Below are 57179 nucleotides of genomic sequence, written 5' to 3'. Positions count from 1 at the left end.
TCGTCGTAGACCACCAGCCCCCAGTCGCGGGCGTCGAACAGCTCCAGGTGCGAATAGACGCCCTTCCGGCGGGAGGTCATGATCTGGTAGGTGGCGATCGTGACCGGGCGGATCTCCTTGCGGGCCCCGCTGTACTCGCCGATCTCGTCCTCGGTGAGGGAGGTGCGCCGCAGCAGCTCCTGCCTCCACTGGTGGGCCGAGACCGTGTTGGTCACCAGGATCAGGGTGGTGGCCTCGGCGTGCGCCATGGCCGCGGCGCCGACGATGGTCTTGCCCGCCCCGCAGGGCAGCACCACGACGCCTGAGCCGCCGTGCCAAAACGCGTCGGCGGCCTCCTTCTGGTAGGACCGCAGCGTCCAGCCGTCCTCGACCAGCGCGATGGGGTGCGCCTCCCCGTCCACGTAGCCGGCCAGGTCCTCGGCGGGCCAGCCCAGCTTGAGCAGCGCCTGCTTGAGGGTGCCGCGTTCGCTGGGGTGGACGACGACGGTGTCGTCGTCGACGCGCGCCCCGAGCATCGGCTTGACCTTCTTGGCGCGCAGCACCTCCTCCAGCACCGACCGGTCGGTGGAGGTCAGCACCAGACCGTGGACCGGGTCCTTCTCCAGCCGCAACCGCCCGTACCGGGCCATGGTGTCGGCGACATCGACCAGCAGCGCGTGCGGCACCGGGTAGCGGGAGTACTTCAGCAGCGCGTCCACGACCTGCTCGGCGTCGTGGCCGGCCGCCCGGGCGTTCCACAGGGCCAGCGGGCTGATCCGGTAGGTGTGGATGTGCTCGGGCGCCCGCTCCAGCTCGGCGAACGGGGCGATGTCCCTGCGGCAGTCGTCGGCCAGCTCGTGGTCGACCTCCAGCAGCAGGGTCTTGTCGGACTGGACGATGAGCGGGCCGTCGGTCACGGGCAACCTCACTGGTCGGTTTCGGCGGACGGACCGCCGGAGGACATCCAGTGTGCAACAGCGCGGAGGGCCCGGGTCTTCCCGTCGGCTCAGAAGCCGCCGGAGTCGTAGCCCGAGCCGTCCTCGCTGAACGCGCCGGCCATCATGAGGACGGCGATCAGCAGGATCTGCAGGACGAGGGACACGCCCAGGATCACCCAGCTCCACTTGACCAGGCTCCGCGACTCGTGGGGGTCGGTCTGCGCCCTGCCCAGGGCGATGGCCGAGGTCACGATGCCGCCGATACACAGCAGGTTGCAGCAGATCAACGTGGCGACGCTGTTGCACACCAGCGCCACGATGGCGGAGCTGTTGTCGACACGGCCCTGCGGCACCCCCGGCGGCCCGTAGCCGTAGCCGTACATCTGGCCGGTGGGCTGCTGGTGCTGCGCGTACTGGCCGTAGGGGTCCCAGCCCTGCTGCCCCGCGGGGTCGTGGCCGCCGCTCTGGTAACTGTAGGGATCGGACCAGCCTCCCGAGGACTGGTCGCCGTAGCCACTCATGCGGATCCTCCTGTACGGCGGCGTCGCCCAGTAGGCGGTCAGGCGGGATGTGTCCGGTGCGTTCTCCTGTTCTGACCTGTCAGAGTATCGGCTGGTTCCGACGATTTCGGATGGGTTCGAATGGGGCGTCCGGTCAATGGGGCCGCGGCGGCTCGGCCAGCATCCGCCGCAGCCGTTTGCGGTCGGTCTTGAAGACGCTGGTCACCGGGACCGCGTCGATCACGTGGACCTCCCGCGGGTACTTGATCCGGCCGATCCGGGCGCGCGTCCACGCGATGAGCTCGTCGGGGGTGACCCGGGCGTCCGGGGCCAGCGAGACGAACGCGACGACCTCCTCGCCGCTCCTGGGGTCGGGGCGGCCGACCACGCCCGCCATGGTGACCTCGGGGTGCTCCATCAGGGCGTCCTCCACGTCGCGCGGGAACACGTTGAAGCCGCCCCGGATGATCAGGTCCTTCTTGCGGTCCACGATGAACAGGTGGCCGTCCTCGTCGAGGTGGCCGATGTCGCCGGTGCGCAGCTCGCCGTCCACCACCGCGCTCGCGGTGGCCTCCTCCGCCCGCCAGTAGCCCTTCATCAGGCACCTGCTGCGGATGCAGATCTCGCCGTCCCGACCGGCCGGCAACTCGCCGCCCTGCTCGTCGCGGATGGTGATCCGGTAGCCGGGCAGCGGCCGGCCCACGCTGCCGACCTTCCTGGCCCCGGGCCGGTTGACCACGCTGACCGCGCTGGTCTCGGTCATGCCGTAGCCCTCCAGGATCTGGGCGCCCGGCACCCGCCGCTCGAACTCCTCCAGCGACTCGCGGGGCAGCGGGGCCGCGCCGGAGGTGACGTACCGCAGGTCGGGCAGCGGCGTGGCGCCGAAGGAGGGCTCGGCCAGCAGCAGGTTGATCATGGCGGGGACCAGCGGGGCCAGCTGGATCCGGTGCTCGGCGGCCAGCCGGATCCACTCCTTGGCGTCGAACCAGCGCATGAGCACGCTGGTGCGGGCCTCCTGCGACTGCATCCCGACCAGCGTCACGATCAGCCCGAACGCGTGCGACAGCGGCAGGGGCACCAGCGCCCGGGTCAGCCCGGGCACCGAGCCGGCCTCGCGGGAGGCCAAGGACGCCTCGTACAGCCCGGCGTGGGTGAGCATGACGCCCTTGGCGCGGCCGGTGGTGCCACCGGTGTACATCAGCGCCGCCAGGTCCTGCTCGTCCCGGTCGATCAGGGGGAGCTCGTCGGCCTGCTCCAGGTCGTCGTAGGGGAGAACACCGTCGGCGGTGCCGCCGACCGCGACGATCCGCACGCCGAGGCCGTCTGCCGCCGTCCGGACGGTGGGTATCACCTCGGAGGTGGTGACGACGATCCCGGCGCCGCTGTCGAGGAGGATGTGCCGAAGCTCCTCCGGCGAGACCAGGAAGACCACCGGGGTGATCGCGGCACCGGCCCGCCACAGCGCCTGGTAGGTGATGGCGACCTCGGGGCAGTTGGCCATCATCACCACCACCCGGTCGCCCGGCTGGACGCCGAGCCCGGCCAGGCCGCCGGCCACCCGCCGGGCCCGGCCGGCCAGCTCCTGGCTGCGGTGCCAGCGCCCCTCGAAGAACAGCGAGTCGTAGTCGTCGAACCGCTCCCACGCCTGCTCCGCCAGCCTGCCGAGCGTACGCCTCATCCGGCCGCCCCTTTCGTCCGAAACCGCCGCCCCGGCCAGCCGACCGCTTCCGGCCGCGAAGGTCAATGGTCGCCGCGCTCAGCATCGCCGGCCCGCCCTTGGGCGGCAGCCCTTCGCGCAGCTCAGAGGCCATGCGCAGCCGCTCCCACTCGGTGGCCTCGGTGCCGGGCGACCACCACGGCCGGGCGGGTCGGCGCCACCGGCGGTGCCTCCTCGGAGGCACCGCCGGGGCGTTCAGAAAGGCCAGTTGGTGCTCTGGCCGCGCTCGATGAGGGGGATCATCGAGAAGGCGGCGTCGGACAGGCCGGCGAAGGTGTGCCGGGTTCCGCTGCCGGACGGGCCGTGGCCCGGCCGGTAGCCGACCAGGTTCCAGGTGTAGACCGGGACGTGGTCCGGGACCGCCGCGGTGGGCTCCTCGCCCCTGCGGCCTCCCCACGCCTGCTCGTCCGTCACGATGATCACGCGGTCGTGGCGGCGGTAGCGGGCGCGCACCGCCGCGGCGGTGTCGGTGCCGCCGCGGTTGCCGAACCGGTCGACCACCTTCAGCACCGACTCGCCGCGCCGGAACCGGATCGCCTGGTGGTCGGTGCCGAACTCCACCAGGTCGGCCTGCTCGGCCCGCAGCGCCAGCGCCGCCCCGAACATCGCGGCGGCGTCGGCCTGGGTGAGGTCGCTGTGCTTGGACATGCTCCAGAACATCGACCCCGACCGGTCCACCAGCACCAGCGTGCGCCCCGGCAGCCGGGGCACGTTCGCCAGCGAGGCGTCCAGCGCCTGCTGCAACGGCCACGACCAGCGCAGCGACGGTGCCGCCCGGTAGGCGGCCAGGAACCGCATCGGCAGCACCCGCGACCGGCGGACCTGCTCGGCGTCGGCCAGCCGCGCGGCGACCAGGGCGGCGACCTCGTCGCCGACCCCCGCCCGGTCGAAGTTGCGCAGGTTACGGACCAGGGCGAAGAACCCCATGGACGGGATGATCGCCTCCCAGAAGCGCGCGGTCAGCGGGCCCTGCAGCCAGCCGGCCAGCGACTCCCAGGTCATCCCGGCCGCCGCCAGCGCCTGCGGGGCGTCCGGACGGCCCAGCAGCGCCCGCCGCTCGGCCACCGGCAGCGCCAGCAGTCGTGCGCGGGCCCGCAGCATCGCCAGCGACGCGGGGATGTCCTCGCCGCGGCCGTGCCGGCGGTCGATCGCATGCCGGAACAGGTCGCCCTGGCGGGGCGTGGCCGGCGCCGGATGGGTCAGCTCCAGGACGTCACCGAAGCGGAAGTCCCCGGTGTCGTACTTGATCAGCGACCGCTCGTGGTAGAGCCGGCGGACCGCGTCGGCGACCCCGCGCTTGACCGGCTGCGGCAGCGCCCGGCCGTACCGGCCGTGCCAGTAGGCGATCAGCTCGCCGGGCTCGTCGGCGCGGCGCAGCGCGGCGTCGATGAGCTGCCGGTTGCCGCCGCTGCGGGACGCGCACAGCCGGGACATCACGCCCTCGGCCGCCGCGACCACGCTCGCCGAACGCATCCCGGCCTCGTCGCGCAGCCAGCCGATCATGCGGGTGAGCCAGTCGACGTCCGTCAGCGCCACCTCGCCGACCAGGGTGCGGAAGCGGGCGTCTCGCTCGCCCGCGCCCTCGTAGAAGGTGTGCTCGCCGACCATGTTCGCGACCGCGAGCAGGAAGAGCTCGCTCTTGGTGTCCCGGAGGTGACCCGGCGCGCCCTCGTAGGTGCGGCCGGCCGCGCGGGAGGCGGTCTTGATCGGGCTGGTGGCGCTCTTGGCGCGGGCACGGTTGAACTTCGCCATGTGTCGCTGCCCTCCAGGGGCGATGGGCTCCCGAGAACAGGGCGCCCGGAGGTGTGGGAGTCGAACCCAGTGAGTGCCGGAAGTAACTCCGGGCCTCGCATCGGGAGGGGAAAGTGAAAGCGCCCGAGATCAAAACGGCTGTGGTACGTAAGTGCTCTAGGCCGCTGAGCTACCGCCCGGTGAGCCGGGCGGACAGGATTCGAACCTGTGTCTCTCCATTAAGAGTGGAAGTAACCACTGCCTGCGCATCGGGCGCGCATGATGTCCAGAAAGGACCTCCCGAGTTCCGGGCCGGTCACGGTCCTGTCGCTCGCGGCTCTATCCGGCTGAGCTACCGGCCCGGAGGCCGGGCGGGATTCGAACCCGCGCTCACGAGTCCTGAAGTATCCGTGACCTGCGCACCGGGAGGCAAGGGTGCTCAGGAGGCGCCGAGATCGGGGCGGCGAAGGCAGGGTGTCTCTTGACAAGGAGAAGTAACCCTCGCCTGCGCACCGGCGCCGTTGGGCCGTACGGCCCGTTCAGCGTTCGCGCGGTCTCGGCTCCGCTGGGCGGAGGACATTTCGGCAACCGCGTATGCCGCGGGAACGCCGTCGCTTGGTGCCCGGCATCGTGCCCTCCTTTCCGCAGTCGTTTCCGTCCGGAACGACTCATACTGTGCCGCGTTCACGGAGCCGGTGCAACGAGTTTTCATTCGCCGGATTCGAGTTCGGCGACGCCGGTGATGCGGTGCAGGGCGAAACGGTGCATGGCGGCCCGGGTGGCGTCGTAGCCGGTGAGGAAGCCGCCGTCGACGCGGACCGGCTCCACGATGCGACTGGAGGCCTGGCCCTGCTGGTCGAGGTAGCCGATCCAGACGCGAGCGCCCCGTTCCACCGCGCGGCGCAACTCCTCCACCGTGGCCATCGACGGTGAGCGCGGCGGCTCGCCCGGCGGCGGGCCGGGGCGGGTGCGGGCCAGTTCGGCGCCCTGGCGGGCCGCCTCCTCGCCCGCGCGCAGCGCCCGCACCGCGGCGGCGATGATCGCCGGGTCGGGGTCGTCGGCGGGCAGCGTCCGGACGGGGTCGGCGGCCGGGTGCGCCGAGGGCTCGGCGCGGTGCGCGTCCGGGCGGGTGATGACGACGCCGCCCTCGGGGGACTCGGCGACCGGCGACAGCCCGAGCCCGCGCAGCGCCTCCAGCAACTCGGCGGCGCTCAGCCGGGACGCCAGCACGGTCGGGGCCAGCCGCTGCAGCGGCAGCGTCGCCGTCCGCCGGTCGGCCAGCACCTCGTCCAGCACCGACGGGTCGTCGGCGCGCACGTAACAGGTCATCGTGCCGACCCGCAGCCGCCCGTGCCGCCTGGCCACGTCCTCGATCAGGTAGGTGAGCGGCTGGGGCAGCGGGGTGGTCGAGTGCCGGGTGAGCAGGTCGGTCAGCTCGGCGGCGGAACGGCCGGCGTCCAGCGCCCGGCGCACCGACGCGGCGGTGAAGCGGTAGACGGTGGCGCCGCCGGTGGACTCGACGTCGGCGGCCAGCGCCAGTTCGTGGGCCAGGTCGGGCACCAGCGGGCCGGGCGCGACGGCGGTCAGGTCGGCCTGGATGAGAACCTGGTCGACCGGCCGGGGCAACTGCCCGGCCAGCTCGGCGGCGACCGCGCCGGGATCGCCGTCCGCCAGCAGGGCGCGGGCGTAGGAGGCGAGCACCCCGAAGCCGGTCAGGCCCAGCAGCTCGGCCTCCCGCAGCGTCCAGCCCACCAGGCGGTCGCGCAGCGCGCCGCGGCGGCGGGGCCGCTCCCAGTCCAGCCGGGCGCGGATCAGGTCGGCGTCGGCCGCGCCGCCGGCCTCGTCCAGCGCCCGCAGCGCCGCCCGGCGGATCTGCGGGGCGCTGCCGCGCACCGGCTCGTCCCCGAGCGCGTTGATCACCCGGTCGCGGTCGTCGCGCTCGCCGGCCAGGCCCGCCACCCGGTCGGTGCGCAGCCAGGCGACGGCCAGCTCGGTCCAGCGGTCGGCGGTCTCGCGTAGCCGCCACAGGTCGAAGGCACGGGTGGGCAGCCATTCGCCGTCCACCTGCCGGTCGCCGGAACGTGCCAGCAGCCCCGCCGCGTAGGCGACCTCGGCCAGCAGCGCGGCCTGCCACTCCGCGACGTCCAGGGCGGTGGCGGCGGCGCGCAGGTCCCGTACCGCCAGGCCGCCGCTGCGCAGCACGGCCGGCGGCTCGACCCCCCACCGTTCCAGCAGGTCCTCGACCAGCCGGACGGCGGTGAACGCCTGGCCCGCCGCGGTGCGCACGACCAGGTCCGGGCGGCGCGGCGCCGGGACCTCCAGGGCCGGTGGGCGGGCCGGCACGTCCCGGAACAGCAGGCCGCCGCGCAGGTGCAGGGCGACCTCGCGGGGCAGCGTGACCGTGCGGTCGTCGGTGGCGGCCAGCAGGCCGCGGGCCAGCAGCCGTTCGATCGGGGTCTCGGCGGTGGCGGTGCGGACGGCGCGGCGGGCCTCGGTGACCCGTCCCACCGGCGGTCCCCACGCCAATTGCTCCAGCGCGGCGCGCGCCTGGGGACCGGCGTCCTCGATCAGGTCGGCGGGGGCCGACAGCCGGGCGGTCAGGCGTTCGACCAGCCGGGCCGTGTCGGGGAAGCCGCGCGGCCGGTCGCCGCCGGTGTCGGAGACCAGCTCGACGAGCCGCTCGACGGGGTAGGCGGCGAACAGCTCGGCGGCGGGCGGGCCGAGCCCGGCGGGGTGGGGCAGGCTCTGGCGCAGGCCGGGGGCGGTGCGCAGCGGGTCGCCCGGGGCGCCGTCGTCCCAGACCAGGCCGTGCGCGCGGAGCCGGTCCAGGGCCCGGGTGACGTCGTCGGCCTCGGCGTCGGTGCTCTTGGTCAGCTCCGCGACCACGTCCGCGCGGGCCGCCGGCTGGGGGAGCACCAGCAGCGTCTCCAGCACCGCCAGGGCGAAGCGGTCGAGCCGGTCCAGGGCCCGTGAGACTGCCGCGGACGTGGCGGCCCGTGCGCCCAGCGCGGTCAGGTCCGCTGGGACGGGGGTGATCAGCTCGGGACGCGCGGACAGCAGTGTGCGCAGTTCTCCGTCGTCGCGGGCGCGCAGCCAGTCGGCGTAGCTGTCCATCCCTCCAACGGTAGTGCCGCGTGCGCGTGGGCCGTCCAGCAGGGAGGACGGGTCAGCGCGGGCCGTCTGGTAGGGAGGACGGGACGGGTCAGGCGGGGCTGTGCTCGGCGGCGACCAGGCCGAGGGCCAGGCGGACCCAGCCGTCCACGAAGCGCGTCTCGTCGACGCGGGTGGGCGACTCGTACAGCGACTCGTTGGACAGCCAGTAGTTGACCACGGCGCCGCCGAGCACCGAGGCGATCGCGGGCCAGTCCTCGTCCGCGTCGTCGTACTCCGGCTGGGAGCCCAGCCAGGTGGCGATGCTGTCGTACAGCGGGTTGACGATGCCCTCGCGCATCTCGGCGACCAGGTGGGGGAACTGGTCGAGATCGCGGAACAGTACCCGGATCAGGTCCTGCTCCTCGCGCATCTTGGCCAGGCCCGCCTTGCAGGCCATCTTGAGGCGGACCTCCAGCGGGCGGCCGGCGAAGTCGCCGGCGATCTCCATGACGCTGGCGATCTGCTCCCGGGTGCGGGTGATGTGCTCGCGCACCGCGGCGGCCAGCACCTCCTCCTTGGAACGGAAGTGCCGGTACAGGCCCCCCGCGCCCGGTGACAGCCCGGCCGCGGCCTCGATCTCGGCGACGGATGTCGCGGCGTAGCCCCGGTCGGCGAAGAGCCGGAGCGACTCGGTCACGATCCGCTCGCGCGTGGATGTCGTCATGTGTGTGTCCTCCGCCAGAACAGTAGGGCATACCCGCCGTGTCCGCTCCGAGCACCTGCTCCGGCGCGTCCGAAAAGGTGATCGCCCGCGCCCCCTTCACCCGGGCCACTAGGCTTCCTGGGCACGCTGCGGCGTGGCGGCCGGACAACGTCTATGGAAGGGGTCGAGGTGGCCTTCCTGCCCGCGGACTTCGTCGTGCCCACCCTGGTCGCCGGGCAACGGTTCCGGATCCGCCCGATCACGGTGCACGACGTGGTCAAGGACTACGACGCGGTGATGAGCAGCCGGGAGCGGCTGTGGGAGCGGTTCGGCGAGCGGTGGGGCTGGCCGGCCGCCGAGTACACCGTCGAGCAGGCGCTGGTCGACCTCGGCTGGTTGCAGAAGGAGGGGCAGCTGCGGCGCTCGTTCGCGTTCGCGGTGCTGACCGCCGACGAGGAACGGATGCTGGGCCGGGTGCACATCCTGCCGCCGCCCGGGCCGGAGCCGGGGGCGGACGCCGGGGTGGTGTTCTGGGTGCGGGCGGACGAGGAGGGCACCGGCCTGGAGCGGGAGCTGGCCGGGTTCGTCCGCGAGTGGACCACGGTGACCTGGCCGTTCAAGAGCGTTCGGTACCCCGGCGAGGACATCGGCTGGGAGGAGTGGGGCGACTGCTGACCCCGGGCCCGATCCGGGTGGGCCGATGCGGTTGGGGTAGGGCCGAGCGGGTATAGGCGTAGTACGAAACAGCGGTTTCGGACGGACGGAACATCCAGTCCCGTCGGTCGGCGTTTCGCCGCAATACCCGCGCCCTCCTATTCGGATCCCGTCGCATCGCCACTATCAGGGGGGCGCGGGCCGCGGACGCCGCCCGTATAGCCTGAGGAACGTGCCGGATCTTGACACGTTCTCCCCCGCCCGCCTCGCCGTCGGATTCGACCTCGACCTGACCCTGGCCGACACGCGCCGGGGCATCGGCGCCACCTTCGCGGCGCTGACGGCCGAGACCGGGGTGCACATCGACGTCCCCACCGTGATCGGCCGGCTCGGCCCGCCGCTGGAGCAGGAGTTGGGGTACTGGTTCCCCGCCGAGCGGATCACCGCCGTGGCCGCCCGCTACCGGGCCATGTACGGCGACATCGCGGTGCCCGCCACCACGGCGATGCCCGGCGCGCCAGAGGCGGTCGAGGCGGTACGGGCCCGGGGCGGCCGGGTGGTCGTGGTGACCGCCAAGAGCGAACGCCTCGCGGAGGCGACCGTCGAGCGCCTCGGGCTGCCGGTGGACGAGGTCGTCGGCGGGCTGTACGGCACCGGGAAGGCGGTGGCGCTGCGCGAGCACGGCGTCGGCGTCTACGTCGGCGATCACACTGCGGACGTGGACGCCGCCCGGGCCGCCGGGGCGTACAGCGTGGCGGTCGCAACGGGGCCGTTCGACGCCGCCGCACTACGGGCCTACGGGGCTGACGTGGTGCTCGACGATCTGGCCGCGTTCCCCGGCTGGCTCGGCCGCCATCGCCCGGCGGCGTAAGGCCGCGCGCGTGTTCACCCGTTTGCGGGGAGGCACTACGCTTGAGCCAATTCGTAGCGCGAGCTGGATGAGGTCACCTGTGCCCACTGGCAAGGTCAAGTGGTACGACGCCGACAAGGGATTCGGCTTCCTCACCCGTGACGACGGCGGTGAGGTCTTCGTGCATTCCTCCGCGCTGCCCAGCGGCGTCACGTCGCTGAAGTCCGGCCAGCGGGTGGAGTTCGGTGTGGTCGAGGGCCGCCGGGGACAGCAGGCGCTGTCGGTCCGGACGCTGGAGACCCCGCCCTCGGTGGAGAAGTCGGTGGCCAAGGCCCGGCGCAAGAAGCCGGACGAGATGGTGCTGATCGTCGAGGACCTCATCAAGCTGCTGGACGGCATCTCCAACACCTACCGGCGGGGCAAGCACCCGGCCCCCACCGAGGCCAAGAAGATCGCGACCGTGCTGCGCGCCGTCGCCGACGACCTGCACTCCTGACGCTCCGCCCCGCCCCGCGCGGCCAGATCGGCCAGACCGGCTTGCGGGGCGGCTAGACCGGCTCGCGGCGCGGCTCGGGCGGGTTCTTGCGCAGGCTCGTGCGGCGCCGCGCGGACCGGCGGGCGCGCCCGGCCAGCAGCGCCGCCAACGCCAGTCCCAGGACGGCGGCGACCCCGGCCAGCGCGACCCGGCCGTCGGCGACGATCGACAGGCCCAGCCCCGCCAGCCCGCCGAGCACCCACACCAACTGGTGCAGGGTCTCCGAGACGGCGAAGGTGGACGAGCGGACCTCCTCGCCGATCTCCCGCTGCACCACCGCGTCCATCGCCAGCTTGCCCAGCGACTGGCCGAAACCGCCGACGAAGGCCACCGCCAGCGCCGCCCACAGCCCGAAAAAGACGGCCGCGGCGGCGGCGGAGGCGGCGGCCACCGTCAGCGTGGCGAACACCATGAGATGCGGCGCGCGGGCCTTCGTCCAAGCGCCCAGGCCGGTACCGGCCAGCCCGCCCGCGCCCGCGCACGCCGCCAGCAGCCCCAGCGCCACGGTGTGCGACACCGGCTCGAAGCGCCGCTCGCGCAGCAGGAACGCCAGGTAGAGGATCAGGAAGCCGGAGAACGCCCGCAGCGCCGCGTTGGCCTGCATCGCCTCGGCGACCACCGGACCGACCCGCGGCAGCGTGCGCCAGCGCCGGCCCGCGGGGGGCGCACCGGGCCCGGTGGCGGTGGCCGGGGCGGGTTCGGGCACGTCCACGTGGGCGGGCAGCCGCATCGCCAGCACGGCGCCGAGGACGAACACCACCGTGGCGATGCGCAGCACCCAGTCCGGGCCGGCCGCCACCGCCAGCCCCGCCCCGGCCACGGCGGCGGTCGAGGCCGCGATGAGCCCCGCGAACGACGCGCGGGCGTTGGCGGTCACCAGCGTGATCTGGTCGGGCAGCAGGCGGGGAGTGACCGCGCTGCGCAGCACCCCGAACGCCTTGGACAGCACCAGCACCCCGAACGCCGCCGGCAGCAGCGTGACCTGGTCGCCGTGCGTGACCGCCCCGGCCATGCCCCAGCACAGCAGGCCGCGGGCCAGCATCGTCCCGGCGATGGCGTACCGGCGGGCGTGCCGCATCCGGTCCAGCGCCGGCCCGATCAGCGGGGCGACCAGCGCGAACGGCGCCATGGTGACCAGCAGGTAGAGAGCGACCTGGCCGCGGGCCTCGTTGACGTCCAGCCCGAAGAACAGCGTCCCGGCCAGCGCCACCGCCACCAGCGCGTCCCCGGCGCCGTTGACCCCGGCGGTCTCGATCAGGCCGCCCAGCCCGCTGCGGCCGGCGCCGTTGGCATGAGTGACCCGCCGGACCGCGCCGCCCGCCCGGCGGGCGCCAGTGCCGGCTGCCCGCGCGGATCTCCCCAGGCGCGACCGGAACCCCATGGCCTCTAGTCTCCCCTGATCACCGCGATGCCTATCGCCTCGCTCGCCCCGGCCGTCGGCACAGGCCCCGCGATCCCCTGGAACGACGGGCGGAAAGGCCCGTCCATACCGGTGGATGGGGGAGAATCGAAGGGTGAGCCCTCTGCGTCAGCCCAGATCCGCCGTGACCGGTGCGGCGCGTACGCGCCGGACACGTCCCCCCGCCGTCGACCCCGCCTGCGCGGACGCCGTAGATCTTGCCCGCGCGGCGGCGGAGGAAACCGCCCATCCGACGCCGGTGGGCGAGCACCTGGGGACGCAGCCCGAGGCTGAGCGGGTGCTCACCCACTTCTTCGAGTGCCTCGACCCCGCCTACAAGGGCTGGCGGTGGGCGGTCAGCGTGGCCCGCGCGGCGCGCGCCAAGGTGGTGACGGTCAACGAGTGCGTGCTGGTCCCCGGCGAGGACGCGCTGATGCCGCCGCCGTGGGTGCCGTGGATCGAGCGGCTGCGCCCCGGCGACCTGGGACCCGGTGACCTGTTGCCCACCCCGGCCGACGACGTGCGGCTGGCGCCCGGCTACACCGACGCCGAGGACGCCGAGGAGCGCCAGACGCAGTGGGAGCTCGGGCTCGGCCGGGCGCGGGTGCTGTCGGCCGAGGGACGGGCCGAGGCGGCCGCGCGCTGGTACGAGGGGACGGCCGGGCCGCGCACCCCGATCGCCGCCTCCGCCCCGGCCCAGTGCTCCACCTGCGGGTTCTACGTGATGCTGGCGGGCGATCTGCGGCAGATGTTCGGGGTGTGCGCCAACGAGTACGCCCCCGACGACGGCCGGGTGGTCTCCGCCGACCACGGGTGCGGGGCCCACTCCGAGGCGGTGGTGGTGCCGCCGAGCTCGGAGGCGCCGCCGCCGATCGTGGACGAGATGGGCTACGACCTGATGCCGGTGTCCTCACTGGCCGACGAAGAGGCCCTCGGGCACAGCTAGATGAGCGCACACCCGGTCTCGGCCGATCGGACGACCGGACGCCCGACCTCGGCCGGGCGCTCGGTGGCGGCCGCGTATCCGGCCACGGCCGGGCGCCTGGGCGAGGCCGGCCGGTGGGCCGGGTGTCCGTTCATGGCCGTTCCCCGATGAGCGGCCCCGGTGAGGTCGGTGTCCCGGACCTCTACGGCACGGCGGCGATCCGGGAACGGGTGCTGGCCGCGTGGGCGGCGTCCCCGGCCCGGTTCCGGGAGGACGCCAACACCGAGGAGGACTTCGCCCTCGGCGGCTACCGGGACCGGGTGGTCATCGAGCTGGCGCAGAACGCCGCCGACGCCGCGCTGCGCCGGGGCGCGCCGGGCCGGCTGCGGCTGCGGCTGGCCGGCGGGGTGTTGACGGCCGCCAACACCGGGGCGCCGCTGGACGCCGCGGGCGTGCAGGCGCTGTCCACGCTGCGGGCCTCGGCCAAGCGGGACGAGACCGCGGCGGTGGGGCGTTTCGGGGTGGGGTTCGCCGCCGTGGTCGCGGTGAGCGACGAGCCCGCCGTGCTGCCCGCCGTCGGCCGGCCCGGGGTGGCGTGGTCGGCGCCGCGCACTCGGGAGCTGGTGGCCCAGATCCCCGCGTTGGCCGACGAACTGCTGCGCCGGGGCGGGCACGTGCCGGTGCTGCGGCTGCCGTTCCCCGCCCGGTCGCAGGAGGCCGAGCCCGGGTTCGACACGGTGGTGCGGCTGCCGCTGCGGGACGCCGAGACCGAGGCGCTGGTGCGACGGCAGCTCGCCGAGGTGGGCCCGGCGCTGATGCTGGCGTTGCCCGGCCTGCGCACGGTGGAGATCGAGATCGACGGGCGGACCCGGACGGTCACCGCCGGGCACGAGCCGGACGGGACCGTGGTGATCGACGGGGTCCGCTGGCGGACGGTCGTCGAGGAGGGCACGCTCGCCCCCGCGCTGCTGGCGGACCGGCCCACCGAGGAACGCGCCCGCCCCACCTGGCGGGTCCGCTGGGCCGTCCCCGAGGAGGCGCCGGGCCTGGGGCGCAAGGGGCTGCCCGAAGAGGTGCCCGCGGTGCTGCACGCGCCCACTCCCAGCGAGGAGCGGCTGGACCTGCCGGCCCTGCTGATCGCCACGTTCCCGCTGGCGCCCGACCGCCGGCACATCGCGCCCGGGCCGCTGTCGGACTTCCTGGCCGAGCGGGCCGCCGAGGCGTACGTCCGGCTGCTGCGCGGGCTGCCCGCCACGCCCCGGCTGCTGTCGCTCGTCCCGGGCGGGCTGCCCGCCGGGGCGCTGGACGCGCGGTTGCGCCGGGCGATCGGCGAACGGCTGCCGGACGCCCCGCTGCTGCCCGTGGCCGTGCCCGGCGAGGACGGGACGGTGCGGGCCCGGGGCCGGGACACGGTCGCCGTGGACGGCACGCCGGAACTGCTGGACCTGCTCGCCGAGGTGCTGCCCGGGCTGCTGCCGGCCGGCTGGCCCGCCGACCATCCCGCGCTGGCCGCACTGGGCGTGCGGCGGCTGCCGCCGGCCGACGTGATCGACCTGCTGGCTACCCTGGACCGGGAGCCCGCCTGGTGGCAGCGGCTCTACCGGGCGCTGGAGGGGGCGCGGCCGGGCACCGACTCGCTCGGCGCGCTGCCGGTGCCGCTGGCCGACGGGCGCACGGTACGGGGCCCCCGCGGGCTGCTGATCGCCGCCGACGGGCTGGATCCGCGGCCGCTGGAGGTCCTGGGGCTGCGCTTCGTCCATCCCGAGGCCGTCCACCCGCTGCTGAACCGGCTGGGTGCCGTACAGGCGGGGCCCCGGGCGGTGCTGGCCGACCCGGCGGTGCGGGCGGCGGTGGAGGGCTCGTTCGACGCCGACGACCCCGAGCCGATCGCCGAGGCCGTCCTCGGGCTGGTGGCCGAGGCCGCGCTCGACCCGGGGGACGAGCCCTGGCTGGCGGAGCTGGCGCTGCCCGGTGCGGACGGCGAGCCGTACCCGGCCGGGGAGCTGCTGCTGCCCACCAGCCCGCTGCGCGAGATCATGGCCGCCGACGCTCCGTTCGGGGTCGTGGCCGCCGAGCTGGTCGAACGCTGGGGCGAGGGGCCGCTGGAGGCGGCCGGGGTGCTGCGGGGCTTCGCGCTGGCCCGTGCCCAGGACGTCGACTTGCAGGCGCAGGCCCACGACCCGGTCCTCGACCTCGACGACGAGGAGGAGTGGGCCTGCGACGTGCTGGCCCGGCTGGGCCCGCAGGAGCTGCCGCCGCAGTTGCCCGAGCTGTTGGCCGTCCGCGATCTGGAGCTGGTCGAGGACTGGGACGCCGCGCTGGAGCTGCTGGCCGAGCCCCCGCTGCGGGAGGCCGTGGTCGATCCGGCCCAGGTGATGCTCCACGACGGCCGTCGGGTGGCGGTGCCGTCCTACACGGCGTGGTGGCTGCGCGGCCGGCCGGTGCTGGGCGGGCGGCGGCCCGCCGACTTGCGTTCGGCCGACGCCCACGAGCTCGCCGGGCTGTACGACGTCGCACCCGCCGGGCTGGACCCGGTGCTGGCGCGGGCGCTGGGCGTGCGGCGGTCGGTGGACGGGCTGCTGGCCGAGCCGGGCGGGGCCGACGAACTGCTGCGCCGGCTCGCCGATCCCGGCCGGACGGTGTCGCGCGCGCTGCTGCGCCGGCTGTGGACGGCGCTGGCCGACCGGGCGGCGGCGACCGGCGAGCCGCCCGCCGAGCCGCCACGGTGGATCCGGGCGCTGGTGCGGGGGACGCCGGAGGTCGTGCCCGCCGAGGACGCCATGGTCCTGGACGCCCCCGCCCTGCTCCCGCTGCTCGCCGACCAGCCGCTGGTGATCACCGCCTACGACCGTGCGGTCACGCTGGCCGAGACGCTGGACCTGGCCCTGGCGAGCGAGGAAGTCCCCGGGGCCGTCGAGTCCCGGGGCACCCCGCGTGCCGTGCCGCAGGCCGTCCACGAGGTGCTCGCGGACGTGGACGAGGGACTGCCGGACGAGTACCTCGCCCATGAGCGCCTGGTCGTCGACGGTCAGACGGTGTCGTGGTGGTACGAGGAGGACACCGGCGCCGTCCACGCGGCCGACGCCGCGGGGCTGGCGCGCGGGCTGGCGTGGGCCGCCGGGCACTGGACGGACCGCCTGCTGCTGGAGGCCGTCCTGCGCGACCCTGCCACCGCCCCGGACATCCTGGCCGAACGAGACCTGGAGCCCTGACCCGGGACCGGGTCGAGGCCGGAACGCCGAGATGCCGGCGGCGGTCGTACCGGAGCCTTCGGGTGAGGTCAGGCCGGGGGCTGGGCTCTGGGGGTCTCGTCGGCGACGGCGTCTTCCGCGTCTGCGGTGCCGGACTCGGAAGGCCGGTCGGGAAGGGGCGTCTGCCGGGCGCCCCTGTCGGTGCGGCGCTGGACGGCGGCGGCGCGGCCACGATGCAGCCGGGGTAGGTACCAGTAGCCGAACCCGCCGATGGCGATACCGGTCGCGCACACCCACAGCCACCAGCGGTCGTGCTCGGGCAGGCCCACGATGAGCAGCACCACCAGGGCGATCGCCCAGGCCGCGGAGCCCACCGCGGCGATCAGCCGGTCGTCGGTCCGCAGCGGAGGGGGGTCCGGGCGCCGTGGGCTTGTCATGAGGCCAGGCTATCGAGGTGCCCCGCAAGCTCCCAGCGATGGGAGCATGGAGGGTCCGGAACGCGAGTGGGCGGGAGGACACCGAAGTCACGCGAAAGGCCGACGTCTCGGCGGAATACTCGGACCGCCGGTAATCGTTAGCCAAAGTAATGACTTCTGCTAACGACCATGAACACGCCACAGCACGCACCCCGCCCGGAGTCGTCCCCGGGCCCGGGGACGACTCCGGAGCTGGCCGAGGAGCTGCGCATATCCGTCGCGCGGCTGTCACGCAGACTGCGCTCGGTGAGCGCCGGCGCTCCCGCCGGGACCCGTCCGGACGGGTCGCCTCAGCCCGCCCGGCTCACGATGTCCCAGCACGCCGTGCTCGCGGTGCTGGAACGCCACCGGTCCATGACCCCGCGGGAACTCGCCGACCACGAGAGGGTGCAGCCCCCCTCGATGACCCGGGTGATCGCCGCGCTGGAGGAGCAGGGGCTGGTGGAGCGCAGCCCGCATCCGACCGACGGCCGCCAGGTGGTGCTGCGGGTCACGGAACGGGGAACGCGGCTGCTGGAGGAGGAACGTCGCCGCAAGGAGGCGTGGCTGTCACAGCGCCTGCGCGAGCTGACCCCGCAGGAGCGGGAGATCCTGCACCAGGCGGCGCCGATCCTGGACCGGCTCAGCAAGTCCTGACGCCGGCGGCGGACGAGGACGGGCCGGAGCCCGAACCCGCCACCGGCGGGATGTTCCGCTCGCTGCGGATCCGCAACTACCGGCTGTTCGCGGCCGGCCAGGTCGTCTCCAACACCGGGACCTGGATGCAGCGGGTCGCCCAGGACTGGCTGGTGCTGGAACTCGCCCACGGCAGCGGCGTCGCGCTGGGCATCACCACCGGCCTGCAGTTCCTGCCGCTGCTGCTGTTCGGGCTGTGGGGCGGGGTGCTGGCCGACCGCTACCCCAAGCGCCGCATCCTGATGATCACCCAGGCCGCGATGGGCCTGCTGGCGCTGCTGCTCGGGACACTGGCGATCACCGGCACCGCCCGGGTCTGGCACGTGTACGTGCTGGCGTTTGCCCTCGGCATGGCCACCGTCCTCGACAACCCGGCCCGCCAGACGTTCGTGAACGAGATGGTGGGCAGGCGGAACCTGCCCAACGCGATCGCCCTCAACAGCGCCAGTTTCAACGGCGCGCGGGTGCTGGGCCCGGCGGTGGCCGGGCTGCTGATCGCCGTGGCCGGCACCGGCCCGGTGTTCCTGATCAACGCCGCCTCGTACGTCGCCGTGCTGTTCGGGCTGGCGGCGATGCGGCGCTCGGAACTGCATCCGGGCGAGCTGGTGCCCCGTGCCAAGGGACAGCTCCGCGAGGGCCTGCGCTACGTGCGCGGCCGCCGCGACCTGGTGATGGTGCTCACACTGGTCGGGCTGGTGGCCACCTTCGGCATGAACTTCCAGATGACCACCGCCCTGGTCACCCGCGAGGTGTTCGGCGTCGGCGCGTCCTCGTTCGGCCTGGCCTCCGCCATGCTCGCGGTCGGCGCGCTGGCCGGCGCGCTGCTGGCCGCCCGGCGGGTGCGCCCGCGGCTGCGGCTGCTGCTGTCGGCGGCGCTGCTGTTCGGGGTGCTGGAGGTGGTGACCGGGCTGATGCCCACCTATTGGTCGTTCCTGGTGATGCTGGTGCCCACCGGCATGGCGTTGATGACGTTCACCACCGCCGCCAACGCCACCGTCCAACTGGGCGTGGCACCGGAGATGCGCGGCCGGGTCATGGGCCTGTACATGTTCGTCTTCATGGGAACCAACCCGCTGGGCGCCCCGTTGGTCGGGTGGATGGCCGAGCAGTTCGGCCCACGCCTGAGCATCGTGGTCGGCGGTGTGGTGGCCGCCTTGGCCGCGCTGACGGTGACCGTCCTCGCGGCCCCGCGCGGTGCGCTGCGCCCGGCCCTGCGGAGCGCGATTCGGCGCAGGCCCGCAGGTTCCGCCCAGAACGGCTGACAACGACGGGCGCGGACTGACAGTCTGTGAACTGCCCGGTGTCCCCGGACCGGATGCCCCCACGGCATCCGGCCGGGACCGATGGCGGAATACGAACGAGGAGACGACGGCGTGTCGGTGTCATTGCAGAAGGGCCAGCGGATCTCCCTGGAGAAGCCCGGCGGCGTGCTGAGCATGGTGCGGATGGGGCTGGGCTGGGACGCGGTCAAGAAGAAGGGCTTCTTCGGATCCCGGGAGCGGGAGATCGACCTGGACGCCTCCTGCCTGCTGTTCGCCGACGGGCGGTTGGCGGACGTGATCTACTTCGGCAAGCTGACCAGCGACGACGGGTCGGTGCGACACACCGGCGACAACCTGACCGGGGCCGGTGACGGCGACGACGAGTCGGTGATCGTGGACCTGGGCCGGCTGCCGGTGCACGTGACCTCGCTGGTGTTCACGGTCAGCTCCTTCAACGGGCAGACCTTCAACGAGGTCGAGAACGCCTTCTGCCGGCTGGTGGACGAGAGCAACGGCGCGGAGATGGCCCGCTACACGCTGACCGGCGGTGGCGCCCACACCGGGATGGTGATGGCCAAGCTGTACCGGCACGGCAACGGCTGGAAGATGAACGCCATCGGCGAGCCCGCCCAGGGCCGTACCTTCCAGGACATGCTCCCGGCCATCGCCGCCCACGCCTGACCGTCCCGGACCGGGAGCCGACGCCTACGATGGCCGAACTGCCGCGCGGGGCCAACGCCCCGCTGCCCGCCCGCCGGGTGGCCGCGACCGTGTCGTGCGCCGTCCCGGTCGATGTCAGCGCCCTGACCGTCGGCTCCGACCTGCGTGCGCGCTCCGAGGCCGACCTGGTGTTCTACAACGCCCCGCAAGGCCTCGGGGTGCGCTGGTCGCAGGCCGGCGGCGGGCAGCGCATTGACGTGGACCTGGACGCGGTGCCGGCCGACGCGCAGGCGGTCCTGATCCTGGTGAGCCTGACGGGGGCGGTCTCCTTCGGCGCGGTGCCGCCTCCACAGCTGCAGCTGACCGCCGACAACGGCGGCACGCTGGCGATCTTCACGGTGCTGGACCTCGGCCCCGAGAAGGCCATCCTCGGCCTGGAGCTGTACCGGCGCGGCGAGGGCTGGAAGGTGCGGGCGCTCGGGCAGGGCTACGCGGGCGGCCTGGCCGAGCTGCTGACCGCGCACGGCATCGAGGTGGACGACCCGGGCGAGCCCACGGCCGCGCCGCCGCCCGGCCCCGCGGTGGGCGCCGCGGCGCCCGGCGGGGCCGCGCCGCCGCCCCCGCCCGCGCAGCCCGCCGGCTCCGAGGTGGGGTACGTCGAGCGGTGCTGGCTGGTGTGGGAGGACGCTAGCCGTTCCCTGTCGGCCTACCGGTCGGCCACCGAGCACGCGCTGAACATCCGCAACGACGAGATCGCCGGGCGGGCGCCGCACGGCCGCTTCCAGGAGCTGATGGCGGCGGCCGCCGACCGGCTCGGCTCCGACGCGGCCCAGCTGTCCGGCGAGCTGGCCGGGGTGGAGGCGCAGGTGAGCGCCGAGGTCGCCCCGTTCACCGGGCCGTCCTGGCTGACCTGGCAGCCCCGGGAGGACATCGCCGAGGGCGTGCTGCTCGGCGGGCTGACGGTCGCCGAGCTGCCCGACCTGCGGGTGCCGCTGGTGCTGCGGGTGCCGTGGCGGCGCGGGGTGTGGGTCTCGCGCGGCGCGCTGCCCGGCGACTCGGCCGCCTACGCCTGGTCGCTGATCACCCGTTTCCTGGCGGCGGTCCCGCCTGGCCTGGTGGGGCTGGAGGTCATCGACGCCTCCGGGCTGTCGGGCGCGGGCTGGCTGAACGGCTTCGACCCGGCCACCACGGCGGGCCTGCTCGGCGGTGGGGTGGCCACCGGCCCTGCTGCCGGCGCGCGGCTGCGCGGGCTGCTGGACCTGGTGGACCTGCGCGGGGTCGGCGGCGACGAGACCGAGGTGCCCGCCGGGCTGGCCGCCGGCCCGCCGGTGCGGCTGGCGGTGATCATGGACGCCGGTGCCGCGCTGGACGGCGAGGACGCCCACCATCTGCTGCGGCTGGTGGAGGACGGGCCGCTGGTGGGCGTACCGGTGCTGCTGGTGGAGACCGACACGCCGGCGGGCGAGTCGGTGCGGTCGCTGCGGGTCCGGCAGGCGTGCAACAACCTGCCATCGTCGGAGGGCACCATCGCCGACTCGTGGGTGGGCACCGACTGGACGCTCACCCCGGACGTGCTGCCCGACGCCGGGGACGGCACCCGGATGCCGAGCCTGTTCGCCCATGTGCTCGGCGCGCACGCCCGCGCGATCGCCTCGTACGGGTAACGGACCCGCTACGGACATGACAACTCGCCTTTTCGGCTGGGATGCTGGGTCCGTGGCCTTTCGGATCCGCCTATGAGGCTGTTCGTGGCGCTGGTGCCGCCGCCGGACGTCCTGGACGAGCTCGACCGGCTGCTGGAGTCGTACCGGGCGTCCTGGCCGGACCTGAAGTGGATCAGCCGCGACATGATGCACATCACGCTGGCCTTCCTGGGCGAGACCGACGAGCGCACCATCGCCCGGCTGCTGCCCCGGCTGGAGCGCGCCGCCGGGCGTTATCCGAAGATCGAGCTGTCGTTCGCCGGGGCGGGCGCCTTCCCCAGCGGCGGCGCGCACGCCCGCGTGCTGTGGACGGGCGTGTACGGCGACCGCGGTGTCCTGACCCGGCTGGCCGCCTCGGTGAACGCCGCCGGGCGCCGCGCCGGGGCGCCGCTGGGCGAGCACAAGGGCTTCCGCCCCCACCTCACCCTGGCCCGCAGCCGCCGCCCCACCGACATGCGCCCGCTGGTCGAGGAACTGTCCGCCTACGCTGGGGCGACCTGGACCGCCGACGCGGTCCACCTGGTCCGCAGCCACCTGCCGGGCAAGAACTATCCCGGCTTCCGCTACGAGATCATCAACACCTGGCCGCTGAGCTGATGGCGCCCCCGGTCGCCGGGCGATTTTGTCACACCCCGCTGGCAGGCTGGGAGCTTCGTCATGACTGGAGAGGAGCCCTATGGCCAGCTGGCGAGAGGTCACCGAGTCGGCGCCCGAGTTCGCCGGGAAGGTGCGCGAGCTGATGGACGCGCACAAGCACAAGACGATCGCGACCCTGCGCAGGGACGGATCGCCGCGGATCAGTGGCATCGAGGCCGACTTTGTCGGCGACGAGCTGTGGTTCGGCTCGATGCCCGGCGCACTCAAGGCCCTCGACCTGCGGCGCGACCCCAGGTTCGCGCTGCACAGCGCCTCCGTTGCGCCCCCGGACGACCCGTCGGCCTGGCCGGGCGACGCCAAGTTCTCCGGCCACGCCATCGAGGTCACCGACCGCGCCGAGCTGGAGGCCATGTTCCAGGCCCGCGGCCTCGACGCGGCCCAGTTCGCCGACTCCCACTTCTTCAGGGCCGACATCCACGAGGTCGTCCTCACCCGCGTCGCGGGCGACCACCTGGACATCGACCTATGGCGCGCCGACCAGGGCCTGCGCCGCTTCGAGCGCAAGTGACCCGCTGCCGACCCGGCCCGTTCCGGGTATCGTCCCGGCCGTGCGGAACGATCAAGTACTGGACGGCCGGGCGGCCCTCGTCACCGGTGTCAGCCGGCGCGCCGGCATAGGGTTCGCCATCGCCCGCGTCATCGGTCGGGTCAGGTGTTGGGCAGCACCTTCGTGATCATGACGGTGTCGTCGATGACGAGGTAGTAGATCGTGGCGTATTCGGTGGGCAGTTCATAGCTCGCGTGGCCGAGATCTTCGATGAACGGCTTGGCATGCGGAGGAACCGGATCATCCAGAAGGCCCAGAATCGCCAGCTCCGCGGCACGGCGGATGTGTGCTGGAAATCCGGCCACCTCTCGCCGTATGCCATAGGCGTACAGCAGGTGATCAGGCACGCTCCTGCCTGTCCATGCCGTTGTCGGCTCCGTTGTCGGCAATGCTGGCCATCAGGTCCTCGCGGGTGACACGTTCGGTGCCGGGCGGAATCTCGCCGCGCCGGAGGTACTCGGCGGCCTCTCGAGTCTGCCGTTCGACATCGGCACGGCGCAGTCGCTGCAGTTCTTCATAGGCGCTGCGCGGGATGACCACGACAGGATCGCCACCATGGCGGGTGATCTCGGTCACGGTGCCTGCGTGTGCGGCGGCCGTGCAGATCTTGCCAAGGCGGTTACGAGCTTCGCGGAGAGGAACGGAGTCCATGTGCTGACTCTATCTTGATAGTGCACATTGTGTACACAAGTTGCTCGGTGGCCGACGCAGTCGGCTGATCACAGCTCCGGGGGTGGGGGTGTGGTGCGGTCGGCGTCGGGTGGGCCCCAGGGGAGGCCGTAGCGTTCGCAGGCGCGGCGTAGCTCGTCCAGGTCGGGAGGGAAGGAGACCTGGCGCAGGACGCGGCCCGCGGGGCTCCAGACGACCAGGCGGGGGACGCGTTCGACGGAGTCGTCGATGCCGATGCCGCCGACGGTGCCGCGGGTCAGGTTCCAGGCGACCCGGCCACGCCGGCTGACCACCGCGATGCCGGTGGGGGAGACCTGGAGCTGGTCGCGGTTGCGGTCGTAGATCCAGTAGCCGGCCAGGCCGATCAGCAGCCCGGCCGGGGCCGCCCAGCCCAGGGTCGGCAGGGGGCCGCCCAGGTCGTCGCCCACCCACAGCGCGCCGAGCACCGCGACGACCTCGCACATCACCACGCTCAGCAGGTAGGTGCCGACGCGGGAGCGGCGGGTGGCGTCCAGCAGCACCCCGGGCCCGTCGTCGTCCGGCGCTGCCTCGTCGGCGGCGGGTTTGGACGGGCCGGCCATGGCTTCCACGGCGCTGTGGAAGGCGGCCGACAGGTAGGCGTCGTACTCGGCGTCGGTGACCGGCAGCCCCGCCTTGCGCGCCTGCTCCCGCAGGTCGGTACGGGAGATCCGCAGCGCCGACAGCGGAGCGGAGAAGAACTCCTCGCCGGCCGTGTCGTGCAGCCGCAGCCAGGCGTGCCCGTCGATGGTCAGCAGCTCGATGCCGCCGATGCGGTCCTCGGGCATCCGCAGCACCACCTCGCCGGCCGCGTCCGCCCAGCCCAGCCCGTCGTCGGTGACCACCAGCCGGCCTCCGGGGACTTGGGCGAAGACCTCCGGCAGCCCATCCAGACCGTAGCCGGAGGGGCGGGGCGCCCGTGCGCCCGGGGTGATCACCCGGTAGCCGCGCTCGTGCAGTTCGTGGACGAGCTGGAACTCCTCTAGCCCGTCGGCCGGCAGCCGGGCCAGCAGTCCCATCCGGTGGTCGAAGGCCAGCACCGCCAGCGGGCAGGCGCCAGGCGCCCCGGTCACCGGATCCACCCGGACGCCGGGGCCGACCACCAGCGCGGCGATGTCGGCGGCGTGCACCCGCCGGCCGCGGTCCCCACGCCGGGGCCGCCGGGCGCGCCCGCGGTGCACGACCAGCCGGCCGGAGGTGATCGTCCAGCGGACCGGGCGTTCGCGCAACAGCCTGCGATGCGTGGCGTACAGGGCCACCAGAGCGGCCAGCGTCCAGCCGGCCGCCGCCAGCCGCGCCGGCAGCGGGGGACCGGCGGGCGAGTCCACCGCCGTCCGGGCCACCATCAGGGCGCCGAGCACGGCGACCAGCACGCCCAGCGCGGTCGCCCTGGCACGGCCAGGGACCGGCGGGGGAGCGTTCAGCCGGGCGGGCGGCCGGCGCTCGGGGAGCACCGGCCGGGGCTCGTGCGCGGCGGCCAGCAGATCGGCCTCCTGGGCCAGCAGCCGCGCCTCGGCGGTGTGGTCGGGGGACGGCCGGTCGGCCGGGGCCAAGCCGGAGTCCGCCAGCCGCCCGGCGTCGCCGTCCAGCACCCGCATCGGCAGCCCCAGCCGCCGCGCGGTCACGTAGAACGCCAGCGGTTCGAAGCCCATCCAGGCCAGCTCGCCGACCGGGGCGCGGCCGAACTTGTGGAAGACGGTCAGGTAGCCGTCCTCGGCGGTGAGCGCCAGCTCCTCGATGCGCTCGCGCGCGTAGCCGGTGACGACCCGTCCGTCCGGGCCGATCTGCTCCAGCCCGGCCGGCGAGAGCCGCCAGTACGGGCTCCGGCGGCGCGGGCGGACCGCGCCGAGCAGCCAGGGCACCGCCGAGACGGCGGCGATCAGGACCGCCCACAGCCAGGCGGGCCGGATCGGCAGCAGCGCCACTCCCAGGGCCGCCACGGTGAACGGTCCGCCGCCGACCGGGCGTCGCCGCCCCGCGGGCCCCGTCCAGGACTGGCCGACGAGCTCAGGTTGCACAGTCCCTGATCCTGACATGTGCGACGCCGTTCGCGCCGCCGACTTCACGGTCGGATACCTCACTCGCGCGCCGCGGTCAGGGCGATCAGGGTGGTCAGGGGGGCCAGGGCGGCCAGGGCGGTCAGGACCGTCGCCGCAGGATGCCGTAGCCGACCGCCAGCGCGATGCCGGCCACCAGGACCAGGCCCACGTTGCGCTCGTTCGGCTCGTCGTCCTTCTCCCGCCCGCCGGAGGCGGCGGGGGAGGGGGTCGGGGTGGGCCTGGCCCGGTCGGGCAGCGGGACCTTCCACACCGGCTGCCGGGTGCCCTCGGACCCGGCCAGCAGTGACCGCCCGTCGGCCGAGTAGGCGATCGACTCGCCCTGCTCCTGGCCGGGCAGCCCCACCTTGCGCAGCGGCCTGGTCTTCTCCGCGGCGTCGTCGTCGAAGGAGTACACCTGGGCGGAGAAATACGTGCGGATCACCAGCGACCGCCCGTCGGGCGCGAACGCCCCGTCGGTGGCCAGCGCCGGGACCCGGCCGACCCGGCGCAGCGTGTTGAACCCGGTGGCGCGCAGCCGGGCGGGTGCCTCGTAGAGCGCGCCCGAGAACAGCTTGCTGGCGATGTACAACCGGTTGGTGCGCGGGTTGATCATGACGGTCTCGGCGTTGCGCGGCCCGTCCTCGTACTTGAGCCGGAACGCGGTCGCCCGCAGCGTCTGGTCGCGCAGCCGGGACGGCTCCGGCACCCGGTAGACGGTGACGTACGGCCAGGCGCCGCCGAGGTTGTCGCCGATGTCGGCGACGAACAGCGCCGGGCGGCCCTGCTCGTCCTCGCCGATCGCCATGCCCTCCCAGTCGCGGGCGGTGGCGCCCGCCAGCGTGAACGTGGCCAGGGTGCGGCCGTCAGGGCCGATCGCGAAGATCAGGGGGGAGCCGCCGGAGTCGTTGTGGGTGTAGACCACGCCCTGGTGCTGCCTGCTGACCGCCAGCCCGCTGGACTCGGTGATGCGCGGATCGGTGATCGTGAAGGCCCGGGTGGCGTCGTCGTCCCGTACCGTCCCGGCCCGTGCGCCGGGGGCGGCCAGCACGCCCGACAGACCGGCGAGCAGCGCCGCCGCGACCCCTATGCGCAACCTCATCCCCCTTGTCCCCCTCATCCCTCGATCATTTCCGATCGCCGGCGGGCGGGCATCCTTCGGCGGAACGAGCCGCCGGTCGGCGGGATGGCCCGCCAGGACGATCCGGGAGCGCGGGACGTCCCGCGGACCCGCCGGTCAGCCGATCAGCGCACCGATGATCACGACGAGGACCAGGACGGTCAGGACGGTGGGCAACAGCCAGCGGGGTGGGCGGTTCACCCTTGCAGCTTATTTGCCGTCCGATGGTGCCGGGCCGGGAAGCGGGCCCGTCCGGAGGCGAACCGGCCCCGCCGGCACGGCGTCTCATCTGGCATGTGCGGACTGTTCGGGCTGCTGCGCTCGCCCTCGGCGGCGCACCCGGAAAGGGCCTCGGACGCCTTCGTGGTCCTCGGCACGCTGGCCGAGGAGCGGGGCGGCGGCTCGTGCGGGGTGGCGCTGTTCACCGGCCGCCCGGTGACCTGCGGCGCCCCCGTGCCCCCCGGACTCGGCGACCTCAGCGTCGACGGCTGCCGGATCGTGCGGGGCCGGGGCGGGTTCGGCCGGGTGTGGCGCCCGGAGCCGCTGCTGCCGCTGCTGGACCACGCCCCGATCGCGCTCGGCCACACCGGCTGGGCCGTCCCGGCCCGGGAGGAGGCCGGTCCGCTGGTGGTGCCCGGTCCCGGGGCCGGGATCGTGGCCGCCCATGGCGGAGACGTCGAGGCCGCCGCGCTGGGCGAGCGGTTCGGGACGCCTGCGGGCCGGGACGGCACCGGCGGCGAGGCGATCTTCCGGGCGTTGGCCGGGCGGCAGGACCTGGCGGCGATCACCGAGGTCCTGTCGGCGCTGGTCGGCCGGGCCGCGCTGGCGTGGGTCGACCGGGCCCGCCCGGACCGGGTGCACCTGGCCCGGGCTGCGCTGAGCCCGCTGGCGGTGGCGGTGGACACCGAGCGGAACATGTACTGGGCGTCCAATCCCCGCTGGTTCCGCGAGGTGCGGCAGCACACCGCGGTGGAGTTCGCCTCCGCGGTCATGCTGCGCGAGGGCACCTACCTGGAGATCGGCCGGCACCCCGCGCCGGGCGTCCGGGCCCGCGCCGGGTTCCTGCCCACCGCGCGGCCCGGCGACCTCGACGAGCGGGTCTGGGCCGGGTTCACCGACGCCGACCGCGACCGGGACCGGGCCGGGCTGCGGCACGCCGTCCACCGGCGCCCGGCCGGCGACGGCACCGGCGGGTTCGCGGCCGTCTCCTGACTCCGCCGGCCGGCCGGGGGCCGGTCACGGGCAGCCCCGCAGCCCCCGCACGGCGAACAGCAGGAACTGAGTGACCTCCTGGCGGTCGAAGTTGTCGTCGGATCCGATGAGCAGGGTGCACTCGCCGGACCTGAGGCGCGGGCCCCACGACAGGCTCTCCAGGTTCTGCACGGGCCGTCGGAACGAGCCGAGGTCGCGGACGAGCCGCTTGGTGACCGGCCGGTACCCGCGGCCTTTGGCGAGGCTGTCCTTGGCCAGCACGTTCGTCGCGTCCCGGGTGTCGAATTCGTACAGCTTGGCCCGGTAGCCGACGCCCTGGATCCAGGAGCGCTCCAGCGCGAGGTAGCGGTGGTTGTCGATCGCCAGGATCTCCGAGACGCCGCTGTCGTGGGAGCCGCCGGCCGGCCGGGGCGCGGCGGGTAGCCGGTCGAGCCGGTACGCGTACTGCGCGTACAGGCGCCGTCGTGGCCAGCGGTCCCACAGGGTGACGCGGGTGGTGGCGCCGTGCTCGACGGTCGGCACTGGGCCGTCCTCGTAGCCGGGGCCCTCCTGCATGACCGCGATGAAGCGCGGGGCCAGGGCCAGGCCCTCGATCGAGTAGTTGCGCCGGGGGCCGTGGCCGGCGGTGCTCAGCAGCAGGTTCGAGGGGAGTTGCAGCTCGCGCAGGTGCCGGCCGTCCTTGCCGTTCCAGCGGACGAACGGCTGGGTCAGCGGGATGTGCGGGTTGGCGGCGTCCGGCCGGTCGCCCTCGCTGCCCCACACCACGCGCCGCGACCATGGGTCGAACCTGATCGTCTCCGGGTCGGCCGACCGGGGCCTGCCGTGCGGGGCGTACCGGTGGCCGTCCGGCCGCTGCAGGGTCGTCACCTCGGTCATTCGCACCCCGGCGAACGCCCCGGTCTCCGGGTGGATGTCCAGGCGGCCGCGGTAGAAGCGGGGGGCGTTGTGGCGCCCCCGGTCGTCGGAGATGAAGTACCAGTTCCTGGTGGTGGGGTCGTAGTCGATGCCGGACAGGCCCCCGACGGTGGTGCCCTCGAAGGACATCCGGTGCGGCAGCCGCTGCTCGCCGAGGAACCGAGTGATGCGGAACCGCTCGAAGCGGTCCAGCGCGGATGCCGAGGCCGGTGGCGCGGCGATGACGCAGGGGACGCCGGCCGCCACGAGCGCGCCGGCGACCGCCTTTCTCCAGGTGCTGGTCACGTACGTCTTCCCATCCTCACGAGGCTTCGCCGAAGAACCGGAGACGGACGCGCCGACACCGGATCACTACGGAAGGTAGTTAAGCGATTGCCGGGCGTTGAAGGAAGGAAGACAGGCCGGGCGGCGACATGACCGTCACCGCGAAGGGCACCCCGCCGACGCCGGCGGGGTGCCCTTGGGGACGGATGCGGCTAGAGCCGCTCGACGACGTGGTCGATGCAGGCGGTCAGCGCCTCCACGTCGGCCGGGTCGATGGCCGGGAACATGCCGATGCGCAACTGGTTGCGGCCGAGCTTGCGGTACGGCTCGGTGTCCACGATGCCGTTGGCGCGCAGCACCTTGGCGACGGCGGCGGCGTCCACGGTGTCGACGAAGTCGATCGTGCCGACCACCTGGGACCGCTGCGCCGGGTCGGCCACGAACGGCGTGGTGTAGGAGGTCTTGTCCGCCCACGTGTACAGCCGCTGCGCGGAGTCGGCGGTGCGCGAGGTGGTCCAGGCCAGGCCGCCCTGCCCGTTCATCCACTCGATCTGCTCGGCGAACATCAGCAGGGTCGCCACCGCGGGCGTGTTGTAGGTCTGGTCCTTGGCGGAGTTGTCGACGACCGTCTTCAGGTTGAAGAACTCCGGCACGTACCGGTCGGAGGCGGCGATCTCCTCGATCCGCTCCAGCGCGGCCGGCGACGCCAGCGCCACCCACAGCCCGCCGTCGGAGGCGAAGCACTTCTGCGGCGCGAAGTAGTAGACGTCGGTCTGGCCGACGTCCACCGGCAGGCCGCCGGCCCCGGACGTGGCGTCCACCAGCACCAGCGAGCCCGCGTCGCCGACCCGCTCGATGGGCATCGCGACGCCGGTGGAGGTCTCGTTGTGGGTCAGGGCGTAGACGTCCACGCCCTCCTCGGCCCGCGGCAGCGGGTGCGTGCCCGGGTCACCGGAGATGACCGACGGGTCGGCCAGCCACGGGGCACCCTTGGTCACCTTGGCGAACTTGCTGGAGAACTCGCCGAACGTCAGGTGCTGCGACTTGTCGCGGACCAGGCCGAAGGCGGCGGCGTCCCAGAACGCGGTGGTGCCGCCGTTGCTGAGCAGCACCTGGTAGCCCTCGGGCAGCGAGAACAGCTCCGCCAGCCCCTCACGGACCCGGCGGACCAGCGACTTGACCGGCGCCTGCCGGTGCGAGGTGCCCAGGTAGGCGCTGCCCGACTCGGCGAGCGCGCGCAGCTGCTCGGGACGGACCTTGGACGGACCGCATCCGAAACGGCCGTCTGCGGGCTTGAGATCTTCGGGGATGGCGATGTCGGTCACTCGACACACCTTAGTTGACCTGGGAGATCGAACTCACAGCGCGTCCGGATCGTGAGATGAACGTCTCATCTGCGGCGCAGCGCGCGGATCCCCGCCACCAGCAGCCCGAGCAGCCCGAGCGCCGCCAGCCCGGCCAGCACGGCGTGCGCCGTCCAGGGCCCGTCCTCGGAGGTTCCCCGCGCCAGCGCCCCGCCGGAGTCGTACAGCAGGAACGCCAGCGCCACCGCCACGATCCAGGCGACCGCCTTGCGCGAGGCGGAGTCCCGGCGCCGCCGCTTGTCCTCGCGTTCGGCCTCGTAACGCCGCAGCTCCGCCAGCTCGGCCGCACGGGACCGGGCGTCGTCGGCCTCCTCGTCGGCCTCGTCCGGAAGCGGCCGGTCCGGCGCGTCCCGCCCGTCGTGACGCGGCTCCTGAGGACCGGTTTCGCGCAGATGATCACCGTTGGGGTCATCGAAGTCCCCGGCACCGGCGTCATAGGGAGGGGAGTGCGTCACGCGCCCATGATGGCAAACCCTCACCGAGGGGTTGCCGGGAGTCCGGAGCCCCTGGCGGGCAAAGGCGTGCGTGGCCTTCCGTAAAGCCGACTTGACCGATTACATAGTCGGGCGCCGGGGTGTCAAAGGCCTGGCGCGGCAGGAGGTGGACGGGTGGCAGCGGAGCGGGTCGAGCAGGGTGCGCCGCCGCACGGTGACGCCCGATCCCGGCAGCTGGTGGCGGTGCTGCGGCAGATGCGGCGGCGGCCCGCGTTCCGGGCGGGCGACCGGCTGCGCCCGCTGCTGCTGGCCGCCGACGCCGGCGCCTGGCAGGACTGGGCCGCCGACCGGCTGGCCGCCGACTGCCGCTCCGACGGCGGCCTGTACGCCCGTGTGCACGCCGAACGTCCCAGCTCCGACATCGCCGACCTGCTGCGCGACATCGCCCACCAGCTCTCCGAGAGCGGCCCCCGGATGGAGCCGCCGCTGCGCTTCCAGCTGCTGAGCATGGCGCTGTGGCTGCAGTCGCTGCGCGCCAAGCGGCTGCAACTGCCGGCCAGCGGCAGTCCGCCCCCGCATCCCCCGCACGAGGCCGACGACTGGGAGCTGGCGGCCCGGCTGCGGGAACGTGCCGCCGACGGGACGCCGCGCCGGGTGCTGGCCGCCGGGATCCGGCTGCGCCGCCAGCGGGTGCTGCCCGGCCGGGGCGGGCAGCGCGACAAGCTCGCCTCGGTGCTGACCTACCTGGAGCAGGCCGCCCCGATCGGGGTGGCGGTGGTGGCCCTGATCAGTGCCACCGCGGCCAGCACCCTGGATCTGGCGGCGGCGATGGTGACCGCGATGGCCGGGGCGGCCGCCATCGCCGGGCAGGCCGGGATCATCACCTGGGACTGGGCCGGGCGGCGACGCTACCGCTGGTTCGCCCGGCAGCGGTACGGGCGCAACCTCCCGCCGGGCCCGCACCGGCCCGAGCCGCTCGGCGGCGGCTTCCTGGCCTTCGCGGTGGACCTGGTCTACCGGCCGGCGCCGCCCGCGCCCGGCCCCGACGGGCGGCCCGGTCCCGAGGACGACCTGGACAAGCTGCTGATCGCGGCGTTCCTGGAGGACCTGCGCCAGGGGTACCGGCGCAGCTGGCGGCGGGTGACCTGGGCGCGGGTGCGCTACCCGACCGTGATCCTGGACGCCTACGGCGACGGGGTGGCCCGCCGCTTCATCGAGCTGGTCGAGCAGGTGCGGGCCGAGCGGCTGGAAACGTCCCGGCCGCCCGGCGCCGTCCTGTCAGAGCGGGAGCTGCGGGAACGCGACCGGATGCGGCCGGAGCGGGTCTCGGCGCGGATCGCGTTCGACCCCCTGGTGATCGCCGCCTGCCTCGGTCCGGCCGAGGAGGTGCGGCGGCTGGCCGAACAGGTGCGGGTGCACCCCACCCGCGCCGAGCTGGCCGACCTGGGCGAGGTACGGCAGGCGTACTCCGACTACTGGGACGACCGACGGCGCGCCATCGCCCTGGGCTACGCCCGGGACGTGCCGGTCGACCTGTCCGCGGGCGACGGCCGGTCGGCGCACCGGCTGCCCGCCCGCCGGCGCCCGTGGCTCGCGCATCCGGTGATGCCGTGGCTGGTGGCGGGCACTGTGCTGGCCGCGTCCGTCGGGGTGATCGTGGTGCAGAGCGTCCGGTACTGCGACCCGCGCACGGTCTGGCACGCCGCCAACGGTGAGTGCGTAGGGATCACCGACGGCTCCTACCCCTTCAGCAGGCGGCTGGCGGGCGTCCAGGACCGCATCGAGAAGCTCAACCGGGACGTGATCGCCTCGGGCAAGCCGTACGTCACGCTCGTCTTCCTGACCGCCCTGACCAACGACCCCGCCACCAAGAACCCGCAGGCCGACCTGCAAGCCGGGGTGCACGGCGAGCTGGCCGGGCTGGCGATCGCCCAGCAGCGGCACAACGACGGCGGCCAGCCGCTGCTGCGCATCCTGCTCGCCAACGCCGGTTCCCGCTTCCGCTACGCCCCTGAGGTCGCCGAGCGCATCCGCGAACTGGCCGTCAGGGACCGCACGATCGTCGGGGTCGGCGGCTTCGGGCACAGCAGGCGCAAGACCCAGGAGGCCATCGAGGTGCTGTCCCGGGCGGCGCTGCCCATGATCGGGACGACCAACACCTACGACGACACCGGCCGGCAGCGCGGCGGCTTCTCCCCGTACTTCTTCCGCCTCGCCCCGCCCAACGCCCGGCTGGCCGCGCTGGCCGCCCACTGGGCCAAGAGCGGCCGGCTGGGCACCACCGGGCAGCCCGTCACCAGGGCCGACGTGTTCTACGACGCCGCCCCCGACGACCTGTACAGCAGCAACCTGGCCCAGGACTTCGCCAGGGAGTTCGGGCGCGGCAACGTCCGGATGCTCCCCTACACCGACGCCGTGCAGGTCCCGGCCAGGGTGCAGGAGGCGTGCGCCGACCCGGCCCCGGTCCTCTACTACGCGGGCCGCTCCGACGAGTTCCGCTCGTTCATCAACCGGCTGGCCAACACCTCCTGCGGCGGGCGCCGCATCGTGCTCGCCGGGGACGAGGTGACCAAGTACGTCAGCGACAACAGCGTCGAGATCGGCAGCACCGACTCCATCCGCCTCTACTACACCCCGCTGGCCGCCCGCGAGGCGTGGGAACCCAAATGGGTCGGCGACGAGCCCCTCCAGGTCTTCTACAGCGCCTTCGGCCCCCTGCTGGAGGACCTGGTCGGCGAGGACGCCCCCGCCAACGAGCGGCCGTCCATGACCCACGCCGCGCTCGGCTACGACGCCGCCCGCACCATCATCGGCATCACCGAGCGGATCTACGGCGACCAGGCCGGGACGCTCCCCACGGCCGCCGCCGTGCTGGCCGCCCTCACCGAGCCGTACGAGGGCGCCCAGCCGCAGGGCGCCACCGGCCTGCTGCGCTTCGGCCCCAGATCCCAGGGCCACCAGGTCCCCGACAAGCCCGTCCTGCTGATGTCCGTCCGCCCCGACGGCACCCAGCAGGCCGTCGCCGTCTGCGGCCGCCTGGTCAACGGCGCCGTCCAGGATGAGGGCTGCCCGGCCGGAACCCGCTGACCGGGTACGGCCGGGCGCGCTCACTCCGCGAGGGGGACGGCCGCGCCGTGGAAGGCCGGGGTCCTGGAGATCTCGATGGCCCCGTACACGATCAGCCCGACGCCCACGAGTTCCAGGGCGATCCACGGACCCGCACGGATGGGCTCGTCGAACAGCAGCGCGCCCAGGATGATGCTCGCCACCGGGTCGATGATGGTCAGCGGCGGCTGCGCCGCCACCAGGGTCCCGCTGTGCAACGTGACCTGGAGCAGCATCAGGCTGAACAGCCCGGTGGCCACCATCGCGTAGGGCTGCCAGGAGGTCAGCGCCTGGACCGGGTCCGACTTCAGGATGCCGGTGCTGCCCTTCATCAGGGCGGCGGTGAAGGCGAAGCCGACCCCGGTGGCGGCGCCCAGCAGCACGGTCCGGCGGCTGCCGCGGACCAGCCACGCCGCCACGAGCATCGCCGCGATCGCGCAGGCGACGCCCAGCGCGGCGAGCACCCAGTCGGCCGTGGCGGGCGCCGAGATCCCGGCGCCCGGAGCGGCGGCGACCAGCAGACCGGCCAGGCCCGCCGTCATGGCGACGGTGGCCAGCCAGGTCTGCGCCGACAGTCGCGCCCTGAAGAACAGGGCGATGATCAGCATCGTGAACGGCAGCTCCATCACCAGCAGCGGCTCCACCAGGGACAGTCCGCCGAACCCCAGCGCGGCGGCCTGGAGCACGAAGCCGCCGATCAGCGCGGCGATCCCGGCCAGCCAGACCGGCCGGCGCAGCAGCGTCCGGGCGAACAGCAGCGGGCCCGCGCCTTCCGGGACCGCCAGCGTCCCGCGCCGCTGCAGCACCGAGGCCGTCGCGTTGCAGAGGGAGGCGACCAGCGCCAGCAGGACCGCGATCATGGCAGGCGGGCCTCCGAACCCGCGGCCACCTCGGTCTTCTTCTTGGTGAGGATGGGCGAGCGGCCGAGCACGAGGATGCCCGTCACCATCGCGATGAGCCCCAGGATCTCGGCGGTCAGGGCCACCGGGGTGACGACCAGCCGTTCGGAGAAGATGACGACCGCCAGCACGATCCCGGTGACGGGTCCGGCCGCGGTGCTCGCCGGCAGCGACACCTGCAGCGGGGCCATGTCGAAGGCGCTCTGCGCGAGCAGCAGGCCGGTGGCGCCCACCGCGACCAGGGCGTAGGGGTGCCAGGTGACGAACAGAGCGCCCAGGCCCCGCCCGGCGATCTCCAGCGAGGCGCGGGTCAGCACGTCCTGCACGCCGTAGAGCATCCCGGCCGCCGAGGCGAACAGGATCGCCCGGGGGATGAGGCGGAGCCGCCGGCCGAGCGCGACCAGCGTCGCCGCCGCCATCACCACGAGGCCGGCCGCCAGCCAGCGCAGCGAGGCCTCCGGCACCCGGGCGCCGTCGTGCGGCTGCCCGAACAGCAGGAACGTGGAGACCCCGGCGCAGACCAGGACCGCCCCGCACCAGGCCGCCAGGGTGAAGCTCTCCCGGTAGATGAGGTGGGCGAAGACCAGCGCGAACACCAGGGTCATGGCCAGCAGTGGCTCGACCGCGGTCACGCCGGACATCGAGAACGCCACCGTGCTCAGCACCTGCCCGCCGATCATCAGGGCGATGCCGAGCAGCCACACCGGCTTGCGGATCAGATGCAGGATCAGCTCGATGTGCAGGACCTCCCGCAGCGGCTCCTGGTAGGCGGCGTGCTGCTGGCAGACGAAGCCGATGCCCAGCAGGCAGGCGGCCATCAAGGTGATGATGATGCCCACCGCGTGTCCCGCGATGTCCATGCGATCCGCCTTACCCGCCATGGCCGCGGCACATCCCACATTCGCCGACCTGGCCTTTCGTGGTGAACCGGTGGCCGCCGGACGGCCCCGTTTGCCGTTCGGCGCCCCCGGGAACGGATGGCCGGGGGAGGGATCACCGGGCCCGGCCGACTCCGTGGTCGCGCAGCGGGCCCACGTCCAGCCCTATGGCTCGGCACTGCCCGATCAGATCCGGCAGAGCGCCGAGCGCCGACCGCCAGGAGCCGGGGGACGAGGTGCAGTCGGAGTCATGCAGCAGCACGGTCGCCCCGCCGCGCAGATCCGGGCGCAGGGCGGCCAGCACGGATGCGGGGGTGGCCTCGGCGGTCCAGTCCCTGCCCCAGGCGGTCCACAGCACCGGCCGCAGCCCGAGGGCGCGGGCGGCCAGCAGGGCCTCGGCGCTCAGCACCCCGTACGGCGGCCGGTACCAGACCGGGCGGGCGCCGGTGAGCGCGGTGACGAGGCCGACGGCCCGCCGCAGGTCGGCCGTCACCCGGCCTGGCGCGGTGACCAGGGCGTTGTGGTGCCGCCAGCCGTGCACCCCGAGCTCGTGGCCCGCGGCGGTGAGGCGCCGGGCCTGCTCCGGGTGGCGGTGCAGCATCTCCCCGAGGACGAAGAAGGTGGCCTGCCGGCCCGACCGCGCCAAGGCGTCCAGGAACCGTGGCGTCGAGTGCGGATCGGGCCCGTCGTCGAAGGTCAGGGCGACGTGATCGGGGCGGCCCACCCCGGCCAGCGCCGGCAGCCGCCGGCGGACGGACGGCAGCCAGGTCGCGGCCGGCCCCGCGTGGGCCAGCGCGAGCCCGGCGAGGCCGACGGCGACGGGCAGGCGATTCATGACATCGAGTCTGTGTGACGACGGCGCCCGGGCCGGGGACCGGGGACGGCGTTTCCTCATCCTCAGCGCGGGCATGGGGGCGGGCCACGACGGGGTGGCCGTGGAGCTGGCCCGCCGGCTGGCCGCGGCCGGGGCCGAGGCCCGGGTCGTGGACGTGCTCGACCTGCTGCCCCTCGGGCTGGGCCGGGTCCTGCGCGGCTGGTACCGCTGGACGGTGCGGGCCTGCCCGTGGCTGTACGAGCTGATCTACCGGAGGTTCTTCCTGTCCGCGCGGTCGCCCGGGGCGGGGCCGCTGGCCGCCCTGGCGGCCCGGCGGCTGCGGCGAGCCGGGCCGTGCACCGAGGTGATCTCTACCTTCCATCTGGCGGCGCAGGTTACCGGGCTGTCACGGGCACGGGGCGGGCTCACCGTGCCGAGCACCGTGCTGATCACCGACTTCGCGGTGCACCGGATGTGGCTGCACCCCGGCAACGACCGGTACCTGTGCCTGGATCCGGCCGTGACACGGGCGGTGTCGGCGGCGACCGGCCGTCCGGCCCGCCGGTACGCGCCGGTGGTCCGGCCGGAGTTCCGGCGCGCGGCGCCCGTTCCCGCCCGGCCGGTCCGCGGCCGGGACGGCACACGGCCGGTGCTGGTGGCGGCGGGCGCGTGGGGAGTGGGCGAGGTCGAGGAGACCGCTCGTGCGCTGGCCGGCTCCGGCCGCTACATGCCGATCGTGCTGTGCGGGCGCAACGAGGCGCTGCGGGACCGGCTGGCGGGGGCGGGCCTGGACGCGCTGGGTTGGCGGACCGACCTGCCGGAACTGATGGCCGCCGCGTATGCGCTGGTCGACAACGCCGCCGGGCTGACCTGCCTGGAGGCGCTGGCGGCCGGGCTGCCGGTGGTCTCCCACCGGCCGATCGCCGGGCACGGGCGGGACGGGGTCCGCCGGATGGCGCGGGCCGGGCTGGTGCCGGCCGCGCGGGACACCGGGGAGTTGCTCGCGGTTCTCGACGGCCTGGCGGACCCGGACCGGCGGGCCCGGCTGCGCGCCCGGGTGGCGGAGGTGTTCGCCGCGCCGCCCGTGGAGGACCTGCTGATGCCCGGCCTCGAACCGGCCGGGGCTCCACCGCATGGCGAGGCCGGGGTGCCGTCGCATGGCGAGGCCCGCCGGTCGAGCACCGGCGGGCCGCCATGACGGATCGGATGTCCGGGCCGGACGACGGGGGATCGCCCGGCCCGTTCCGCGGGGGCCGGGGGGCGTTCCGCGGAACGGCGGGTCAGTCGGCGTTGCGCTTGAGGGCGTCGTCGGCGCCGGCGACCTCGGTGATGGGGCGGGAGCCGGGGCCGACGTAGCGGGCGCTGGGGCGGACCAGGCGGCCGGTGCGCTTCTGCTCCAGGATGTGGGCCGCCCAGCCGGCGGTACGGCCGCAGGTGAACATGGCGGGCATCATCGCGGGCGGGACCTCGGCGAGGTCCAGCATGACCGCGGCCCAGAACTCGACGTTGGTCTCGATGGCCCGGTCGGGGCGGCGCTCGCGCAGGATGGACAGCGCGGCGTCCTCCAGGGCCTTGGCGGCCTCGAAGCGGGCGGCGCCCAGCTCCTTGGCGGTGCGGCGCAGCACCCGGGCGCGGGGGTCCTCGGCCCGGTAGACGCGGTGGCCGAAGCCCATCAGCCGGCCGCCGCCGTCGAGGATGTCGGTGACCACCTTGCGGGCGTCGCCGGTGCGCTCCACCTCCTCGATCATCGGCAGTACCCGGGCGGGCGCGCCGCCGTGCAGCGGGCCGGACATGGCGCCGATCGCGCCGGAGATGCTGGCGGCCACGTCGGCGCCGGTGGAGGCGATGACGCGGGCGGTGAAGGTGGAGGCGTTCATGCCGTGCTCGGCGGCCGAGACCCAGTAGGCGTCGATGGCCTTGACATGGCGGGGGTCGGGCTCGCCGCGCCACTGGATCATGAAACGCTCGGTGATCGTACGGCCCTCGTCGACCCGCTGCTGCGGGACCATCGGCAGGTCGATGCCGCGGGCGGACTGGGCCGCGAACGACAGCGCCAGCGCCGAGACGCGGGCCAGGTCGTTGCGGGCCTCCTCGTCGCTGATGTCCAGCAGCGGCCGCATACCGTAGGCGGTGGCCAGGGCCGGCAGCGCGCCCTGCACGTCCACCCGGACGTCGCCAGAGCGGGACGGCAGCACGTGCGGGTCCGCTGGGGCCAGCCCCGGGTCGAAGCCGTCGTCCACCAGCAGGCCCCACGCGTCGCCGAAGGAGACGCGGCCGACGAGTTCCTCGATGTCGACGCCCCGGTAGCGCAGGGCGCCGCCCTCCTTGTCCGGTTCCGCGATCTCGGTCTCGAAGGCCACGACCCCCTCAAGACCGGGTTTGAAGTCGGACATGTTCGTCCTGCCTTTCGTCCCCAAGAGTGATAAGGCGGTGTTGGTTCATTGAACCCTGTCGTCATTACCGCTCAGTACCCAGGTCCCCACAAGACGCACAACGCCCAGGTGAGAGGCTCTGCCACTGTGCAGCACAACCCTGATCCGGCCCGTCTCCGCAGCGCCTACGAGGGCAACGGGACGGTCCGTTCCTCCTTTCCCGGCGACCTGCCCGGCGAGCCGGTCGACCTGTTCGCCGCGTGGTTCACCGACGCGCTGGCGGCCGGTCTGCCCGAGCCCAACGCGATGGTCCTGGCCACCGCCTCGGCCGACGCGGTGCCCAGCGCACGGCTCGTTCTCCTCAAAGGGTACGGAATCGATGGATTCCGGTTCTTCACCAACCACACTTCGCGTAAGGGACGAGAGCTGGCCGCCAACCCCCGTGCCGCGCTGGTGTTTCCCTGGCACGCGATCCACCGGCAGGTCAGGGTGACCGGTCCGGTGCGCCGGCTGTCGGAGGAGGACTCCGCCGCCTACTTCCGGAGCAGGCCGTACGGCTCGCAGGTCGGCGCCTGGGCCAGTCATCAGTCGGCGGTGGTCGGCTCCCGGGAGGAACTGGACGCCCGGTACGCCGAACTGGCCGAAAAATGGCCGGATCCGGCCGTCGTGGCGGGCGCTGAGGAGGTGCCCGTGCCGCCCTTCTGGGGCGGCTACCTGGTGGTCCCCGAGGAGATCGAGTTCTGGCAGGGGCGCCCCGACCGCATGCACGACCGCATCCGCTACCGCAGGGAGGAAACGGGAGGGGTCGCCCCAAGCGGGCGGTGGGTCATCGAGAGACTCTGTCCGTGACATCCGAACAGGTCTCAAAACCCTCCAAGGTCATGACACCCGGCCGGTGGCGGCGGCTGGCCATCGACACCCGGCCGCTGGGCCACGCCGCCTACCGGCGGCTCTGGCTGGGGCAGGCCGTGTCGTTCCTGGGCTTCCAGGTGACGGCCGTGGCGGTGCCGGTGCAGGTGTACGACATGACCGGCTCCTCGTTCTGGGTCGGGGTGCTCGGCCTGGTCAACCTGGTGCCGCTGATCGTCTTCGGCCTGTGGGGCGGCGCCGTCGCCGACCATGTGGACCGCCGCCGGCTGCTGCTGGCGGCCTCCTGCGTGACCTGGGTGGCCACGTTGCTGCTGCTGGCCCAGGCGCTGCTGGGCGTGCACAACCTGGCGTTGATCATGGCGACGGTGGCGGTGCATGCCTCCGGGTTCGCGGTGGCCTCGCCCACCCGCGGCGCGATCATCCCCCGGCTGGTGGACAAGGAACGGGTGGCCGCCGCCAACACCCTCAACTTCACCGCCAGCCAGATCGGGATGCTGGCCGGGCCGCTGGCGGCCGGGTACATCCTGGCCCACTGGAACTACTCGGCCGCCTACGCCCTGGACGCGGTGCTGTTCACCGTCGGGCTGTACGCCGCGCTGCGGCTGCCGCCCATCCCGCCGCTGGGCGAGCGGACCGGCAGCCCCGGCCTGCGCTCGGTGGCCGAGGGCCTGCGCTACCTGGCGACCCAGCCCGTGCTGCTGATGTCGTTCGTGGTGGACATCATCGCGATGGGCGTGGCCATGCCCCGCGCGCTGTTCCCCGAACTGGCCGAGACCCGCTTCGGCGGGGCGGAGGCGGTGGGCTGGCTGTTCGCCGCGATCTCCATCGGCTCGATGCTGGGCGGGCTGCTGTCGGGCTGGATCGAGCGCGTCCACCGGCAGGGCCTGGCGCTGGTCGCCGCGATCTTCGTGTGGGGGGTGGCCGTGGCCGCCGCCGGGCTGGCCCACAGCCTGTGGCTGGCGGTGCTGCTGCTGGCCGTCGGCGGGGCGGCCGACCTGATCTCGGCGGTGTTCCGGCAGACGATGCTGCAGACGTACGCGCCGGACGAGATGCGCGGCCGCATGCAGGGCGTCTTCGTCGTCGTGGTGGCGGGCGGGCCGCGGCTCGGCGACCTGCGCGCCGGGGCGACCGCCGCGATGACCGGCGCCACCGTGTCCTGGGTGGGCGGCGGTGTGGCCTGCGCGGTCCTGGTCGTGGTGGTGTCCCTGTGCGTTCCGGCCCTGCTGCGGTACGACACCCGCTCCGCCCGGCCGCCCGCGGCGCCGTGAGGATCGTCCGGCCCGGTGCCCCGGGGGCCCGGGAGGCGAGGAGAACGGCGTCCGGAGAGCGGCCCCCGATCAGGCCAGCGCTTGGGCGGCGACCCTGAGATCGGCCACCATCCCGGCGTACATCGCCTCGCGGTCGTCGCTGCGCAGGACCGCCGAGGGATGGATCGTCGCGACGATGTGCCCGGCCGTCTCGCCGCCTTCTTCGGCGATACGGGCGGCCTGCCGGGTGCCCAGCGTCTCCGGTGGCGGGCATGTCAGCAGCCTGCCGCGGTACTGCGTGACGCGGAACGCCGAGCCCAGCAGCGCCCTGCCAGCAACGGCGCCCAGCGCCACGACGACCTCCGGCTCGATCAGCCGTAGCTCAGCCAGCAGCCACGGCCGGCAGGCGGTGACCTCGGCGGCGCTCGGCGGCTGCGGCCGGCGGCGCCCGCCGCCCGCGGTCCTGGCGAACTTGAAGTGCTTGACCGCGTTGGTGACGTAGGCGTCCTCCCGCCTGATCCCAGCCTCCTCCAGCGCCTGGTCGAGCAGCCGCCCGGCCGGGCCGACGAACGGCCTGCCCGTGCGGTCCTCCTGGTCCCCGGGGCCCTCTCCGACCAACACCACCTGGGCGCTCGGCTCGCCCTCCCCGAACACGGTCTGTGTCGCGTCGGCGTACAAGGGGCAGCCTCGGCAGCCGGCCGCCGCCCGGCGGAGAGCGGCCAGATCCGCGTGTTCCGGCACGTAGGGGCCGGCGTCGTGGGAAGATTCGGCGCTCATAACGCGTTGCTTCTACCCATTACGGCATTCGTTACGTCCGGTGATGTGCACGGGCACCGTCGACGGCCGCCCCTGCACGGCCCTGACGAAGTAGACTTGGAGCTTCGAGAGCGGAGGGAGCCTTGACCTCACACGGCCTGATCGACACGACGGAGATGTATCTCCGGACGGTGTTCGAGCTCGAAGAGGAGGGGATCATTCCCCTGCGCGCGCGCATCGCCGAGCGGCTGTCCCAGAGCGGCCCGACCGTGAGTCAGACGGTCGCCCGGATGGAACGCGACGGCCTGCTGCGGGTCGAGGGCGACCGGCACCTCGAGCTCACCGCGACCGGCCGGGGTCTGGCCACCCGCGTGATGCGCAAGCACCGTCTCGCCGAGTGCCTGCTGGTGAACGTGATCGGACTGCCCTGGGAAGACGTCCACATCGAGGCGTGCCGCTGGGAGCACGTGATGAGCGAGGAGGTCGAGCGGCGGCTGGTGGCGCTGCTGGGCAACCCGACGCACTGCCCGCACGGCAACCCGATCCCCGGGCTCGACGAGCTCGGCGTGTCCGAGGACGGCGAGGAGTCCGGTCCACTCGACGTGATGACCGACGTCGCCACCCCGGCCGGCACCCCAGCGGTGGTGCGGCGGATCAGTGAGCAGGTGCAGAGCGACAGCGATCTGATGCTCATCCTCAAGCGACTGGGCATCCAGCCGGGACGAGAGGTGATGTTGGCGACCAGTGAGGACGGCGTCCGGGTGAGTTGTGACGACGAGCCGGAGGGCGCGACCGAGTTGCCGCGCCGCCTGGCCGAGCACGTGTTCGTCACCAGGCGTTGATCGTCTCCCGTTGACCGTCCCGCTCCGTACCGAAGATCTCCGCGGCGAGATGCCGTTCCCGCGTATCCGGAACGTGCTTTCGTCGTTCAATTACGAGGAAGGCGTGCGCGGTATCCGTGAAGGGGCAGATCGTGCTCGCTGTCGTGCCGGGGAGGCCGAGGTCCGATGAAGCGGTGGGGTGAGTCCTCCTTCGAGGCGCAGCTGCCGCCGGAGACGGTTCTCGCGCAGATGGAGATGGCGGTCATCGTCTGCGACCGCTTCAGCAACATCATCTACAGCAACGAGTTCGCGCACGAGCTGTTCGGCTTCGGCGGCGAGTACGTCGGGCAGTCGGTGCTGTCGCTGGGCATCGCCGAGGAGGACCGCGACCAGGCCACCGAGCTGGCCCGGCACGTCCTCAAGGGCGGCGTGTGGGAGGGCACGTTCTGCAACGTGCGCGCCGACGGCGCCACCGTCTACACCCGCGCGCACGCCGTCCCGCTGCGCCACCCGTCCGGCGCCGTGGACGGGGTCGTGATCTTCGCCCGTGAGGCGCTCCGCAGCAACCAGCGCGACCAGGAGCGCTACGGGCTGCTGGAGCGCATCGGCGAGCGGCTGGCCGGGTCGCTGGAGCTGGCCACCACGCTGCGCCAGATGGCCGACACCCTGGTCCCGCAGTTCGCCGACCACTGCTTCATCGACCTGTTCAGCGGCGACCGGCTGGTGCGCCGGGTGTCGCGGCACGCGGCCGGCTGGTCGCCGCCGCCCGGCACCTGGGCCGAGGTCGGCGAGCCGGTGTCGTACCCGCCCGGCCACTTCTGCGCCAAGGCCATGGAGCGCCGTGACGCGGTGCTGGTGGAGGACCTGGTGCAGCACCGGTTCTCCGCGCCCACCACCTCCAGCCGGCGGCTGGGCGACGACATGGGCATCACCTCGGTGATCGCCGCCCCGCTGTTGGCGCGCGGCGAGTTGCTGGGCGTGATGAGCCTGGCGCTGTCCAACCTCAGCAGACGCCCCGACCCGCACTACGACGGCTTCGACCGCGACCTGGTCGGGGCCATCGCCGGCCGGGTGGCGCTGGCGGTCGACAACGCGATGTTGTTCGAGACCGAGCGCGAGACGGCTCTGGCGTTCCAGAAGGACCTGCTGCCCGGCGACGCCCCGCCCCGGCTGGACGGGCTGAAGATCGCCTGGCGGTACGAGCCGGCCCGGCCGCTGGAGTCGCACGGGCACGGCATCCAGACCCAGGTCGGCGGCGACTGGTACGACGTGATCCCGCTGTCGGCGGGCCGGGTCGGCCTGGTGATCGGGGACGTGGAGGGCCGCGGCGCCCGCGCGGCGGCGGTGATGGGCCAGCTGCGGGCGGCGCTGCGGGCGTTCGCCCAGGACGACAAGCCGCCCGCGGAGATTCTGCGCGAGCTGGACGAGTGGACCCGCACGATGGGCGCGGCCCACCGGCCCCGCGGCGGCGAGGAACTGGCACGGCCGACGCTGGTGTCGTGCACCTACTTCGTGTACGACGCCTGGTCGCGGGTGCTGTCGTTCGCCAACGCCGGGCACGACCCGCCGCTGCTGATCTCCGACGGCCAGGTCGGCGAGCTGGAGTTCGACAGCAAGGGCGCCATGCTCGGGGTGCGCGGCTCCGGGGTGGGCGGCGAGATCCTGTTCAACGAGGAGAGCCGCGAGCTCAAGCCCGGTGCCACGCTGGTGCTCTACACCGACGGGCTGATCGACCGGCGGCCCAAGGACGACGGCGAGTACTACACCCGGGAAGAGTCGCGCCGGATGCTGCGCGAGGCGGTGGCCGCGGTGGCCGACGGCGACGTGGAGGCGATCGCCAACGCCGCCTACGAGGCGGTGCCGGGCGACGTCGACGACGACGTGGCGATCGTGGTGATCCGCACGTCCGCCGAGGAACTGGCGGTCGAGCAGCGCACCTTCACGGCAGAGCCGATCATGGTGTCGGAGGCGCGGCGGATGGCGTCGGACACCTTCGCCTCCTGGGGGGTGGACTCCGAACAGGCCGAGCTGGCCTGCCTGCTGGTCTCCGAGGTGGTCACCAACGTGGTGCTGCACGCCGCCAACGCCCCGGCGCCGCGCCGGGAGCCGGCGATGCCCCAGGTGGCCGGGCTGGGCTCGGGCGGCGATCCGGTGCTGTCGCTGGACGAGGAGCTGTGGGACCTGGGCATGGAACTGGGCCGCCGGGAGCCGGCGACCAAGGAGTTCCGGCTGCGGCTGCGGCGCGGGGCCGACGCGCTGTGGGTGGAGGTCTTCGACTCCGACCTGCGGCTGCCCCGCATCCGCAGCGCCGGGGAGACCGACGAGGGCGGCCGGGGCCTGTACCTGGTCGACCAACTCGCCACCCGGTGGGGCGCCCGCCCGACCTCCGACGGCAAGGCCGTGTGGTTCGAGCTTCCGCTGACGCCCTGACCGCGGCGGCCGCCGGTCTGCGGTGGCGCGCCGGGCCGCCCGTACGGGGTGCGGCTCAGCGGCGGTAGGGCTCGGCGGCCAGGTAGGCCCAGGTCTGGGTGAACCACATCTCCCCGCCGATGACGCGGGGCCTGGCGCCGGTGCGCGGACCGCCGTCCACCTCGTTCACCAGGGCGTGGCGGATGTCGTCGGCGCCGTGCGGATCCGGGGCGTCGGCCAGCCAGGGCTCCAGCGGCCGTTCCACGTTGATCCGCTCCAGCCGGCGCACGTGCGCGCCCGCCTCCGCCAGCAGCCGGGTGAGCCCGTCGACCGTGGCCAGTCCCGGGTGGCCGGGATCGCGCAGCCGTTCCAGCCGGTCGCGTTCCGGAGCGTCGTAGGCGGGCCGGACCGCCTCGGCGATGACCACCCGGCCGCCGGGCCGGCAGACCCGGACCATCTCGCGCAGCACCTGCGCCGGATCGCCCAGCCGCCGCAGCGAGAAACGCGAGGTGACCAGGGTGAACGTCCCGTCCCGGTAGGGCAGCGCGCAGGCGTCGGCCCGTACCGCCGAGGAGCCGGGGCCGCCGCCGTGCGTACGGCTGCGGTCGAACAGCACGGTGGGGGTGCGGCCGCCGGACCCAGAGCCCCGGGGAACGGGAAGGGGGCCGGTCGTGCCGGCCGTCACCTGGGTCGTGTCGACCGCGGTGACCCGGCGGACCAGTGGCTCCAGCGCGGCGGGCAGCGGTCCCCGGCCGTGGGAGAGGTCGAGGCACTCGTCGGCCGGGGAGGGCTCGGTGAAGTCCACGAGCCGGTCCACATGCGGGGAGACGGCGCTCCGATGCTGTCGGGCCCTGGCCGTGGTCGATGGCACGTCTTGTCTCCCTTGCCGCGCGGGGAAGCAGCTTTCTCAGCTAAGACGCCGCGGCCCGGGAAGAAGTTCGGCCGGTCCTCACCCGCCGGTCCTAATCCAGTGACTGCCCCCACACGGCCAGCACCACGATCATGAAGACGATGATGATCCCGCCGTAGGCGGGCACGGACCAGCGCAGCCGTCCGGCGATGTAACGCAGGATGTATGCGCACATCAGCGCCAGGAAGATAAGAAGGATCATTCCCGTCATGCGGACACCTCGGTGGCTCGGGGGCTCACCGGCAGCCTACGCGGGTCGGCGGCCGTACTCCGGGCGCGGCGGCGTGCGGATCCGGTGTCGAATCCCGTTCGGGAACGGCGATACGCTCCCGCTGTGGCAGATGTGAACGAAGAGCAGCGACGGGACCGCGTGGACGAGCTGATGGTGCAGTTGGCGCGCGGCAGGGTGGCGCTGGGCGTGACGGCGTTCCTGGCGCCGGGAGCGGTCGCCCGGGCGCTGGGCGCGGGCGCCGGGGCGGACCCCGGACGCGACCTGATGACCAGGATCTTCGCCGGCCGGGAGATCGCACTGGGCGCCGGATACCTGCTCAGCAAGGGGCAGGGCCGGGCGACCTGGGCGCGACTCGGCCTGGCGGTGGACGTGCTGGACGCGGTGGCCGCGATGAAGTCCCGCAAGCCGCGCGGCGGCGCCAAGGGCGTCCCGCTGTGGGCGGCGGGCGCGTTCTCGGCCGTCGCCGCCGGGGCTGCGGGCCTCGGCGCCGCCAAGGTCGCCAGGGACCTGACCGGCTGACCCCCCGGACCTCGAAACCGGGGTGGAGGCCCCGTCGGCCCGGCCGCCTGGAGGCGATCCCGCCGTGCGGCACACCGACGGCGGTGCCGGCCCGGCCGTCCGGGGGCGATCCCCGGACTCCCGCGGTGCCGGGCCGGCGGGTTCCACGGTCGTCCGGCCCGGCCGTAACCCCCGCATACCCTGGTAGGGGCTGCCGTGGCCTGGCCGGACGCGCCGTCCTCCGGGATGCCGGAGCCCGCCGGTACGGCTCTGGCGGAAATTGTGAGAACGGGCACCCACGACGCGGCGGACGGCACGTTGTAACCTCATACTGACAAGACCGAATCTGACTCGGTTTGCTCCGGGACGGAACCCCTACGCAGAAATCTGGAGGCGTCGTGGCCGAGGCGTACATCGTCGGCGCGGTCCGTACCCCTGTGGGCACCAAGAAGGGTGCCCTCAAGGACGTCCACTCCGCCGACCTCGGTGCCCATGTGCTCAAGGAGCTGATGAGCCGTACGGGGGTCGACCCGGCGGCCGTGGAAGACGTGATCATGGGCTGCGTCATGCAGGTCGGCGCGCAGACCCTGGACATCGCCCGCACCGCCTGGCTGTCGGCGGGCCTGCCCGAGCACGTGCCGGGCGTCACCATCGACCGGCAGTGCGGCTCCTCGCAGCAGGCCGTGCACTTCGCGGCCCAGGCGGTGCTGTCGGGCACCCAGGACCTGGTGGTCGCCGCGGGCGTGGAGAACATGGCCATGGTCCCGATGGGCTCGTCCGTCCCGATGGGCCCCGAGGGTCCGGCGGCCGGGCTGCCCTGGGGGCCGGGCTGGGCCGAGCGGTACGGCAAGCAGGAGATCTCGCAGTTCCGCGGCGCGCAGCTGATGTGCGAGAAGTGGGGCTTCAAGCGCGGCGACCTGGAGCAGTTCGCGCTGGAGAGCCACCAGCGGGCGGCCAAGGCGCTGGAGAACGGCTACTTCGACCGGGAGATCGCCCCGCTGGGCGGGCTGGCCACCGACGAGGGCGTGCGCCCGGACACCACGCTGGAGAAGATGGCCGGCCTCAAGCCGCTGCGCGAGGGCTGGGAGATCACCGCCGCGGTGGCCTCGCAGATCTCGGTGGGCGCCTCGGCGCTGCTGCTGGCCTCCGAGGAGGCCGTCAAGCGGCACAACCTGACCCCGCGCGCCCGCATCCACACCCTGGCGGTGTGCGGCTCGGACCCGGTCTACATGCTCACCGGCCCGATCCCGGCCACCGAGAAGGTGCTGGCCAAGAGCGGGCTGAAGATCGACGACATCGACGCCACCGAGATCAACGAGGCGTTCGCCCCGGTCGTGCTGGCGTGGCTGAAGGAGATCGGCGCCGACCCGGCCCGGACCAACCCCAACGGCGGCGCCATCGCGCTGGGCCACCCGCTGGGCGCCACCGGCGGCGTCCTGATGACCAAGCTGCTGCACGAGCTGGAGCGCACCGGCGGCCGCTACGGCCTGCAGACCATGTGCGAGGGCGGCGGCCAGGCCAACGCCACCATCATCGAGCGCCTGTGACATGACCGGCTGAGCCGGACGGAACCGGCGGGCGGGACCGTACCGCGGTCCCGCCCGCCGCCGTATCCGCGACCTGGAGGCGCACCGGCGGTCCGCCCGCGGGTGGGGCTGACCGCGGAGCGCTCAGGGGAAGGGCCGGTGCACGTCCTCGGCCTTGCTGGGGCCGGGGGCGGCGTCGGCGATCCACGGGCCGGGGATGGACGGGTCGAGGACGCCCTCCTCCAGCCAGGTGAACTCGCCCGCCATGATCCGCCTGGCCAGCCGGGAGTCGTGGGCGTCGGTGTTGTGCCACAGCGCCTCGAAGAGCGCCTCCACCCGTACGCGGGCCTGCCGGCAGAAGGCGTCGGCGAGCGCGTAGGCGCCGGCGCCCGGATCGGCCTCCCGGTCCATCCTGGCCCGTACGCAGACGGCGCTCATCGCGAACAGTTCGGCGCCGATGTCGACCATCCGGCCCAGGAACCCCTGCCTGTGCTCCAGCGCGCCCTGCCAGCGGGCGGCGGCGTAGAAGGTGGAACGGGCCAGCTTGCGGGAGGCGCGCTCCACGTAACGCAGATGGGGTGCCAGCGGCCCGAACTCACCGTAGGAGCCTGGACGGCTGCCGGGGCCGGTGACCAGCGTCGGCAGCCAGCGCGCGTAAAAGCCCCCGGCCCGGACTGCGGCGCGCGCCTTGTCGCCCCGCCCGGCCTCCGGGTCGATGATGTCCCCGGCCACCGACAGGTGGGCGTCCACCGCCTCCCGGGCGATCAGCAGATGCATGATCTCCGTGGAGCCCTCGAAGATCCGGTTGATGCGCAGGTCGCGCAGCACCTGCTCGGCGGGCACCCCGCGCTCGCCCCGGGCGGCCAGCGACTCGGCGGTCTCGTACCCCCGGCCGCCGCGCAACTGGACCAGCTCGTCGGCGATCCGGCAGGCCATCTCCGAGGCGTACAGCTTGGCCAGGGCCGCCTCGATGCGGATGTCGTTGCGCTCGTCGTCGGCCAGTGAGCTCGCCAGGTCGACCATCGCCTCCAGCGCGTAGGAGGTCGCGGCGATGAAGGCCAGCTTGGTGGAGATGGCCTCGTGCTCGCCGATCGGGCGGCCCCACTGCACCCGGTGCGCGCTCCACTGGCGGGCGATCGAGGTGGCCCACTTGGCCGCCGCCGCGCACAGCGCCGGCAGCGACAGCCGGCCGGTGTTCAGCGTGGTCAGCGCGATCTTCAGCCCGGCGCCCTCCCGGCCGATCAGGTTGCGGGCCGGCACCCGGACCTCGTGGAAGCGGGTGACGCCGTTCTCGATGCCGCGCAGCCCCATGAACGCGTTGCGGTTCTCCACCGTGATGCCGGGGGAGCCGGCCTCTACCACGAACGCCGAGATCCCGCCGCGGTGCCCGGGGGAGGCGGGCACCCGTGCCATCACCACCAGCAGGTCGGCGACCACGCCGTTGGTCGTCCACAGCTTGACGCCGTCGAGCACGTACTCCCGGCCGTCCGGCGACGGCACCGCGGTGGTCCGCAGCCGGGCCGGATCCGAGCCCACGTCGGGCTCGGTGAGCAGGAACGCGCTGATCTCGTTGACGCAGCGGGACAGCCAGACCTCCTTCTGCTCGTCCGTGCCGAACAACTGGATGGGCTGCGGCACGCCGATGGACTGGTGCGCCGACAGCAGCGCCCCGATCGCCGGGCTGACCGAACCCACCAGCATCAGCGCCCGCCCGTAGTACAGCTGGTTGAGCCCCAGCCCGCCGTACTTCTCGGGGATCTTCATGCCGAACGCGCCGATCTCCCGTAGGCCCGCCACCAACTCGTCGGGGATGCGCGCCTCGCGCTCGATGCGAACCGGGTCGATCCGGTCGGCGCAGAACCGGCGCAGCCGGGCCAAGAACGCCTCCCCCCGAGCCGCGGCCTCCTCGGCCGGGCGGGGGTGCGGATGGATCAGCTCCAGCCGTGGGCAGCCCATGAACAGTTGTTTTCCAAAACTGGGCAACCGCCACTCGGTCTCACGGGCGGCCTCGGCGACCTTGCGGGCGGTGCGTTCGTCGACGCGTTCGTCGGTGGCGGGGGCGGCCGGGGCCGCCGTGGCCCCGGTCGCCGCGGGCTTGCGGTTCGGCTCGCTCATACCGGCTCCTTCAGGTGGTCCGCCGTGCGGTCGCGCCCGGATCGTGCCAGGATGCGACCCCTTCTGGTGGTACCCGGTCCGGGCCGGAAGACGACCCGGCCGCTCAGGAACCCGCGAAAGGGACCGTTCCATTTCCTGGACGCGCCTTCCTGAATTCCACCGAAACGCTGTATCGGCCATCCGTTAAGTGATCCAATGCCATGAGTATTGACGAAGTCCTTGACCTGATCTGTTCGGAAGGGTTCACTGCCCGTGATGGACGAGACGCGGAAACCGACTCTCATCGCCTCGGTGCAGCGGGCGCTGCACCTGATGGAGGCGGTGGCGTCGCATCCCAACGGCGCACCGGCCAAGCAGCTCGCCCGGGAGGCGCGGCTGCCGCTGGCGACCACCTACCACCTGCTGCGCACGCTGGCCCACGAGGGCTACGCCAGCAGGCTCCCCAGCGGGGTGTGGGTGCTGGGCGACCGGCTGCAGACGCTGCAGGGCCGCAGCAGCACCCAGCGGCTGCTGTCGCGCATCCGGCCCGCCCTGGTGGCGCTGCGCGACGAGCTGGGCGCGGCCGCCTACTTCGGCCTGCACGAGGACGGCGAGATCCGCATCATCGACATCGCCGACGGGCCCCGCACCCCCCGGGTCGATCTGTGGGTGGGCTTCGAGGAGGCGGCGCACGCCACCGCGATCGGCAAGTGCGTGCTGCGGCAACTGGACGACGACCGCCGGCTGGAGTACCTGTCGCGGCACCCCCTGGTGGATCTGACCCCCAACACCATCACCGAGCCGCGCGAGCTGCTGCGGGCCCTGCGCACCCCCGGTGAGCTGGCCCTCGACCGGGAGGAGTACGCCCTCGGCACCGGCTGTGCCGCGGTCCCGGTCACCGACGCGACCGGATCCGTGGTGGGCGCCCTGGCGGTGTCCTGCCGCCCGAGCAGGCTTCCCAAGATCGAGGCCGCCGCGTCCCGGCTGCGGGCCACCGCCGCCCGGCTGCAGCGCGCGATCACCCTGACCCTGTCGGCCGGCTGAGCGGACGGGCCCACGGCGCGTCCGGGCGGCCATTTCCGGCGTTGTACCCGGGTCCGGTGGTGCGCAAGTCGTCCGGGCGGCCTGCGGTTGCGGCTGCGGATAGACTGGCCCGGTATTCGCGCCCGAGATCGGCCCGACCCCTGGCCGCCCACCCGGTGGCCGTTCCCGCCGATCCGGCGAAAACGTCGAGTTGAACGCAAGCAGCACGTCGGTGGCAGGCCGGGTGGTGCGATCAGCGAGCGGAAACCAATGCAGTCATCGAAGCAGCGCAAGTCCATTGCCGGCACCCTCCTGAAGCTGCTGGGCAGCAAATCCCGGCCGGTCGCTCCCGCCTCCGGCGACGGCGAGGTCGTCCAGCCGGCGGCCGGTGAGGGCGCCCTGGAGAACCACCTCGGCGGCGACGAGGCCCGCAACTACCGCAAGTACGAGTACGACATGGTGGCCCCGCACGTGGGCCGGTCGCTGCTGGAGGTCGGCTCCGGGCTGGGCCACTTCTCCGAGCAGTTCGCCGGCCGGCTGGACTACCTGGTGGTCAGCGACAACGACCCGTACTGCGTGGGCCAGCTGCGCGAGCGCTACGAGGGCAACCCCGACGTCGAGGTCATCGACCTCGCGCTGCCCACCGACATCAAGATCCGCCAGAAGGTGGACACCGTCGTCATGATGAACGTGCTGGAGCACATCAAGGACGACGTCCAGGCCCTACGGGACCTGGCGGCGGTGACCCTGCCCGGTGGCCGCATCGTCATCTGGGTGCCCGGCTACATGCAGCTGTACGGCGACTTCGACCGCAAGGTGGGGCACGTCACCCGCTACACCCCGGCCACCCTGACCCGGTCGGTGCGCGCCGCCGGGCTCGTCCCCGAGGTGTGCAAGCCGATCAACTTCCTCGGCGGCATCGCCTGGTGGGCGGCGGTGCGCCGGGGCGGCGCCGGCTACCCCGACCCCCGGCTGGTCAAGATCTACGACCGTACGGTCGTCCCCACCACCCGGGCCATCGAGCGGCTGGTCCGGCCCCCGTTCGGCCAGACCGTCTTCTGCGTCGCCCGCGTTCCGCACTGATCCGCCTCTCCCGGGCCGGCTCCGGCCCCTGAGACTGAGACGCCGGGCGATCCGGCGTCCGTATCTTCCCGGAGGCTTCATCGGGAGGCCCAGCGGTGCCGGAGACCCGTCCTCCCGGACGGGTCTCCGGCGCCCTCCGAACGGAGGGGCGGCCCGTTCCCCGGAACGAGACTCGGCACAGGCCGGCCCCACCCCGATGGGTGGCCCGGACGGTTCGGCGGTGGGGGCGAGGAGGGGAGCGCCCACCGCCGGACATGCCGTGCGGCTCGCGTCCCCGGACGCTCAGGCGCCGGCCAGCCCCAGGCGGTGGGCGGTGGCGGCGGCCTCACCGCGGCTGGCGACCTCCAGCTTGGCCAGGATGTTGGAGACGTGGACGCTGGCGGTCTTGGCCGAGATGAACAGGGTCTCGGCGATATCGCGGTTGGTGCGGCCCTGGGCGACCAGCCGGAGCACCTCCAGCTCGCGGGGCGTGAGGCCGTGCGCGGGACGCTCGGCGGGGGCGTGCGCGCCGTTGACGCGGGCCCGGCGGGACAGGTCCGCCACGCGCCGCACCAGCGGCTCGGCGCGCAGCCGCTCGGCCAGCGCCGCGGCCTGGTGCAGCCGGGCGGCGGCCAGGTCGCGGTCGCCGTCGGCCAAGGCCGCCTCCGCGGCGTGGGCCAGTGACTTGGCCTGCGGGAACGGCTCGCTGATGCCCTCCCAGGCGACGGCCGCCGCGTCCCAGGCGGCGCGGTCCCAGACGCCGCGGGCATGGGCGGTCTTGGCGACGAAGGTGACGCGGTGCGCCTCCTGCAGGGGGCCCCGCACGGTCAGCTCGGCCGCCCGCTTCTCGATGCGCTCCAGCATCGCCGTGCCGGCGGCCCGGTCGGGCAGCACGCCGCACGCGTGCGCGCCGATGAGCAGCACCGGCCAGGCGTACCGGGCGTCGTCCGGCAGGTCCGGGTTGGTCAGCACGTTCTCCACCGACGCCAGCGCCTCGTCGGGACGGCCCTGCGCCAGCCGCAGCGCCGACTCCAGCCGCAGCATGGCGAAGTAGTCCTGGGTCTTGCGCCACATGATCTCGCGGGCCGGGGCCAGCTGTGCCTCCGCCTCGGCGAAGTCGCCGCGGGCCAGCGCGATCTCTCCGGCCAGCACGTGCAGCGAGGTCCGGATGGCCGGCGCCGGGTCCTGCTCCAGGGCCTGGCGCAGGCAGACCAGCGCCTCGTCCCAGTGACCCAGCGACACCAGCGGCTCGGCCATGTTGATGGCCAGGAACGTGCCGTGCGTGCGCGAGAGGCCGAACTCGCGGGCCAGTTCGATGCCCTGGCGGGCCACCTCGGCGGCCTCGGCGTGCCGTCCGGAGCCCTCCAGGTAATGGGATCTGAGCACGGCCACCCGCAGCAGCGGGCGCTGGTTGCCCGAGCGCTGGGCGATCCGCTCGACCTCCTGGAGCTCCTCCAGCCCGCCGTCGTAGTCGATGTCCACGCAGAACAGCGTGAGCAGTGCGTCGACCTCCGCGTCGAGGTCGGCGATCCGGCGGGCGATGGCCAGCGACTCCCGCGCGGCGACCAGGGCCTCCTCGGTACCGGTGATCAGGCGCGCGTACTTGGCGAGGGAGGCCAGCGCGCGGGCCCGCACCGCGCTGGGCGGCTCGGCGGGCAGCCGTCCGACGGCGGCCCGCAGGTCGTCGATGTAACCCGGCAGCGCCAGCTCGTAGGACATCTGGCCGCGCTGCTCCAGCAGGCTGGCACAGCGGGCGTCGTCGCCGAGCGCCTCGACCTCGCGCAGCGCAGCGGTGGCGAGCTTGATGCCGCGTTCGTGCTCGCCGGCCAGCTCGGCGGCCATGACGGCCTGCTCCAGCACGTCGGCGTGGGCGGCGCCGATCCGTTCGGCCGCGTCCGGCACCTTGTGCCACAGTTCCAGGACGCGCGACAGCATCGTCAGGCACTCGGCGTAGGCGACGGCCTTGCGCGCGTCGCCGGCCGCCCGCCAGGCGCTGACCAGCGCCCAGGTGGAGTCGTGGGCCGAGTACCAGTGGTGCGACAGCAGCACCCACAGCCGCCCGGACGGCGCCAGCACCGGATCGTTCTCCAGGGCCTCGGCGTAGCGGGCGTGCAGCCGGGTGTGCTCGCCGGGCAGCAGGTCGTCGTGGAGGGCCTCGCGGATCAGCGCGTGCCGGAACGCGTACCCGTCGCCGTCCACCACCAGGACGTTGGCCTCCACCGCGGGCCGCAGCACCCGGGTCAGCGTGGTGTCGTCCATCCCGGACACCGCCGCCAGCAGCGCGTGCTCGATGCGGGTGCCGCCCGCGCTGGCCACCCGCAGCGCGTCCTGGGTCTCCTCCGGCAGCCGCTGGACGGCGGCCAGCAGCAGGTCGCGCAGCGACTCGGGCAACCCGCACGCCAGGCTGCCGTCACGGGCCAGCAGCGCCTCCACGAACAGCGGGTTGCCCTCGCTGCGCTCGTGGACCCGCTCGACCAGCCCGGCCGGCGGCTCGCCGTCCAGCAGCCCGCGCGCCAGCTCACCGACCTCGCCGCGGGTCAGCCGGGTCAGCTCGATCCGGCGGACGCGGTCGACCCGGTCCAGCTCGGCCAGTAGCCGGCGCAGCGGATGGGTGCGGTGCAGCTCGTCGGCGCGGTAGGTGACCAGGATCAACAGCGGCGCGGTGCCCGCGTTGCGGACCAGGAACGCCAGCAGGTCGCGGGTGGAGCGGTCGGCCCAGTGCGCGTCCTCGATCACCAGCACGGTCGGGGTGCGTTCGGCCAGCCGTTCCAGCAGGGTGAGGACCAGCTCGAACAGCCGGGCGCGCTCCTCGCCGGAGGCGGCGTCGGTCTCCGGCTCGCCGAACTCCGGCAGCAGCCGGGCCAGCCCGCCGGTGGCCGAGCGCGGCAGCAGCCCCGCCACCCCGTCGATGCCGATCTCCCGGACCAGCCCGCGCAGCACGGCGGTGAACGGGGCGAACGGCAGGCCGTCGGAGCCCAGCTCCAGGCAGCCGCCCACCAGCACCCGGGCGCCGTCGGCGGTGGCCCGCTCGGTGAACTCCCGCAGCAGCCGGGTCTTGCCGACTCCGGCCTCCCCGCCGATCAGCAGCGCGCCGGGCGCCTCGGCGAGTGCCGTCCGCAGCCGATTCAGCTCGCTGGATCTGCCGACCAGAACGGGACTTACCGAACGCGCGCTCACCCATCCAGCATGCCATCCGAACCGGGCCGAGATCCCGTCAATTTCGGTCATACCGGTAGTGGACCGGTGACGGGCCGACATCAGCCGACATCGACCGGCATCGGCCACCATGGGAACTTCCCGGCCGGACGCGGAAACTCGGGTCTGGAAAACGGCGTCAAAGGGGGAGATTATCGGCAAGGCGTGCCGAGACCGTCCGCCCCGGCGCGCCGACCAGGCTCAGGAGTAGGTCATGCAGGGCCCTTACCAGCCGTACGCCCCGATACCGCCGGGTCCGCCACTGCCGCCGCGCCGGGACCGGGCCAATCTCGTGCCGCTCTTCATCATCATCGGCGTCCTGGCGGTGGCGCTGCTGGGCACCCTCACCTATCTGGTGGTCAAGGTGGGTGGGGACGACGACCTTCGCACCGGCACCGTGGTGACGCCCACACGCGCGGCCAACCCGCGCGCGATCAACGCGGCGTTCTCCGGCACCTGGACGGGCTCGGGCTACTACCACAACAACGACGGCGAGAAGCGGAACTTCGACGCCACTCTCACCCTGACCGAGGGTGGGGAGACCGGCACGTCCTCCTACACCGGCTTCGTCTGCTCGGGCACCCTGCGGGTGGAGTCGGTGACCCCCGACAAGGTGGTCATGTACGAGGTCATCACCCAGGGCAACGAACCTGGCGGCAACTGCTCGGACGCGGCGACCGGCTATGTCACACTGACCCTCCGGTCCGATGGCACCGTTTTGTACTCCTGGTACGGCAACCGGGACAAGATGCTGTCTGGCGACACCTCCTCGCAGGCGACCCTGAGCCGTCAGCAGTCCTCGACCACCACGACCTGACGGCACGTCCGGGCGACGGCCGGGAGAGTGCGCTCGATCACGGCGTCCCGGCCGGTCCCGCCTCTACCCTGGTCCGGACCCCCGGACCGAGAGGCGATGACGTGCGGGATGACCGTGATTTCGTGGCGCTGATGAGCTTCGTGTCCGGGCTCTTCGCGGCGGTGCTGCTGCTGGCCCCGCCCGGCGACCGGTGGCAGGCGTACGTCTCCGCCTGCGTCTGCACGGGCCTGATGCTCCTGTTCGGGGTCTCCTGGACGGTGATGACGGTCGCGAGTGCGCTGGACGCCCGCGCCCGCGGGTAGCCGGCGGGTAGTCGGCGCGGCGGAACGCGTCAGAGCACCCGGGCCACGCCGCCGAACTCGATCCACTCGGTGGTCGGCTGGCGGACGTCACCGGGCTCGGGATGCCAGGAGGAGATCTCCACCAGGCCCGGTTCGACGAGCTCCAGCCCCTCGAACCAGGGGGCGATCTCGTCGGGATGGCGGACCCGCCCCCAGCCGCCGCCGGTGGCGCCGTGCAGGAACTCCGTCAGCCGCCTGCGCATCCGGGCGTCGGTGGATACCAGATGGCTGAGGACCACCAGGCTGCCGGGGGCCAGCCGGTCGGCGACCCGGCGGATGAGGCCGCCGGGGTCGTCGGAGTCGGGGATGCAGTGCAGCACGGACACGAACAGCGCGGCGACCGGCTCGGCGAAGTCGATCAGCTGCTTGACGTCCGGATGGCCCAGCACCTCCTCGACCCGGCGCAGGTCGGCGGTGATCACCGTGGTTCGGTCCCGGTCGGCCAGCAGCGCCCGGGCGTGCGCCAGCACCACAGGGTCGTTGTCGACGTAGACCACGCGCGCCGACGGGTCGGCGCGCTGCGCGATCTGGTGGACGTTCTCCGCGGTGGGCAGTCCCGAACCGTGGTCGATGAACTGGCGGACGCCCTCACGCTCGGCCGCGTACCGGACGGCCCGGCGCAGAAACCGCCGGTTGATGACGGCGAGCTGCCGGCTGCTGGGGGCGATCCTCAGCAGATGCTCGGCCGCCTGCCGGTCGGCGGCGTAGTTCTCCCGGCCGCCCAGCAGATAGTCGTACATCCGCGCCACATTGGCGGTGTGGCTCGAGGGTGAGGGGACCGGTCCTGCCGACGACACCGCGGCTCCTACGACACTCCGTTGGCTGACGCTTGATCGTACTTGCCGGTAGGCCGTGGGCAAGGGCGAGGTGCCGGGACACGGCTGCCCGTTTTGAGAGGTCGGGCGGCATGGGCGATGCTGGGCGGGTGTCAACGGAGACTCTGACGGACGCGCCGGGCGGCAACGCCGGGCTGCGCGCATTTCTGCACGGCCTGCCGGGTGTGGATCAGGTGGGGGCTGAGGAGCGGGCGGCTCGGCTGGGGACTCGTTCGATCAAGGCCTCGGCGAAGGCGGAGGCGATTGA

The 57179-nt window shown here is 73.7% G+C and carries 49 protein-coding genes and 1 pseudogene (1 of these 50 running past the window's edge); 25 read left to right on the top strand and 25 right to left on the bottom strand.

What is annotated here, in order from left to right; all coding sequences use genetic code 11:
* The 6 genes from C4U03_RS36860 to C4U03_RS36835 all read right to left on the bottom strand — a co-directional run.
* Positions 1-896, bottom strand: the 5' portion of a protein-coding gene (locus C4U03_RS36860; protein ID WP_103944438.1) for a DNA repair helicase XPB. 757 nt of this gene lie to the left of the window's left edge; only the first 896 of its 1653 coding nucleotides appear in the window; the start codon lies at positions 894-896; the stop codon falls past the left edge of the window.
* Positions 897-985: 89 nt separating this feature from the next.
* Positions 986-1438, bottom strand: a complete 453-nt coding sequence (locus C4U03_RS36855) for a hypothetical protein (protein WP_103944437.1) — start codon at positions 1436-1438, stop codon at positions 986-988.
* 133 nt (positions 1439-1571) lie between these two features.
* Positions 1572-3095 carry a class I adenylate-forming enzyme family protein gene (locus C4U03_RS36850; protein ID WP_103944436.1) on the bottom strand — a complete coding sequence of 508 codons (1524 nt, stop codon included), beginning with the start codon at positions 3093-3095 and terminating at the stop codon, positions 1572-1574.
* 234 nt (positions 3096-3329) lie between these two features.
* The gene (locus C4U03_RS36845) at positions 3330-4886 is read right to left on the bottom strand and encodes a TROVE domain-containing protein (protein WP_103944435.1); all 1557 of its coding nucleotides are present in this window, start codon (positions 4884-4886) and stop codon (positions 3330-3332) included.
* A 687-nt stretch (positions 4887-5573) separates the two neighbouring features.
* Positions 5574-7979 (bottom strand): helicase-associated domain-containing protein, encoded by a 2406-nt coding sequence (locus tag C4U03_RS36840; protein WP_103944434.1) that lies wholly within the window; start codon positions 7977-7979, stop codon positions 5574-5576.
* 88 nt (positions 7980-8067) lie between these two features.
* Positions 8068-8682, bottom strand: a complete 615-nt coding sequence (locus C4U03_RS36835) for a TetR/AcrR family transcriptional regulator (protein ID WP_103944433.1) — start codon at positions 8680-8682, stop codon at positions 8068-8070.
* 153 nt (positions 8683-8835) lie between these two features.
* On the opposite strand from C4U03_RS36835, the gene C4U03_RS36830 reads away from it, so the two are divergent.
* The 3 genes from C4U03_RS36830 to C4U03_RS36820 all read left to right on the top strand — a co-directional run bounded on the left by C4U03_RS36830 (position 8836) and on the right by C4U03_RS36820 (position 10661).
* Positions 8836-9336 carry a GNAT family N-acetyltransferase gene (locus tag C4U03_RS36830; RefSeq protein WP_103944432.1) on the top strand — a complete coding sequence of 167 codons (501 nt, stop codon included), beginning with the start codon at positions 8836-8838 and terminating at the stop codon, positions 9334-9336.
* Positions 9337-9547: 211 nt separating this feature from the next.
* Positions 9548-10186 (top strand): HAD family hydrolase, encoded by a 639-nt coding sequence (locus C4U03_RS36825; protein ID WP_103944431.1) that lies wholly within the window; start codon positions 9548-9550, stop codon positions 10184-10186.
* A gap of 79 nt (positions 10187-10265) precedes the next feature.
* Positions 10266-10661, top strand: coding sequence for a cold-shock protein (locus C4U03_RS36820; RefSeq protein WP_103944430.1), 396 nt, complete (start codon positions 10266-10268; stop codon positions 10659-10661).
* Between the two features lie 52 nt (positions 10662-10713).
* Here the strand turns inward: C4U03_RS36820 and C4U03_RS36815 are convergent, their stop codons facing one another.
* Positions 10714-12081 (bottom strand): MFS transporter, encoded by a 1368-nt coding sequence (locus tag C4U03_RS36815; protein ID WP_103944429.1) that lies wholly within the window; start codon positions 12079-12081, stop codon positions 10714-10716.
* Positions 12082-12214: 133 nt separating this feature from the next.
* On the opposite strand from C4U03_RS36815, the gene C4U03_RS36810 reads away from it, so the two are divergent.
* Entirely contained in the window at positions 12215-13045 is an 831-nt protein-coding gene (locus C4U03_RS36810) for a DUF3027 domain-containing protein (RefSeq protein ID WP_235018359.1), read from the top strand.
* Between the two features lie 146 nt (positions 13046-13191).
* A complete protein-coding gene (locus tag C4U03_RS36805; protein ID WP_103944427.1) occupies positions 13192-16236 on the top strand; it encodes a sacsin N-terminal ATP-binding-like domain-containing protein in 3045 nt (1014 codons plus the stop codon).
* 68 nt (positions 16237-16304) lie between these two features.
* On the opposite strand, the gene C4U03_RS36800 is transcribed toward C4U03_RS36805, so the two are convergent.
* On the bottom strand, positions 16305-16652 hold the full coding sequence (locus C4U03_RS36800) for a DUF2530 domain-containing protein (protein ID WP_103944426.1): 348 nt from the start codon (positions 16650-16652) through the stop codon (positions 16305-16307).
* Positions 16653-16820: 168 nt separating this feature from the next.
* Between C4U03_RS36800 and C4U03_RS36795 the strand changes: the two genes are divergently transcribed.
* The 6 genes from C4U03_RS36795 to C4U03_RS36770 all read left to right on the top strand — a co-directional run bounded on the left by C4U03_RS36795 (position 16821) and on the right by C4U03_RS36770 (position 22156).
* Positions 16821-17327: a MarR family winged helix-turn-helix transcriptional regulator gene (locus C4U03_RS36795; RefSeq protein WP_103944425.1), complete on the top strand. Its 507-nt coding sequence runs from the start codon at positions 16821-16823 to the stop codon at positions 17325-17327.
* Between the two features lie 50 nt (positions 17328-17377).
* The gene (locus tag C4U03_RS36790) at positions 17378-18628 is read left to right on the top strand and encodes an MFS transporter (RefSeq protein WP_103944424.1); all 1251 of its coding nucleotides are present in this window, start codon (positions 17378-17380) and stop codon (positions 18626-18628) included.
* A gap of 111 nt (positions 18629-18739) precedes the next feature.
* Positions 18740-19309, top strand: a complete 570-nt coding sequence (locus C4U03_RS36785; protein WP_103944423.1) for a TerD family protein — start codon at positions 18740-18742, stop codon at positions 19307-19309.
* 29 nt (positions 19310-19338) lie between these two features.
* Positions 19339-20952: a TerD family protein gene (locus tag C4U03_RS36780; protein WP_103944422.1), complete on the top strand. Its 1614-nt coding sequence runs from the start codon at positions 19339-19341 to the stop codon at positions 20950-20952.
* Positions 20953-21024: 72 nt separating this feature from the next.
* Positions 21025-21588, top strand: a complete 564-nt coding sequence (gene thpR / locus C4U03_RS36775) for an RNA 2',3'-cyclic phosphodiesterase (RefSeq protein ID WP_103944421.1) — start codon at positions 21025-21027, stop codon at positions 21586-21588.
* A gap of 79 nt (positions 21589-21667) precedes the next feature.
* Positions 21668-22156 (top strand): pyridoxamine 5'-phosphate oxidase family protein, encoded by a 489-nt coding sequence (locus C4U03_RS36770; protein WP_103944420.1) that lies wholly within the window; start codon positions 21668-21670, stop codon positions 22154-22156.
* Positions 22157-22296: 140 nt separating this feature from the next.
* Here C4U03_RS36770 and C4U03_RS36765 read toward each other — a convergent pair whose 3' ends face one another.
* The 4 genes from C4U03_RS36765 to C4U03_RS36750 form a co-directional block, all read right to left on the bottom strand.
* A complete protein-coding gene (locus tag C4U03_RS36765; RefSeq protein WP_103944419.1) occupies positions 22297-22542 on the bottom strand; it encodes a hypothetical protein in 246 nt (81 codons plus the stop codon).
* Positions 22535-22846 carry a type II toxin-antitoxin system Phd/YefM family antitoxin gene (locus C4U03_RS36760; RefSeq protein WP_103944418.1) on the bottom strand — a complete coding sequence of 104 codons (312 nt, stop codon included), beginning with the start codon at positions 22844-22846 and terminating at the stop codon, positions 22535-22537. The genes C4U03_RS36765 and C4U03_RS36760 overlap by 8 nt, the downstream gene beginning before the upstream one ends.
* Positions 22847-22914: 68 nt before the next feature.
* On the bottom strand, positions 22915-24900 hold the full coding sequence (locus C4U03_RS36755) for a hypothetical protein (RefSeq protein ID WP_103944417.1): 1986 nt from the start codon (positions 24898-24900) through the stop codon (positions 22915-22917).
* A 121-nt stretch (positions 24901-25021) separates the two neighbouring features.
* Positions 25022-26020, bottom strand: a complete 999-nt coding sequence (locus C4U03_RS36750) for a hypothetical protein (RefSeq protein ID WP_235018358.1) — start codon at positions 26018-26020, stop codon at positions 25022-25024.
* 312 nt (positions 26021-26332) lie between these two features.
* On the opposite strand from C4U03_RS36750, the gene C4U03_RS36745 reads away from it, so the two are divergent.
* Positions 26333-27250 (top strand): class II glutamine amidotransferase domain-containing protein, encoded by a 918-nt coding sequence (locus C4U03_RS36745; RefSeq protein ID WP_103944416.1) that lies wholly within the window; start codon positions 26333-26335, stop codon positions 27248-27250.
* A 24-nt stretch (positions 27251-27274) separates the two neighbouring features.
* On the opposite strand, the gene C4U03_RS36740 is transcribed toward C4U03_RS36745, so the two are convergent.
* The 3 genes from C4U03_RS36740 to C4U03_RS36730 all read right to left on the bottom strand — a co-directional run bounded on the left by C4U03_RS36740 (position 27275) and on the right by C4U03_RS36730 (position 30248).
* A complete protein-coding gene (locus tag C4U03_RS36740; protein ID WP_235018357.1) occupies positions 27275-28450 on the bottom strand; it encodes an esterase-like activity of phytase family protein in 1176 nt (391 codons plus the stop codon).
* A 191-nt stretch (positions 28451-28641) separates the two neighbouring features.
* Positions 28642-29754 (bottom strand): phosphoserine transaminase, encoded by a 1113-nt coding sequence (serC, locus tag C4U03_RS36735; protein ID WP_200827719.1) that lies wholly within the window; start codon positions 29752-29754, stop codon positions 28642-28644.
* Positions 29755-29819: 65 nt separating this feature from the next.
* Positions 29820-30248 carry a hypothetical protein gene (locus C4U03_RS36730; protein WP_103944414.1) on the bottom strand — a complete coding sequence of 143 codons (429 nt, stop codon included), beginning with the start codon at positions 30246-30248 and terminating at the stop codon, positions 29820-29822.
* A gap of 153 nt (positions 30249-30401) precedes the next feature.
* Here C4U03_RS36730 and C4U03_RS36725 point away from each other — a divergent pair, with 153 nt between their 5' ends.
* Complete coding sequence (locus C4U03_RS36725) at positions 30402-33314, top strand: ABC transporter substrate-binding protein (RefSeq protein ID WP_103944413.1); 2913 nt, start codon at positions 30402-30404, stop codon at positions 33312-33314.
* 20 nt (positions 33315-33334) lie between these two features.
* Here C4U03_RS36725 and C4U03_RS40845 read toward each other — a convergent pair whose 3' ends face one another.
* The 3 genes from C4U03_RS40845 to C4U03_RS36710 form a co-directional block, all read right to left on the bottom strand.
* Positions 33335-34192, bottom strand: coding sequence for a DMT family transporter (locus tag C4U03_RS40845; protein WP_160147224.1), 858 nt, complete (start codon positions 34190-34192; stop codon positions 33335-33337).
* The gene (locus C4U03_RS36715) at positions 34189-35091 is read right to left on the bottom strand and encodes a DMT family transporter (RefSeq protein ID WP_103944412.1); all 903 of its coding nucleotides are present in this window, start codon (positions 35089-35091) and stop codon (positions 34189-34191) included. Before C4U03_RS36715 ends, C4U03_RS40845 begins: the two co-directional genes overlap by 4 nt.
* Positions 35092-35224: 133 nt before the next feature.
* Positions 35225-35944 (bottom strand): polysaccharide deacetylase family protein, encoded by a 720-nt coding sequence (locus C4U03_RS36710; protein ID WP_103944411.1) that lies wholly within the window; start codon positions 35942-35944, stop codon positions 35225-35227.
* Here C4U03_RS36710 and C4U03_RS36705 point away from each other — a divergent pair.
* Positions 35943-37121, top strand: a complete 1179-nt coding sequence (locus C4U03_RS36705; RefSeq protein WP_103944410.1) for an MGDG synthase family glycosyltransferase — start codon at positions 35943-35945, stop codon at positions 37119-37121. The genes C4U03_RS36710 and C4U03_RS36705 overlap by 2 nt on opposite strands.
* A gap of 82 nt (positions 37122-37203) precedes the next feature.
* Here the strand turns inward: C4U03_RS36705 and C4U03_RS36700 are convergent, their stop codons facing one another.
* On the bottom strand, positions 37204-38316 hold the full coding sequence (locus C4U03_RS36700; protein WP_103944409.1) for a citrate synthase 2: 1113 nt from the start codon (positions 38314-38316) through the stop codon (positions 37204-37206).
* A 126-nt stretch (positions 38317-38442) separates the two neighbouring features.
* Between C4U03_RS36700 and pdxH the strand changes: the two genes are divergently transcribed.
* Positions 38443-39144 (top strand): pyridoxamine 5'-phosphate oxidase, encoded by a 702-nt coding sequence (gene pdxH, locus C4U03_RS36695; RefSeq protein ID WP_103944408.1) that lies wholly within the window; start codon positions 38443-38445, stop codon positions 39142-39144.
* A gap of 32 nt (positions 39145-39176) precedes the next feature.
* Entirely contained in the window at positions 39177-40433 is a 1257-nt protein-coding gene (locus C4U03_RS36690; protein ID WP_103944407.1) for an MFS transporter, read from the top strand.
* Positions 40434-40502: 69 nt separating this feature from the next.
* Here C4U03_RS36690 and C4U03_RS36685 read toward each other — a convergent pair whose 3' ends face one another.
* The gene (locus tag C4U03_RS36685) at positions 40503-41189 is read right to left on the bottom strand and encodes a UdgX family uracil-DNA binding protein (RefSeq protein ID WP_103944406.1); all 687 of its coding nucleotides are present in this window, start codon (positions 41187-41189) and stop codon (positions 40503-40505) included.
* A 122-nt stretch (positions 41190-41311) separates the two neighbouring features.
* On the opposite strand from C4U03_RS36685, the gene C4U03_RS36680 reads away from it, so the two are divergent.
* Both C4U03_RS36680 and C4U03_RS36675 read left to right on the top strand, forming a co-directional pair.
* Positions 41312-42010, top strand: coding sequence for a metal-dependent transcriptional regulator (locus C4U03_RS36680; protein WP_103944405.1), 699 nt, complete (start codon positions 41312-41314; stop codon positions 42008-42010).
* 165 nt (positions 42011-42175) lie between these two features.
* Positions 42176-44419, top strand: a complete 2244-nt coding sequence (locus C4U03_RS36675; RefSeq protein ID WP_103944404.1) for an ATP-binding SpoIIE family protein phosphatase — start codon at positions 42176-42178, stop codon at positions 44417-44419.
* Between the two features lie 55 nt (positions 44420-44474).
* On the opposite strand, the gene C4U03_RS36670 is transcribed toward C4U03_RS36675, so the two are convergent.
* Both C4U03_RS36670 and C4U03_RS40840 read right to left on the bottom strand, forming a co-directional pair.
* Positions 44475-45269, bottom strand: coding sequence for a class I SAM-dependent methyltransferase (locus C4U03_RS36670; protein WP_103944403.1), 795 nt, complete (start codon positions 45267-45269; stop codon positions 44475-44477).
* Between the two features lie 91 nt (positions 45270-45360).
* Positions 45361-45519: a hypothetical protein gene (locus tag C4U03_RS40840; RefSeq protein ID WP_160147223.1), complete on the bottom strand. Its 159-nt coding sequence runs from the start codon at positions 45517-45519 to the stop codon at positions 45361-45363.
* A 123-nt stretch (positions 45520-45642) separates the two neighbouring features.
* On the opposite strand from C4U03_RS40840, the gene C4U03_RS36665 reads away from it, so the two are divergent.
* The gene (locus C4U03_RS36665; protein ID WP_235018356.1) at positions 45643-46059 is read left to right on the top strand and encodes a hypothetical protein; all 417 of its coding nucleotides are present in this window, start codon (positions 45643-45645) and stop codon (positions 46057-46059) included.
* A gap of 377 nt (positions 46060-46436) precedes the next feature.
* Positions 46437-47585: an acetyl-CoA C-acetyltransferase gene (locus C4U03_RS36660; protein ID WP_103944402.1), complete on the top strand. Its 1149-nt coding sequence runs from the start codon at positions 46437-46439 to the stop codon at positions 47583-47585.
* A gap of 123 nt (positions 47586-47708) precedes the next feature.
* Here the strand turns inward: C4U03_RS36660 and C4U03_RS36655 are convergent, their stop codons facing one another.
* A complete protein-coding gene (locus tag C4U03_RS36655; protein WP_103944401.1) occupies positions 47709-49679 on the bottom strand; it encodes an acyl-CoA dehydrogenase family protein in 1971 nt (656 codons plus the stop codon).
* Between the two features lie 255 nt (positions 49680-49934).
* Between C4U03_RS36655 and C4U03_RS36650 the strand changes: the two genes are divergently transcribed.
* Together C4U03_RS36650 and C4U03_RS36645 are read left to right on the top strand one after the other, a co-directional pair.
* Positions 49935-50702 (top strand): IclR family transcriptional regulator, encoded by a 768-nt coding sequence (locus C4U03_RS36650; RefSeq protein WP_103944400.1) that lies wholly within the window; start codon positions 49935-49937, stop codon positions 50700-50702.
* Positions 50703-50951: 249 nt separating this feature from the next.
* Positions 50952-51764 (top strand): class I SAM-dependent methyltransferase, encoded by an 813-nt coding sequence (locus tag C4U03_RS36645; RefSeq protein WP_103944399.1) that lies wholly within the window; start codon positions 50952-50954, stop codon positions 51762-51764.
* A 282-nt stretch (positions 51765-52046) separates the two neighbouring features.
* On the opposite strand, the gene C4U03_RS36640 is transcribed toward C4U03_RS36645, so the two are convergent.
* A complete protein-coding gene (locus tag C4U03_RS36640; RefSeq protein WP_103944398.1) occupies positions 52047-54920 on the bottom strand; it encodes an ATP-binding protein in 2874 nt (957 codons plus the stop codon).
* A gap of 232 nt (positions 54921-55152) precedes the next feature.
* On the opposite strand from C4U03_RS36640, the gene C4U03_RS36635 reads away from it, so the two are divergent.
* Together C4U03_RS36635 and C4U03_RS36630 are read left to right on the top strand one after the other, a co-directional pair.
* A complete protein-coding gene (locus C4U03_RS36635; protein ID WP_103944397.1) occupies positions 55153-55755 on the top strand; it encodes a hypothetical protein in 603 nt (200 codons plus the stop codon).
* 101 nt (positions 55756-55856) lie between these two features.
* Positions 55857-56057 (top strand): hypothetical protein, encoded by a 201-nt coding sequence (locus C4U03_RS36630; RefSeq protein ID WP_146087661.1) that lies wholly within the window; start codon positions 55857-55859, stop codon positions 56055-56057.
* Between the two features lie 29 nt (positions 56058-56086).
* Here the strand turns inward: C4U03_RS36630 and C4U03_RS36625 are convergent, their stop codons facing one another.
* A complete protein-coding gene (locus C4U03_RS36625; RefSeq protein ID WP_200827718.1) occupies positions 56087-56893 on the bottom strand; it encodes an SAM-dependent methyltransferase in 807 nt (268 codons plus the stop codon).
* 110 nt (positions 56894-57003) lie between these two features.
* On the opposite strand from C4U03_RS36625, the pseudogene C4U03_RS42300 reads away from it, so the two are divergent.
* Positions 57004-57179, top strand: a pseudogene (locus C4U03_RS42300) (deoxyribose-phosphate aldolase); the annotation flags it as partial.

The sequence above is a fragment of the Thermomonospora echinospora genome (assembly GCF_900108175.1).
Taxonomy (GTDB): domain Bacteria; phylum Actinomycetota; class Actinomycetes; order Streptosporangiales; family Streptosporangiaceae; genus Thermomonospora; species Thermomonospora echinospora.
This window is presented reverse-complemented; position numbering and strand designations above follow the sequence as displayed.

Excerpts from the sequence above, each read along its gene's own strand:
- C4U03_RS36690 (WP_103944407.1), top strand. The coding sequence starts at position 39,177 with ATGACACCCGGCCGGTGGCGGCGGCTGGCCATCGACACCCGGCCGCTG.
- C4U03_RS36835 (WP_103944433.1), bottom strand. The coding sequence starts at position 8,682 with ATGACGACATCCACGCGCGAGCGGATCGTGACCGAGTCGCTCCGGCTC.
- C4U03_RS36650 (WP_103944400.1), top strand. The coding sequence starts at position 49,935 with ATGGACGAGACGCGGAAACCGACTCTCATCGCCTCGGTGCAGCGGGCG.
- C4U03_RS36830 (WP_103944432.1), top strand. The coding sequence starts at position 8,836 with ATGGAAGGGGTCGAGGTGGCCTTCCTGCCCGCGGACTTCGTCGTGCCC.
- C4U03_RS36685 (WP_103944406.1), bottom strand. The coding sequence starts at position 41,189 with ATGAGCGCCGAATCTTCCCACGACGCCGGCCCCTACGTGCCGGAACAC.
- C4U03_RS36805 (WP_103944427.1), top strand. The coding sequence starts at position 13,192 with ATGAGCGGCCCCGGTGAGGTCGGTGTCCCGGACCTCTACGGCACGGCG.
- C4U03_RS36655 (WP_103944401.1), bottom strand. The coding sequence starts at position 49,679 with ATGAGCGAGCCGAACCGCAAGCCCGCGGCGACCGGGGCCACGGCGGCC.
- C4U03_RS36840 (WP_103944434.1), bottom strand. The coding sequence starts at position 7,979 with ATGGACAGCTACGCCGACTGGCTGCGCGCCCGCGACGACGGAGAACTG.
- C4U03_RS36855 (WP_103944437.1), bottom strand. The coding sequence starts at position 1,438 with ATGAGTGGCTACGGCGACCAGTCCTCGGGAGGCTGGTCCGATCCCTAC.
- C4U03_RS36850 (WP_103944436.1), bottom strand. The coding sequence starts at position 3,095 with ATGAGGCGTACGCTCGGCAGGCTGGCGGAGCAGGCGTGGGAGCGGTTC.
- thpR (WP_103944421.1), top strand. The coding sequence starts at position 21,025 with ATGAGGCTGTTCGTGGCGCTGGTGCCGCCGCCGGACGTCCTGGACGAG.
- C4U03_RS36710 (WP_103944411.1), bottom strand. The coding sequence starts at position 35,944 with ATGAATCGCCTGCCCGTCGCCGTCGGCCTCGCCGGGCTCGCGCTGGCC.
- C4U03_RS36770 (WP_103944420.1), top strand. The coding sequence starts at position 21,668 with ATGGCCAGCTGGCGAGAGGTCACCGAGTCGGCGCCCGAGTTCGCCGGG.
- C4U03_RS36715 (WP_103944412.1), bottom strand. The coding sequence starts at position 35,091 with ATGGACATCGCGGGACACGCGGTGGGCATCATCATCACCTTGATGGCC.
- C4U03_RS36700 (WP_103944409.1), bottom strand. The coding sequence starts at position 38,316 with ATGTCCGACTTCAAACCCGGTCTTGAGGGGGTCGTGGCCTTCGAGACC.
- C4U03_RS36645 (WP_103944399.1), top strand. The coding sequence starts at position 50,952 with ATGCAGTCATCGAAGCAGCGCAAGTCCATTGCCGGCACCCTCCTGAAG.
- C4U03_RS36635 (WP_103944397.1), top strand. The coding sequence starts at position 55,153 with ATGCAGGGCCCTTACCAGCCGTACGCCCCGATACCGCCGGGTCCGCCA.
- C4U03_RS36790 (WP_103944424.1), top strand. The coding sequence starts at position 17,378 with ATGTTCCGCTCGCTGCGGATCCGCAACTACCGGCTGTTCGCGGCCGGC.
- C4U03_RS40845 (WP_160147224.1), bottom strand. The coding sequence starts at position 34,192 with ATGATCGCGGTCCTGCTGGCGCTGGTCGCCTCCCTCTGCAACGCGACG.
- C4U03_RS36815 (WP_103944429.1), bottom strand. The coding sequence starts at position 12,081 with ATGGGGTTCCGGTCGCGCCTGGGGAGATCCGCGCGGGCAGCCGGCACT.
- C4U03_RS36745 (WP_103944416.1), top strand. The coding sequence starts at position 26,333 with ATGTGCGGACTGTTCGGGCTGCTGCGCTCGCCCTCGGCGGCGCACCCG.
- C4U03_RS36845 (WP_103944435.1), bottom strand. The coding sequence starts at position 4,886 with ATGGCGAAGTTCAACCGTGCCCGCGCCAAGAGCGCCACCAGCCCGATC.
- C4U03_RS36750 (WP_235018358.1), bottom strand. The coding sequence starts at position 26,020 with ATGAGGTTGCGCATAGGGGTCGCGGCGGCGCTGCTCGCCGGTCTGTCG.
- C4U03_RS36780 (WP_103944422.1), top strand. The coding sequence starts at position 19,339 with ATGGCCGAACTGCCGCGCGGGGCCAACGCCCCGCTGCCCGCCCGCCGG.
- C4U03_RS36675 (WP_103944404.1), top strand. The coding sequence starts at position 42,176 with ATGAAGCGGTGGGGTGAGTCCTCCTTCGAGGCGCAGCTGCCGCCGGAG.
- C4U03_RS36705 (WP_103944410.1), top strand. The coding sequence starts at position 35,943 with ATGACATCGAGTCTGTGTGACGACGGCGCCCGGGCCGGGGACCGGGGA.
- C4U03_RS40840 (WP_160147223.1), bottom strand. The coding sequence starts at position 45,519 with ATGACGGGAATGATCCTTCTTATCTTCCTGGCGCTGATGTGCGCATAC.
- C4U03_RS36760 (WP_103944418.1), bottom strand. The coding sequence starts at position 22,846 with ATGGACTCCGTTCCTCTCCGCGAAGCTCGTAACCGCCTTGGCAAGATC.
- C4U03_RS36795 (WP_103944425.1), top strand. The coding sequence starts at position 16,821 with ATGAACACGCCACAGCACGCACCCCGCCCGGAGTCGTCCCCGGGCCCG.
- C4U03_RS36800 (WP_103944426.1), bottom strand. The coding sequence starts at position 16,652 with ATGACAAGCCCACGGCGCCCGGACCCCCCTCCGCTGCGGACCGACGAC.